This window comes from Stenotrophomonas maltophilia R551-3, from assembly GCF_000020665.1.
GTDB lineage: Bacteria > Pseudomonadota > Gammaproteobacteria > Xanthomonadales > Xanthomonadaceae > Stenotrophomonas > Stenotrophomonas maltophilia_L.
Map to the genome: position 1 here is coordinate 928,221 of NC_011071.1, position 57,671 is coordinate 985,891.

The 57,671-nt window shown below is 65.9% G+C and carries 44 protein-coding genes and 12 tRNA genes (2 of these 56 cut by a window edge); 37 read left to right on the forward strand and 19 right to left on the reverse strand.

From position 1 onward, the window contains the following. Positions 1-190: the 5' end (the start) of a glycine C-acetyltransferase gene (kbl, locus tag SMAL_RS04100; protein WP_012510171.1), read on the reverse strand. Its footprint begins 1,019 nt before the window's first position; 190 of the gene's 1,209 nt are visible here — the first part of the coding sequence; the start codon lies at positions 188-190; the stop codon falls past the left edge of the window. Positions 191-395: 205 nt separating this feature from the next. On the opposite strand from kbl, the gene SMAL_RS04105 reads away from it, so the two are divergent. Beyond that, positions 396-1,091 (forward strand): TorF family putative porin, encoded by a 696-nt coding sequence (locus SMAL_RS04105; protein ID WP_012510172.1) that lies wholly within the window; start codon positions 396-398, stop codon positions 1,089-1,091. Positions 1,092-1,251: 160 nt separating this feature from the next. Here the strand turns inward: SMAL_RS04105 and tdh are convergent, their stop codons facing one another. After that, complete coding sequence (tdh, locus tag SMAL_RS04110; protein WP_032952044.1) at positions 1,252-2,274, reverse strand: L-threonine 3-dehydrogenase; 1,023 nt, start codon at positions 2,272-2,274, stop codon at positions 1,252-1,254. Positions 2,275-2,581: 307 nt separating this feature from the next. Between tdh and SMAL_RS04115 the strand changes: the two genes are divergently transcribed. From SMAL_RS04115 to SMAL_RS04145, 7 genes are all read left to right on the forward strand, one after another. Then, positions 2,582-4,744: a S46 family peptidase gene (locus tag SMAL_RS04115; protein WP_012510174.1), complete on the forward strand. Its 2,163-nt coding sequence runs from the start codon at positions 2,582-2,584 to the stop codon at positions 4,742-4,744. Positions 4,745-4,943: 199 nt separating this feature from the next. Beyond that, complete coding sequence (locus SMAL_RS04120; RefSeq protein ID WP_004145887.1) at positions 4,944-5,588, forward strand: histidine phosphatase family protein; 645 nt, start codon at positions 4,944-4,946, stop codon at positions 5,586-5,588. A 41-nt stretch (positions 5,589-5,629) separates the two neighbouring features. Continuing rightward, positions 5,630-6,901, forward strand: coding sequence for a bifunctional tetrahydrofolate synthase/dihydrofolate synthase (gene folC, locus SMAL_RS04125; RefSeq protein WP_012510175.1), 1,272 nt, complete (start codon positions 5,630-5,632; stop codon positions 6,899-6,901). An 81-nt stretch (positions 6,902-6,982) separates the two neighbouring features. Beyond that, on the forward strand, positions 6,983-8,023 hold the full coding sequence (locus SMAL_RS04130) for an SPOR domain-containing protein (protein ID WP_012510176.1): 1,041 nt from the start codon (positions 6,983-6,985) through the stop codon (positions 8,021-8,023). A 46-nt stretch (positions 8,024-8,069) separates the two neighbouring features. Then, complete coding sequence (locus SMAL_RS04135; RefSeq protein WP_004145964.1) at positions 8,070-8,849, forward strand: CvpA family protein; 780 nt, start codon at positions 8,070-8,072, stop codon at positions 8,847-8,849. Between the two features lie 30 nt (positions 8,850-8,879). Next, positions 8,880-10,346 carry an amidophosphoribosyltransferase gene (purF, locus tag SMAL_RS04140; protein WP_012510177.1) on the forward strand — a complete coding sequence of 489 codons (1,467 nt, stop codon included), beginning with the start codon at positions 8,880-8,882 and terminating at the stop codon, positions 10,344-10,346. Positions 10,347-10,355: 9 nt separating this feature from the next. Beyond that, positions 10,356-11,180, forward strand: a complete 825-nt coding sequence (locus SMAL_RS04145) for a ferritin-like domain-containing protein (protein WP_012510178.1) — start codon at positions 10,356-10,358, stop codon at positions 11,178-11,180. Between the two features lie 67 nt (positions 11,181-11,247). Here the strand turns inward: SMAL_RS04145 and SMAL_RS04150 are convergent, their stop codons facing one another. After that, positions 11,248-12,705, reverse strand: a complete 1,458-nt coding sequence (locus SMAL_RS04150) for a T6SS phospholipase effector Tle1-like catalytic domain-containing protein (RefSeq protein ID WP_012510179.1) — start codon at positions 12,703-12,705, stop codon at positions 11,248-11,250. Between the two features lie 225 nt (positions 12,706-12,930). Between SMAL_RS04150 and SMAL_RS04155 the strand changes: the two genes are divergently transcribed. Continuing rightward, positions 12,931-14,184, forward strand: a complete 1,254-nt coding sequence (locus tag SMAL_RS04155) for a zinc-dependent metalloprotease (protein WP_012510180.1) — start codon at positions 12,931-12,933, stop codon at positions 14,182-14,184. An 87-nt stretch (positions 14,185-14,271) separates the two neighbouring features. On the opposite strand, the gene lpxH is transcribed toward SMAL_RS04155, so the two are convergent. The 10 genes from lpxH to SMAL_RS04205 all read right to left on the reverse strand — a co-directional run bounded on the left by lpxH (position 14,272) and on the right by SMAL_RS04205 (position 31,333). Next, positions 14,272-15,018 (reverse strand): UDP-2,3-diacylglucosamine diphosphatase, encoded by a 747-nt coding sequence (gene lpxH, locus SMAL_RS04160; RefSeq protein ID WP_012510181.1) that lies wholly within the window; start codon positions 15,016-15,018, stop codon positions 14,272-14,274. 160 nt (positions 15,019-15,178) lie between these two features. Beyond that, positions 15,179-15,718 (reverse strand): phosphatase PAP2 family protein, encoded by a 540-nt coding sequence (locus SMAL_RS04165; RefSeq protein WP_004145998.1) that lies wholly within the window; start codon positions 15,716-15,718, stop codon positions 15,179-15,181. Further along, positions 15,699-16,844, reverse strand: coding sequence for a glycosyltransferase family 4 protein (locus SMAL_RS04170; protein WP_012510182.1), 1,146 nt, complete (start codon positions 16,842-16,844; stop codon positions 15,699-15,701). Before SMAL_RS04170 ends, SMAL_RS04165 begins: the two co-directional genes overlap by 20 nt. 144 nt (positions 16,845-16,988) lie before the next feature. Further along, positions 16,989-19,913: a TonB-dependent receptor domain-containing protein gene (locus SMAL_RS04175; RefSeq protein ID WP_012510183.1), complete on the reverse strand. Its 2,925-nt coding sequence runs from the start codon at positions 19,911-19,913 to the stop codon at positions 16,989-16,991. 332 nt (positions 19,914-20,245) lie between these two features. Then, positions 20,246-23,173 (reverse strand): TonB-dependent receptor domain-containing protein, encoded by a 2,928-nt coding sequence (locus SMAL_RS04180; RefSeq protein ID WP_012510184.1) that lies wholly within the window; start codon positions 23,171-23,173, stop codon positions 20,246-20,248. Positions 23,174-23,467: 294 nt separating this feature from the next. Beyond that, positions 23,468-24,994 (reverse strand): exopolyphosphatase, encoded by a 1,527-nt coding sequence (ppx, locus tag SMAL_RS04185; protein ID WP_004146015.1) that lies wholly within the window; start codon positions 24,992-24,994, stop codon positions 23,468-23,470. Positions 24,995-25,350: 356 nt separating this feature from the next. Beyond that, a complete protein-coding gene (ppk1, locus tag SMAL_RS04190) occupies positions 25,351-27,438 on the reverse strand; it encodes a polyphosphate kinase 1 (protein ID WP_012510185.1) in 2,088 nt (695 codons plus the stop codon). Between the two features lie 4 nt (positions 27,439-27,442). After that, positions 27,443-28,774 (reverse strand): phosphate regulon sensor histidine kinase PhoR, encoded by a 1,332-nt coding sequence (phoR, locus tag SMAL_RS04195; protein ID WP_004146019.1) that lies wholly within the window; start codon positions 28,772-28,774, stop codon positions 27,443-27,445. Between the two features lie 106 nt (positions 28,775-28,880). After that, on the reverse strand, positions 28,881-29,570 hold the full coding sequence (gene phoB, locus SMAL_RS04200; protein WP_004146035.1) for a phosphate regulon transcriptional regulator PhoB: 690 nt from the start codon (positions 29,568-29,570) through the stop codon (positions 28,881-28,883). 116 nt (positions 29,571-29,686) lie between these two features. Then, positions 29,687-31,333: a M48 family metalloprotease gene (locus SMAL_RS04205; RefSeq protein WP_041864474.1), complete on the reverse strand. Its 1,647-nt coding sequence runs from the start codon at positions 31,331-31,333 to the stop codon at positions 29,687-29,689. A gap of 142 nt (positions 31,334-31,475) precedes the next feature. Here SMAL_RS04205 and grxC point away from each other — a divergent pair, with 142 nt between their 5' ends. The 6 genes from grxC to SMAL_RS04235 all read left to right on the forward strand — a co-directional run bounded on the left by grxC (position 31,476) and on the right by SMAL_RS04235 (position 36,290). Next, on the forward strand, positions 31,476-31,766 hold the full coding sequence (gene grxC / locus SMAL_RS04210) for a glutaredoxin 3 (RefSeq protein WP_004146039.1): 291 nt from the start codon (positions 31,476-31,478) through the stop codon (positions 31,764-31,766). Then, positions 31,763-32,155 carry a carboxymuconolactone decarboxylase family protein gene (locus tag SMAL_RS04215; protein WP_004146041.1) on the forward strand — a complete coding sequence of 131 codons (393 nt, stop codon included), beginning with the start codon at positions 31,763-31,765 and terminating at the stop codon, positions 32,153-32,155. Before grxC ends, SMAL_RS04215 begins: the two co-directional genes overlap by 4 nt. Before the next feature lie 357 nt (positions 32,156-32,512). After that, entirely contained in the window at positions 32,513-33,517 is a 1,005-nt protein-coding gene (locus SMAL_RS04220) for an isocitrate dehydrogenase (protein WP_012510187.1), read from the forward strand. Between the two features lie 259 nt (positions 33,518-33,776). Beyond that, the gene (locus SMAL_RS04225; RefSeq protein WP_012510188.1) at positions 33,777-34,511 is read left to right on the forward strand and encodes a cysteine hydrolase family protein; all 735 of its coding nucleotides are present in this window, start codon (positions 33,777-33,779) and stop codon (positions 34,509-34,511) included. An 83-nt stretch (positions 34,512-34,594) separates the two neighbouring features. Continuing rightward, positions 34,595-35,503 carry a LysR family transcriptional regulator gene (locus SMAL_RS04230; protein WP_004146204.1) on the forward strand — a complete coding sequence of 303 codons (909 nt, stop codon included), beginning with the start codon at positions 34,595-34,597 and terminating at the stop codon, positions 35,501-35,503. A gap of 25 nt (positions 35,504-35,528) precedes the next feature. Continuing rightward, positions 35,529-36,290: a sulfite exporter TauE/SafE family protein gene (locus tag SMAL_RS04235; RefSeq protein WP_012510189.1), complete on the forward strand. Its 762-nt coding sequence runs from the start codon at positions 35,529-35,531 to the stop codon at positions 36,288-36,290. Between the two features lie 3 nt (positions 36,291-36,293). Here the strand turns inward: SMAL_RS04235 and SMAL_RS04240 are convergent, their stop codons facing one another. Next, a complete protein-coding gene (locus SMAL_RS04240) occupies positions 36,294-36,914 on the reverse strand; it encodes a flavin reductase family protein (protein ID WP_012510190.1) in 621 nt (206 codons plus the stop codon). Positions 36,915-37,068: 154 nt separating this feature from the next. Further along, positions 37,069-37,827: a Bax inhibitor-1/YccA family protein gene (locus tag SMAL_RS04245; RefSeq protein WP_012510191.1), complete on the reverse strand. Its 759-nt coding sequence runs from the start codon at positions 37,825-37,827 to the stop codon at positions 37,069-37,071. A 180-nt stretch (positions 37,828-38,007) separates the two neighbouring features. Here SMAL_RS04245 and SMAL_RS04250 point away from each other — a divergent pair. The 18 genes from SMAL_RS04250 (at position 38,008) to SMAL_RS04335 (ending at position 49,230) form a co-directional block, all read left to right on the forward strand. Then, positions 38,008-38,084 (forward strand) — tRNA-Pro (locus SMAL_RS04250). 38 nt (positions 38,085-38,122) lie between these two features. Continuing rightward, positions 38,123-38,199, forward strand: a tRNA-Arg gene (locus tag SMAL_RS04255). Between the two features lie 174 nt (positions 38,200-38,373). Then, a tRNA-His gene (locus SMAL_RS04260) sits at positions 38,374-38,450 on the forward strand. A 79-nt stretch (positions 38,451-38,529) separates the two neighbouring features. Further along, positions 38,530-38,605: transfer RNA gene (locus SMAL_RS04265), tRNA-Lys, on the forward strand. A gap of 197 nt (positions 38,606-38,802) precedes the next feature. After that, a tRNA-Lys gene (locus SMAL_RS04270) sits at positions 38,803-38,878 on the forward strand. A 225-nt stretch (positions 38,879-39,103) separates the two neighbouring features. After that, positions 39,104-39,472 (forward strand): hypothetical protein, encoded by a 369-nt coding sequence (locus tag SMAL_RS04275; protein ID WP_012510192.1) that lies wholly within the window; start codon positions 39,104-39,106, stop codon positions 39,470-39,472. A gap of 139 nt (positions 39,473-39,611) precedes the next feature. Beyond that, positions 39,612-39,696 (forward strand) — tRNA-Leu (locus SMAL_RS04280). A gap of 189 nt (positions 39,697-39,885) precedes the next feature. Next, positions 39,886-41,181, forward strand: a complete 1,296-nt coding sequence (tig, locus tag SMAL_RS04285) for a trigger factor (RefSeq protein ID WP_012510193.1) — start codon at positions 39,886-39,888, stop codon at positions 41,179-41,181. Positions 41,182-41,257: 76 nt separating this feature from the next. Next, positions 41,258-41,884 carry an ATP-dependent Clp endopeptidase proteolytic subunit ClpP gene (gene clpP, locus SMAL_RS04290; RefSeq protein ID WP_004146318.1) on the forward strand — a complete coding sequence of 209 codons (627 nt, stop codon included), beginning with the start codon at positions 41,258-41,260 and terminating at the stop codon, positions 41,882-41,884. A gap of 126 nt (positions 41,885-42,010) precedes the next feature. Continuing rightward, positions 42,011-43,300 (forward strand): ATP-dependent Clp protease ATP-binding subunit ClpX, encoded by a 1,290-nt coding sequence (gene clpX, locus SMAL_RS04295; RefSeq protein WP_004146319.1) that lies wholly within the window; start codon positions 42,011-42,013, stop codon positions 43,298-43,300. 142 nt (positions 43,301-43,442) lie between these two features. After that, on the forward strand, positions 43,443-45,893 hold the full coding sequence (gene lon / locus SMAL_RS04300) for an endopeptidase La (protein ID WP_012510194.1): 2,451 nt from the start codon (positions 43,443-43,445) through the stop codon (positions 45,891-45,893). 217 nt (positions 45,894-46,110) lie between these two features. After that, positions 46,111-46,383, forward strand: a complete 273-nt coding sequence (locus SMAL_RS04305; RefSeq protein WP_004146343.1) for an HU family DNA-binding protein — start codon at positions 46,111-46,113, stop codon at positions 46,381-46,383. Between the two features lie 11 nt (positions 46,384-46,394). Next, a tRNA-Val gene (locus tag SMAL_RS04310) sits at positions 46,395-46,469 on the forward strand. Positions 46,470-46,495: 26 nt separating this feature from the next. Then, positions 46,496-46,572 (forward strand) — tRNA-Asp (locus SMAL_RS04315). A gap of 85 nt (positions 46,573-46,657) precedes the next feature. After that, positions 46,658-46,734, forward strand: a tRNA-Asp gene (locus SMAL_RS04320). Between the two features lie 87 nt (positions 46,735-46,821). Continuing rightward, positions 46,822-46,898, forward strand: a tRNA-Asp gene (locus SMAL_RS04325). Positions 46,899-47,004: 106 nt separating this feature from the next. Further along, a tRNA-Asp gene (locus SMAL_RS04330) sits at positions 47,005-47,081 on the forward strand. Between the two features lie 193 nt (positions 47,082-47,274). Further along, positions 47,275-49,230, forward strand: coding sequence for a peptidyl-prolyl cis-trans isomerase (locus SMAL_RS04335; RefSeq protein WP_012510195.1), 1,956 nt, complete (start codon positions 47,275-47,277; stop codon positions 49,228-49,230). A 209-nt stretch (positions 49,231-49,439) separates the two neighbouring features. Here the strand turns inward: SMAL_RS04335 and SMAL_RS04340 are convergent, their stop codons facing one another. Then, entirely contained in the window at positions 49,440-50,639 is a 1,200-nt protein-coding gene (locus SMAL_RS04340) for a lytic transglycosylase domain-containing protein (protein WP_012510196.1), read from the reverse strand. Beyond that, a complete protein-coding gene (gloB, locus tag SMAL_RS04345) occupies positions 50,636-51,400 on the reverse strand; it encodes a hydroxyacylglutathione hydrolase (RefSeq protein WP_012510197.1) in 765 nt (254 codons plus the stop codon). The genes SMAL_RS04340 and gloB overlap by 4 nt, the downstream gene beginning before the upstream one ends. Positions 51,401-51,411: 11 nt before the next feature. Between gloB and SMAL_RS04350 the strand changes: the two genes are divergently transcribed. Genes SMAL_RS04350 through dnaQ form a run of 3 tightly spaced genes read left to right on the forward strand, consistent with a single transcriptional unit; the run spans position 51,412 to position 53,258 of the window. Continuing rightward, positions 51,412-52,056, forward strand: coding sequence for a methyltransferase domain-containing protein (locus tag SMAL_RS04350; RefSeq protein WP_012510198.1), 645 nt, complete (start codon positions 51,412-51,414; stop codon positions 52,054-52,056). A 13-nt stretch (positions 52,057-52,069) separates the two neighbouring features. Then, positions 52,070-52,522 carry a ribonuclease HI gene (gene rnhA / locus SMAL_RS04355; RefSeq protein WP_012510199.1) on the forward strand — a complete coding sequence of 151 codons (453 nt, stop codon included), beginning with the start codon at positions 52,070-52,072 and terminating at the stop codon, positions 52,520-52,522. A gap of 4 nt (positions 52,523-52,526) precedes the next feature. Continuing rightward, the gene (gene dnaQ, locus SMAL_RS04360; protein ID WP_004146409.1) at positions 52,527-53,258 is read left to right on the forward strand and encodes a DNA polymerase III subunit epsilon; all 732 of its coding nucleotides are present in this window, start codon (positions 52,527-52,529) and stop codon (positions 53,256-53,258) included. A 69-nt stretch (positions 53,259-53,327) separates the two neighbouring features. Here dnaQ and SMAL_RS04365 read toward each other — a convergent pair whose 3' ends face one another. Continuing rightward, positions 53,328-54,032 (reverse strand): PP2C family protein-serine/threonine phosphatase, encoded by a 705-nt coding sequence (locus tag SMAL_RS04365; protein ID WP_004146411.1) that lies wholly within the window; start codon positions 54,030-54,032, stop codon positions 53,328-53,330. Between the two features lie 167 nt (positions 54,033-54,199). On the opposite strand from SMAL_RS04365, the gene SMAL_RS04370 reads away from it, so the two are divergent. Next, positions 54,200-54,290, forward strand: a tRNA-Ser gene (locus SMAL_RS04370). A 1,323-nt stretch (positions 54,291-55,613) separates the two neighbouring features. On the opposite strand, the gene SMAL_RS04380 is transcribed toward SMAL_RS04370, so the two are convergent. Next, positions 55,614-57,671, reverse strand: the 3' portion of a protein-coding gene (locus SMAL_RS04380) for an autotransporter outer membrane beta-barrel domain-containing protein (protein WP_012510200.1). 957 nt of this gene lie beyond the right edge of the window; only the last 2,058 of its 3,015 coding nucleotides appear in the window; the start codon falls outside the window, past its right edge; the stop codon is at positions 55,614-55,616.

Below are 57,671 nucleotides of genomic sequence, written 5' to 3' on the forward strand. Positions count from 1 at the left end.
GGTCCGGATGGTCGGCCAGGCCCAGGTAGTTGTTGGCGCAGAAGTTCAGCACCGTGCGGCCGTCATCGAGGGTGATCTCGGCCGACTGCGGGCTGGTGATGATCCGCTCGGACTTGAACAGGCCCTGGGCGCGGATGGCGTCCAGTTCCTCGGCATAGTGGCGGGTCAGGGCGGAGGAGGCGTCGGTCATGGCGTGGGCACGGTTCTGAACGGGGAAACCACTGATTCTACCGGGCATCGCCGCTCACCAACCGGCTTGGTTGGGGCATCGCCACGGCCGGCACATGTTGCATCGCAATAGCAAACTGGTTAAGAATTCGTGAACCGGAGCTGTCCCGCTCCGGCCGCTACGCCCGCTCCCGCCTTCCACGCCACCGACCCCACCGGAGACGCTCATGAAGCACGCCCGTGCCTGCCTCGCCATTGCCGCTGCCCTGACCCTGGCCACCCCGTTCGCCGCCAGCGCCCAGGAAAACGAATCGCCGTACAGCTGGAACGTCACCGCTGTTTCCGATTACCTGTTCCGCGGTGTGTCGCAGACCGATGAGGATCCGACCCTGCAGGCTGGCTTCACCTACACCAGCCCGGTTGGCCTGTATGCCGGCGTCTGGGGCTCGGGCGTGGACTTCGGTGCCGGCGATCCCAAGACCGAAGTCGACTACCTGATCGGCTACGGCGTGGACGTCACCGAGCGCGTCAACTTCGACGTGCTGCTGAATCGCTACACCTACCTGAAGTCCAGCCGCCAGAACTACAACGAGCTGATCACCACCACCACGCTGGATGACACCTACAAGCTGACGGTGGCCTACACCAACGATGTATGGAACAGCAGCACCGATGGCTGGTACTTCGGCCTGGGCGGCAGCTGGGGCCTGCCGAAGGAGTTCACGTTGAATGCCAACGTCGGCCGCAGCACGTTTGAAGACGGCATCGCCAAGGATTACACCGACTGGAATGTCGGCGTTGAGCGCCAGTTCGGGATGGCCAAGGTCGGCCTGGGCTACTACGGCACCGACGGCAACGGCCGCGACAACTCCGGCAAGCTGGCCCACAGCCGGGTGATGCTGAGCGTCGCGATCGGTAACTGATGCGCCTTCGCTGATGTCCACGAAAAAGGCGCCCAATGGGCGCCTTTTTCAATTCCAGCAGCATGCCTCACCCCGGCTGGGGGAGAGCCCCCTTGTTGTTCAAGGGGGCGCGCCGACGGCGCGGGGATAAGGAAACCTGCGGGGGAATTGACCCGAAGGGTCAATTCCAGCTGAGCACCACCTTGCCGGCCTTGCCTTCTTCCATCAGGTCGAAGCCCTTCTGGAAGTCGTCGATCGGCAGCTGGTGGGTCATCACCTTGCCGAGCGGGAAGCCGGACAGCACCAGCTGGGTCATCTTGTACCAGGTCTCGTACATCTTGCGGCCGTAGATGCCCTGCACGGTCAGGCCCTTGAAGATGATCTTGTCCCAGTCGCAGCCGGCGCCCTTGGGCATGATGCCGAGCATGGCGATCTTGCCGCCGTGGTACATGCAGTCGAGCATGTCGTTGAACGCGCGCGGGTTGCCGCTCATTTCCAGGCCCACGTCGAAGCCCTCCATGTGCAGTTCCTTCATCACGTCCTTCAGCGAGGTGTTGGCGACGTTGACCACGCGGGTGGCACCCATGTCGGCGGCCAGCTTCAGGCGGAAGTCGTTGACGTCGGTGACCACCACGTTGCGCGCACCGATGTGCTTGCAGATGCCGGCGGCGATGATGCCGATCGGGCCGGCGCCGGTGATCAGCACGTCCTCACCGATCACGTTGAACTCCAGCGCGCAGTGCGCGGCGTTGCCGTACGGATCGAAGAACGCGGCCAGCTCGGACGGAATCTGGTCCGGGATCGGCCACAGGTTGCTGGCCGGCATCACCATGTATTCGGCGAACGCACCGTTGACGTTGACGCCGATGCCGACGGTGTTCGGGCACAGGTGCGGGCGACCGCCACGGCAGTTGCGGCAATGGCCGCAGACGATGTGGCCTTCGGCCGAGACGCGCTGGCCGATCTCGTAGCCGGTCACGCCCGGGCCGATCTCTGCGATGCGGCCGACGAACTCATGGCCGATGGTCAGGCCCGGCTTGATCGTGCGCTGGCTCCATTCGTCCCACAGGTAGATGTGCAGGTCGGTGCCGCAGATCGCGGTCTTTTCCAGCTTGATCAACACCTGGTTGGGGCCCGGGGTCGGCACCGGAACCTCTTCCATCCAGATGCCCTTGGCTGCTTCGCGCTTGACCAGGGCCTTCATCGTTTGCTGCGCCATCGGGGTGGAACTCATCAGGGGGAAAACGCGGATTATAGAGGCCCGCGCGGAATTCCCATGTTGCGCTGCGGGTGCAGTGGCGGAACGAAAGGCGTGCGCCGACGGGCGTTTCGAACAACGCCGCTGCGCTCGCCGGGCATGGCCCGGCGCTACCGGGGAGGGTGCGCGCAAGCGGTAGCGCCGGGCCATGCCCGGCGGAGGGCATCGGTGCGCCTGGCCCATGACTTCCGGGGTTCGGGTCGGGGCAGGGTGGCGGGCTACAATCGAAGGTTCCACTACCAGGGGCCGCTCCATGCGCTCGAACCTGCTTGCATTCTCCATCGTCGCCAGCCTCGGGCTGGCCCAGGTCGCCCATGCCGCTGAAGGCATGTGGGTGCCGCAGCAGCTGCCGGAAATCGCCGGCCCGCTGCAGAAGGCCGGCCTGAAGCTGTCCCCGGAACAGCTGGCCAACCTGACCGGCGACCCGATGGGCGCGGTCGTCGCCCTCGGCGGCTGCACCGCCAGCTTCGTCTCGCCGCAGGGCCTGGTGGTCACCAACCACCACTGCGCCTACGGCGCCATCCAGCTGAATTCGACCGCGCAGAAGAACCTGATCAAGGACGGCTTCAATGCGCCGACCCTGAAGGACGAACTGAGTGCCGGCCCGAACGCCCGCGTGTTCGTGCTCGACCAGATCACCGACGTCACCGCCCAGGCCAAGGCCGCCATTGCTGGCGCCGGCAACGATCCGCTGGCCCGCAGCCGCGCGCTGGACGCGTTCGACAAGGCCCAGGTCGCCGCCTGTGAAGCCGATGCCGGCTTCCGCTGCCGCCTGTACAGCTTCTCCGGCGGCAACACCTATCGCCTGTTCCGCAACATGGAAATCAAGGACGTGCGCCTGGTCTACGCCCCCCCGGGCAGCGTCGGCAAGTTCGGTGGCGACGTCGACAACTGGATGTGGCCGCGCCACACCGGCGACTTCTCGTTCTACCGCGCCTACGTGGGCAAGGATGGCAAGCCGGCCGCCTTCGCCGCCGACAACGTGCCGTACCAGCCCAAGCACTTCCTGAAGTTCGCCGACCAGCCGCTGGGCGCTGACGACTTCGTGATGGTGGCCGGCTACCCGGGCCGCACCAACCGCTATGCACTGGCCGGTGAGTTCAACGAAACCGCCAGCTTCACCTACCCGACCATCGCCAAGCACTACAACGCAGTGCTGAAGATGATCGCTGACGCTGGCAAGGCCGACGCCGACGTCAAGGTGAAGTACGCAGCGACCGCCGCCAGCATGAACAACGTGGCCAAGAACTATCTGGGCCAGCTGGAAGGCTTCAAGCGCATCGACGCCGCAGGCCAGAAGCAGGCTGAAGAAGCCGCCGTGCTGGCCTGGCTGAAGAAGCAGGGCGCTGCCGGCAAGCCGGCCCTGGCCGCCCACGCGCAGCTGCTCAAGCATCTGGATACCAGCAAGTCGACCCGCGAACGCGACCTGTTCGTCGGCCAGTTCAACAACACCTCGGCCGTTGGCGCGGCGATCACCCTGTACCGCCTGTCGATCGAGCGCAGCAAGCCGGATGCCGAGCGCGAAGCCGGTTACCAGGAACGCGACCTGACCACCATCGAAGGTGGCCTGAAGCAGATGGACCGTCGCTACGTGGCAAAGATGGACCAGCAGCTGCAGACCTACTGGCTGGACCAGTACGTGGCCCTGCCGGCCGCGCAGCGTGACAACGAAGTGCTGAACAAGTGGCTGGCCGGCAGCGATGCCGCTGCGGTGAAGTCGCTGGTGAACAAGCTGGGCGGCACCGAGCTGGGCAGCCTGGACACCCGCCTGAAGTGGTTCAAGGCCGACCGCGCTGCGTTCGAAGCCAGCAACGATCCGGCCATCCAGTACGCCGTTGCGGTCATGCCGGCACTGCTGAAGCAGGAAGAGCAGAAGAAGATCCGCGAAGGCGAATCGCTGACCGCTCGCCCGCTGTACCTGCAGGCCGTGGCCGACTACAAGAAGAGCCAGGGCGAGTTCGTCTATCCGGATGCCAACCTGTCGCTGCGCATCACCTTCGGCAACGTCATGGGCTATGGCAAGGACGGCGTGAAGTACACCCCGTTCACCACCCTGGAAGGCGTGGCGGCGAAGGAAACCGGTGAAGATCCGTTCGATTCGCCGAAGGCGCTGCTCGATGCGGTCAAGGCCAAGCGTTACGGCGGCCTGGAAGACAAGCGCCTTGGTTCGGTGCCGGTGAACTTCCTGTCCAACCTGGACATCACCGGTGGCAACTCCGGTTCGCCGGTGCTGGACGCCAACGGTAAGCTGGTGGGCCTGGCCTTCGACGGCAACTGGGAATCGGTCAGCTCCAACTGGGTGTTCGACCCGGTGATGACCCGCATGATCGCCGTCGACAGCCGCTACATGCAGTGGATCATGCAGGAAGTGGCGCCGGCGCCGCAGCTGCTGAAGGAACTGAACCTGGCGAAATAAACCGGTTGCGGTAGTGCCGGCCGCTGGCCGGCAACCTCGACCAGACAACCGGAGTTTCCGAAACCCCGCGACCCACGTCGCGGGGTTTTTTCATGCCCGGCCCGGCCCGGTGCGCCGAACAGGTATCATCCCTGTTCCGCGTACTTCACGGGATGTGAACGAAACGCGGAAACCTCCTCCCCCAGGACCCCTTGCACGCATGCGCATCCTGCTTGCCCGCCACGGCGAAACGCCGTGGAACGCCGAAGGCCGCTACCAGGGCCAGATCGATATTCCGCTTTCGCCGATCGGTGAAGCCCAGGCCCAGGCACTGGGTGCCCGCCTGGCCTCGGTGGACATCACTCGTGCCGTCGCCTCGCCGCTGTCGCGCGCCCAGCGCACCGCACAGCTGGCGCTTGGCGCCGTGCGTGCCGACATGCTGCTGACCGAGCCGGAGCTGCAGGAAATCGCCCACGGTGAGTGGGAAGGCCTGCTCGCCAGCGAGATCAACGAAAAGGATCCGTCGCGCCTGCAGGCCTGGCGCGAGGAGCCCGATACCGTGCTGATGCCCGGTGGCGAATCGCTGCGCCTGGTGCTGGAACGCAGCTGGCGTGGCCTGGCCCGTGCCACCGAAGGCCTCGGCGAGCACGACACGCTGCTGGTGGTTGCGCACGATGCGGTCAACCGCGTGATCCTGTGCAAGGTGCTGGGCCTGCCGATCTCCCGCCTGTGGACCTTCCGCCAGGCGCCGACCACGCTCAACCTGCTCGAAGGCGCCGACCTGGACAGCCTGGAAGTGGTGCGCCTGAACGACTGCGCCCACCACACGCCGTTCTTCGGCGAAGCCAAGCACCGCGCTCTCTGATCCATCCCATCGAACCACCTGTTTCTGCTGGAACCGCTGCCGTGACGAACACCCCGACCACCCTGGCCGATTGGCTGGATTACATTGAACGCCAGCACCCGGCGACTATCGACATGGGACTGGAGCGCGTGCGCACCGTCGCCACCGCGATGGGCCTGGGTGCACCGGCCGGGCGCACCATCGTGGTCGGTGGCACCAACGGCAAAGGCTCCACCGTGGCCTTCATCGAGGCCATCGCGCGTGCTGCCGGCTGGAAGGTCGGCGCGTACACGTCGCCGCACCTGCTGCGCTACAACGAGCGCGTGCGCATCGATGGCCAGGATGTCGACGATGCGGCGCTGGTTGCTGCGTTCAATGCCGTCGAAGCGGCACGCGGCGACACCACGCTGACTTATTTCGAGTACGGCACGCTCGCTGCTTTGCAGCTGTTCGCCGACGCCGGGCTGGACCTGGCGGTGCTGGAAGTGGGCCTGGGCGGCCGCCTGGATGCGGTCAACATCGTCGACGCCGATGTATCGGTGATCACCACCGTGGACATCGACCATGCCGAGTGGCTGGGCGATGACCGCGAAGCCATCGGTACCGAGAAGGCCGGCATCATCCGCGGCTGGAAGCCGGTGATCCTGGGCGAGACCGATCCGCCATCAAGCGTGCTGGCGCGTGCCTACCTGGTGGGTGCCAACGCGATCCGCGGCGGCAGCGACTACTTCTACGAACCGATCGATGCCCAGCGCTGGCGCTGGCGCGATGTCGGTACCCGCCTGGAGCTGCCGACCCCGGCGCTGGCCGGGCCGATCCAGCTGGCCAATGCTGGTGCCGCGATCGCTGCACTGCGTGCGCTGGACAAGCCGGTGCCGCGCGCGGCGTGGGCCGAAGGCGTGGCCGCCGCCCGCATCGCCGGCCGCCTGCAGGCGTTCGAGCGCGATGGCGTGCAGATCCGCGTCGACGTCGGCCACAACCCGCAGGCGGCCGGCCAGCTGGCGCGTGCGCTGAAGGCCGAGGCGGTACCTGGCCGTACCCTGGCGGTGTACGCCGCGCTGCAGGACAAGGACGCGGCGGGCGTGGTGCAGGCGCTGCAGGACGTAGTGGGCGAGTGGACCCTGGCAAGCCTGGATGGCCCGCGCGGGCAGAGCGCGGCGCAGCTGCAGGCACGTCTGGCCGATACCGCTGCCGCCACCGCACAGCTGTCCGACAGCGTCGAACAGGCCCTGGTGCAGGTGCTGGCCCAGGCCCGGCGTGGCGACCGGGTGCTGGTGTTCGGCTCGTTCCATACCGCCGCCGCGGCCCTGCAGTGGCTGCGGGACCCGGCCTGATCCACGTTCAGCCAACGCCGACGCCGTCCGGTCCGGCACCCGTATAATCGACCGCAACCCCCGGACAGTTGCCTGCCTCACGTGGATACGCCTCTGAAACAGCGTCTGATTGGTGCCATCGTGCTGGTAGCGCTGGCCGTGATTTTCCTGCCGATGCTGGTCAAGGGGCCGGCCCCGGACAGTGGCGTGGCCAATGTGCCGATCGCCGCGCCGGATGCGCCAGCCGATGGCCAGTTCGAAACCCGCGAACTGCCGCTGGTTGCGCCGGCGGGCGGTGCCACCGGCCTGCAGACCGGCCAGGCCAAGCCGGTGCCGGATGCTGCCGCGCCGGCCACGCCGCCGACCGTGGACACCTCGCCTGCGGTGGCCGCCGGCAACTACGCGGTCACCTTCGGCGCGTACGGCAGCAAGGCCGACGCCGAGGCGGTGATCGCCTACCTGAAGCGTTCGCAGCTGCCGGGCTTCGCTGAGAGCGCCACCATCAACGGCCGCCAGGCATGGCGCGTGCGGGTCGGGCCGTATGCTGACCGCGCCCAGGCCGAGGCGGCCCGGCTGCAGGCGGTGAAGATCCGTGCCGATGTGAAGGCTGAGGTCATTGCCCTGGATGCGGCGACGGGCAGCAACGCCGCAGTTGCCGCCACCCCGGCGCCTGCGCCGGCGAGTGCGAGCACCCCGGCGGCGGCCACCGCGCCGTCGGCCACTGGCAATCCGGTGCGCAGCGAAAGCCTGCCGCCGAGCACGCCGACCGCCACCACCACCCCGGTGGCCAAGCCGGAACCGCCGAAGCCGGCACCGAAGCCGGAAGCCAAGCCTGAGCCCAAGCCGGAAACCGCGGCCAGCAAGCCGGCGACGGCGCCGACCACACCGGCAGCACCTGCCGCCAGCGGCGTCGGCTTTGCCGTACAGCTGGGCGCGTTCGGTCAGGCCAACGATGCCAATGCCCTGCGCGACAAGGTCCGCGCCGCAGGCTTCAGCGCCTTCGTCGAGCAGGTGCGTACCGACAAGGGCACCCTGCATCGTGTCCGCGTCGGACCGGTGGCCAACCGCGCCGACGCCGAACAGCTGAAGGCGCAGGTCGCCGCCAAGGTCGGCGTGGCCGGCATGGTGCGACCGCACCCATGACCCACGCGCAGCCCCGTTGCCAGCGCCGCCGAAGGAGCGGGGCGCCATGATCGACGTGGTGCTGCTGATCGTGATCGCCGCCTCGGCCCTGCTTGGGATGCTGCGCGGCTTCGTCGGCATCGTCATCGGCACCCTGTCGTGGCTGCTGGCCGCGTGGGCCGCCTTCGCCTTCGGCAATGACGCGGCCCACTGGTGGGCCGCACCGGCTGCACCGGGTGGCGAGCACTTCGTCGGTGGCTACCTGGGGGTCGGCATCGGCGTGATGATCGTGGTCGCGGTGATCGGCATGGTCATCAAGGCCCTGGTCCATCGCAGCATGCTGACCAGCCTGGACCGCCTGCTGGGCGGGGTGCTGGGCGTTGTCCGTGGCGGCCTGATCGCCGCGATCCTGCTGCTGCTGGGCAGTTTCACCCCGCTGACCGCCGAGCCGTCCTGGCAGCGTTCGGCGGTGCGCCCACTGCTGAACCCCACCGTGGCCTGGATGAACAGCAAGCTGCCGCACTGGCAGGTTCCCGGGGCCGATCTGCTGCCCAAGGCCTTGCCGACCGACGCGCTGTCCCCATCTGCATTGATGGAGTTGGGCAAGAACGCAGGCGCCGGGTTGGGAAAGCCGGGCGCGGCAGGCGATAATGGCATCCTCAACCAGGTAGTGGCAGGCAGCGGATGGCTGCGGCCTGCGAAAGCGGAACAGGGCGATTCCTACGATCCGGCCGAAGTGCGTCCGGACGCCCCAGCACTGCCGGACAGTATCGAGCCGGGCGATCCGGCCAATGTCGACCGCGCGCGCGGCGACCACCGCGGCCAGGTACGGCCACCTTCCTTGTAACTGGGCACAGCCCAGCGGAGACCTCGCACCATGTGTGGCATCGTCGGAATCGTCGGCAACCAGAACGTCGCCGGGCAGTTGTATGACGGCTTGACCGTTCTCCAGCATCGCGGCCAGGATGCGGCGGGCATCGCCACCGTCAATGGCAGCCGCCTGCGGGTGCAGAAGGCCACGGGCCTGGTCCGCGATGTGTTCGATGCACGCACCATGTCCACCCTGGAAGGCAGCGTCGGCATCGCCCATGTGCGTTACCCGACCGCGGGCTCGGAAGGCATGGACGAGGCACAGCCGTTCTATGTCAATTCGCCGTACGGCATCGCGCTGGCCCACAACGGCAACCTGATCAACACCGAGGCGCTGCGCCAGCAGGTGTTCGAGCAGGACCGCCGCAACGTCAACACCGATTCGGACAGCGAAGTGCTGCTGAACGTGTTCGCCTACGAACTGGAGCAGCAGCGCCAGCTCAGCCCGGAAGCCGCGATCCGCGCGGTGGCCGGCGTGCACCGTCGCTGCAAGGGCGGCTATGCGGTGGTCAGCGTGGTGCTGGGCCTGGGCCTGGTCGCCTTCCGCGACCCGCATGGCATCCGTCCGCTGGTGCTGGGCAAGCGCAGCCACGCCGAAGGCGATGAGTACATCGTGGCTTCCGAATCGGCCGCGCTGGACGTGCTGGGCTTCCAGCGCGTGCGCGACGTGCAGCCGGGCGAAGCGCTGGTGATCACCGCGCGTGGCGAGCTGTTCTCGGAGATCTGCGCCGAGCCGGCCGAGCACACCCCGTGCATCTTCGAATACGTGTACTTCGCGCGCCCGGATTCGATGATCGACAACGTCTCGGTGCACAAGGCGCGCATGCGCATGGGCATCAAGCTGGGCGAGAAGATCCTGCGCCTGCGCCCGGACCACGACATCGACACCATCATCCCGATTCCGGATACCTCGCGCGATGCCGCGCTGGAGATCTCCAACGTGCTCGGGGTGAAGTACCGCGAAGGCTTCATCAAGAACCGCTACATCGGCCGCACCTTCATCATGCCGGGCCAGGGCGAACGGGTGAAGTCGGTGCGCCGGAAGCTCAACCCGATCCACCTGGAGTTCCGCAACCGCGTGGTGCTGCTGGTGGACGACTCGATCGTGCGTGGCACCACCAGCCAGCAGATCGTGCAGATGGCCCGCGATGCGGGCGCGCGCAAGGTCTACCTGGCCAGCGCCGCGCCGCCGGTGCGTTACCCGAACATCTACGGCATCGACATGCCAGCGGCCGAAGAGCTGGTCGCGCACAACCGCACCGTGGAAGAGATCGAAGCCCACCTCGGCTGTGACTGGCTGATCTACCAGGACCTGGAAGACATGGAAGCGGCGGTGAGCGAGGGCAATCCGGCGCTGCGCAACTTCGATTCGTCCTGCTTCAATGGCCATTACCCGACCGGCATCGAGCCGGGCTACTTCGAGCGCATCCAGCAACTGCGTTCGGATGACGCCAAGCACAAGCGCCGCGCCTGAGGTCCAGGCGTGGTTGACGTGCCCGACGTCGGAGGCGATCTGCTGCGCGCCGCGCAGCAGTGCCTGGCGGAAGCCGACCCGCTGCGCAAGGTCGCGCTGACCCAGGCTTATGCGGCCGCGTTCCGTGCCGGCCGCCTGAAGGTGGCGGCCGATGCGCCGTCGCCGGAGCCGATCCGCATGCCGGGCCGGCCGGCGAAGCTGGTGCTGGTGCATCCGCGCGAAGTGCCGCGGCGCGGACTGGGCGGGGTGGAAGGGCGTGCCGCCTTCATCCACGCCATCGCCCATATCGAACTCAACGCGATCGACCTGGCCTGGGATGCGGTGTATCGCTTCCGTGGCCTGCCGTCGGCGTTCCATGCCGATTGGGTGAGTTGTGCCGACGACGAATCGCGGCACTTCATGCTGCTGCGCGAACGCCTGCAGGCACACGGCCATGATTACGCCGATTTCCCCGCGCACAACGGCCTGTGGGAAATGTGCGAAAAGACTGCGCATGACGGTCTGGCACGCATGGCATTGGTGCCGCGGGTACTGGAAGCACGTGGCCTGGACGTGACTCCGGGCATGATCGAGAAACTGCGCAATGTCGGTGACGCTGAAACCGCCGACGTGCTGGAGGTGATCCTGCGTGAGGAAGTGGCGCACGTCGCTGCGGGTTCGCGCTGGTTCCGCTGGCATTGCGACCGTGCCGGTATCGAGCCGCGCGCACGCTTCAAGGAGCTGCTGGTCGAATACGCTGGCGGCTATCTGTATGGCCCCTTCAATCTGGAAGCGCGCCTGCTGGCCGGCTTCGATGCTGACGAACTGGCCAACCTGGTCGAGCAGGCCGGCTGAAAAGGGACGGAGGGGATTAAGTCGTTTGTGCCTCAAACGACTTAATCCCCTCCGTCCCTTTTTTGCTTCACCCGTTTGGCAGCACCACGCGTCTGCCATCCACGGTCGGCCGGTTGATGTAGAACAGGCCGGGCCCTGGCCGGTAGGGCAGTTCGCTCACCCCGGCATCGGCGGCATAGGTCAGTGCGGTATCGCCCAGTGCATCGAAGTTCCAGTGCGCCGACTGCATCAGGTAGCGCCGTCGCAGCAGTGCCTCCTGGGTCGGGGTCAGCGCCTGTCCGGCCACCAGTCGCCGTGCGATCGGCAGCAGCGCGGAGGGGAGCGCCCAGCCTGGAACATCGGCTGCATCGGCACGCCACTGCACGCCGGCATCGCGTGCGTGCTGCTGCATCACCTGCAGGGCAATCAGCTGGTACCGCCAGTCGATGCGCCGGCGCAGCACCACCGCAGCAGTCACGTACAGCACCGGTGACAGCAGGACGCTGCGGCTGCCTGCACGACGCTGCTGTTGCCACTGGTGCCAGACATCGACCCACACTTCCTTCTGGTCCGCGCCCAGCTGTTGCCGCCAGCGCTCGGCATCGGCCTGCGCTTCGGCATAGGCCGTGGTCGCCTGCAGCACCGTCAGGGGCGGAATCTGGTAATCGGCAACGGCCGTGCGACGCAGCTGCTGCCGACGTGGACGACTGAGCAGCTTGGGGCCTTCTTCGATCTGGTTGTAGCCACCGCCGATGTTGGCGTGCACGCCCGGCAGTGCGATTTCAGTGAAGGGAGGCGCCACGCTGGTGAGTGGATAGTGCTGGCGGTGTTCGTCGCGTGCAGTCAGCTGCAGCACCTGGCCGGCGATACCGGTACGCAGTGCCAGCCGTGGCTGCTCATCGGCGCGGCCGCCATTGACCGCAACCACGGTGTCGAACAGGCCGATGAAGCGCAGTGCCGGTGTTGCCGCAGTGAAATCACCAGCACAGGCCAGGCCGGATGACTGCAGCAGTTGTCGCCAGCGTGCGTTGTCCCAGGCCTGCAACTGGTTGGCGATATCGCGTGCAGCGGCGGCACCGCGCGAATAGCCGAACAGGTCCAGCTGCACGCGCCGCAGCGGTTGCCGCCAGCGTGTGGACAGCTCGGTCAGCGCGACCGGCAGCAGCACCTGCAGCGCGCGTTGCACTTTCGCCCGCACGCCGCTGGCGCCGATACCGAAGGCCAGGCCGATCAGGTCGTCGTCTGCATCGTCGCGGGTGCCGACGCCTTCCACATAGATCGACAGCGATGCAGTCGCCAGCGTATCGCGGCGGCTATCCGGGTACAGCTGCTGCAGACGGGCGATGTTGGTCAGGCCGTTGTCGTAGCTGCTGGTCAGCCGGCTCTGGTAGGTCGAATCGTCGTCGGCGCGCAGCTGGGCCGGGCGTGGCTGTGGCAGCTGCGGGCGACCGCGTTCCAGATTGTGTGCGTTGTTGCGGGTGCCATCGAAGAACAGGCCGATCCGCAGCAAGCCGACATCTTCGTCCGTGTCCTGCGGTGGTGCCATGTGCATTCCCCGTCGTGGCTGCGTCACGGTAGCGCGAAAGCGGTGTGTTGGCGAAGTGTAGTGACGCTTTTGACCTGACTGAACGCAGATGCGGTCGATCACAGTTCCTGATTTTCATTCCCATCTTCTATTGAATTCACACGACCCGCGCAGGCCAGATGGCCAGACCCGGCAAACCCGGGCGTGCTGCATCAACGCTGTTCACATCATTCAAGGAGCGACGCAATGTTGTCCAGATCGATTGGCAAAGCGGCAGGTGGCCTGGTGTTGGGGTTGTCGGTGGCGGCGGCTGCGCATGCCGCACCGTTGTTCGAGCCGGTGACGGTACTCAGCCGTGCAGCGGCAGGCAGTGAACCCGCCCTGGGGAAACTGCTGGCGACGCCGTCCACGGCGACGGTGCAGGAAGTACGTGTGGATGCGGCGGCCACCGCGCAGCCACAGCTGGAGTTCGAGCTGCTAGGCCAGCGCGTACAGGCGGTGCGCAGCAAGGTCGAGTCGCTGCCCGATGGCGGCAGCATCTGGTATGGCCAGTTCCGTTCGCCGTCCGATCGGCTGACCGCTGCCACTTCGAACGGCCAGGATGATCCTGGTAATTCAGTGATCCTGGTACGTTCGGGCAACACCGTCACCGGTTCGATCCGCAAGGATGGCAAGCTGTATCGCCTGCGTCCGCTGGGCAATCGCCATGTGCTGGTGGAAGTGGACGAGTCGCGGATGCCGGCCGACCATCCGGCCGACTACAACCAGCTGCCGAAGATTCCGATGGGCAACAACGATCGCATCGGCATCGCACAGGCCTCGTCCGGTACGCCGGCGACCATCCGCGTGCTGGTAGTGGCGACCAACGCTGCCGTGGCGGCCTATGGCGGCAACATGCAGTCGCTGGTGCAACTGGCGGTAGCCGAATCCAACCAGGGCTACGTCAACAGCAACGTTGGCATCACCCTGCAGCTGGCCGGCTACGAGACCACCAGCTACACCGAGTCGGGCAACTTCACCACCGACCTGACCCGCTTCCGCAACACCAGCGACGGCTACATGGACAGCATCCATACCAGCCGTAACAACACCGCTGCCGACGTCGGCGTACTGCTGATTAACAACACCAGCTATTGCGGGTTGGCCTCGGGCATCGGTTCCACCGCATCGACCGCGTTTGCCGCGGTGTACTGGGATTGCGCCACCGGCTACTACTCGTTCGCCCATGAAATCGGCCACCTGCAGAGTGCACGGCACGACATCGCCAGTGATCCCAGCACCTCGCCCTACGCCTATGGCCACGGCTATCGTTATGAGCCGGCGAGCGGATCGCGCTGGCGCACGATCATGGCCTATGACTGCTCGGCCGGCTGCCCGCGGCTGAACTACTGGTCCAATCCGAACATCAGTTACAACGGTGTGCCGATGGGCATCGCCAGCAGTGCCGACAACCAGCGCGTGCTGGTCAACACCAAGGCCACCATCGCGGCCTTCCGCTGAGTCCAGGCGCCGACCAGGGTCGGCGTCTACCAGGGCGCGTGCACCTGCTCTGGTAGATGCCAACCTTGGTTGGCACCCTGCGATCCATCATTCGCGGCTGAGCGTATCCAGGGTCCAGCCATTGGCGTCCACGCGCAGCACCGAACCCTGTTCGTACCAGTCGCCCAGCACGATACGGGTGCAGGCACGGCCACCGGCCTGCAGTGCATGGATGGCCGGGCGATGGGTGTGGCCGTGGATCATGGTGTCCACGCCGTGGCGCACGAAGGTGGCATCGACTTCGGCCGGGGCCACGTCGGTCACGTTCTCGAACGTCGCACGATCACCCTGCTTCATTTCCGACTGGCGGGCCTGGCTGGTTTCGCGGGCCTTCTGTGCGAACGCGATGCGCGCGGCCAGCGGCTGCGACAGGAACTGCGCCTGGAACGCGGGATCGCGTGTCTGTGCGCGGAACTGCTGGTAGGGAATGTCATCGGTGCACAGCAGGTCGCCGTGCTGCAGCAGCACCGGGCGGCCGTACAGCTCGATCACGCACGGGTCGGGCAGGATGCGCAGGCCGGCGCGGCGTGCGTAGTCCTCGCCGAGCAGGAAATCGCGGTTGCCTCGGATGAAGTATGCAGGCACGCCGCTGTCGGTCAGCACCTTCAACGCATCGGCCACCGCATCGGCGGCGGGCGAGGGGGTGTCGTCGCCGATCCAGGCTTCGAACAGGTCGCCGAGGATGTACAGCGCATCGGCGGTGGGCGCCTGCTCGCGCAGGAAGCGCAGGAACAGGTCGGTGATCTCCGGACGGCTGGGGTCCAGGTGCAGGTCGGAAATGAACAGCGTGGTCATGCCTGCATTCTAGGGCATCCGCCCGCCGGGGATGCCGCTGCGCTCGCCGGGCGCGGCCCGGCGCTACCAAGGGACCGCTGCGCTCGCTGGGCCTGGCCCGGCGTTGCCCGGGAATCGTATGCTGACCGGTAGCGCCGGGCCATGCCCGGCGGAAAGCACCTCACACCGGCAGTGGCAACCAGGCCAGGCTGGCCGCGGCCAGCAACGCGGCGATGCCGGTGGCAGCGAGGACGTCGCTGGGGTAGTGCAGGCCCAGCACCACCCGCGACAGCGCCACACCGACGGTGAACGGCACCAACAGCGGCGCCAGCCACGGGTAGTAGGCCAGTGCGACGATGGTGAAGGACACCGCGTGCAGGGTGTGCCCGGAGGGGAAGCTGAATTCGTCCAGCGGTGCCACCCAGGCGCGGATGCGCAGGTCGGCGGCATACGGGCGCGGGCGCCGGGTCCAGCGCTTCAGGCTCTTGTACAGCAGCAGCGCGGCCAGGCCGGTGGCGGCCATGTGCACCGAGGCGCGCAGGCCGTCGAAGCCGTCCAACACCACCAGCGCGCCCATCAGGACATACCAGAACACGCCATCGCCGAGCCGGCTGATGACCGAGAACAGGCGGCGCACGCGGCGGCGCCGGCAGTAGTGGTTGGCCCGCCGGCACAGCCGTGCTTCGCGGCCGGCCAGCAGCTCAAGCGGCGTGGTGCGCATGGCCGCTCCTCCGTGACTGGGCCAGCTCGGCCAGCAGGGCATCGAACTCGGCCACCACCTGCTGCGGATGCAGGCGTTTCATCGCCTGCGCGGCGTTGCTGCCCAGTGCGTGGCGCCGCGCATCATCAGCGGCCAGTTGCACCGCCGCTTCAATGAACTGCTCGTCGTTGTCCACCGCTGCGCCGTTCTCGCCGTTGCGCAGGTACTCGCGCGCGGCGCCGTAGTCGAAGGCCACGGTTGCCAGGCCGCTGGCCATGCTTTCCAGGGTCACGTTGCCAAAAGTCTCGCTGCGGCTGGGGAACAGGAACAGATCGCCGCTGGCGAAGTGTTGTGCCAGGGCATCGCCGCGCTGGATGCCGCAGAAGATGAAGTCGGGGTTTTCATGCGCCAGTTTTTCGCGGGCCGGGCCGTCACCGACCCACACGAAACGCGCCTTCGGCCGGATCTGCTGCAGCCGGCGGAACGCCTTCACGGCCAGCCCGAGGTTCTTTTCCGCGGCGATCCGCCCGACGTAGATCGCTACCAGGCCATTGCCGTCCACGCCCCATTCCTCGCGCAGCGCAGGGTCACGACGGCTCGGATCGAACTGCTGGCTGTCGACTGCGCGCGCCAGCAGGCGCACGCGTTCGAATCCCTGCTCGCCCAGGAACTGCTGCAGCTCGCGGGTCGGCACCAGGGTCGCATCGGCCTGGTTGTGGAAGCGGCGCATCCAGCGCATTGCCGCTGCCTGCAGCCAGGCCACGCCGTAGTCGGGCAGGTACTCGTCGAAGCGGGTGTGGAAGCCGCTGGCGACCGGGATGCCGAGGCGGCGCGCGGTGCGCAGTGCCGACCAGCCCAGCGGGCCCTCGGTGGCGACGTAGACCGCATCCGGGCGCTGCTGCTGCCAGTGGCGGCCAAGCCGGATCGGTGCTGGCAGGCCGAAGCGCAGGCCGGGGTAGCGCGGTAGTGCAGCGCCCGGGACCAGCAGGGTGCCGGGTGCCGAATCCAGCGCTTCGCTGGCCTGGCGTGGCCGGATCAGGTCGATGTCATGCCCCGATGCGCGCAGTCCCTGTTCCAGGCCCTGCACGGTGAGGGCAACGCCGTTCACTTCCGGCGGATAGGTCTCGGTGACGATGGCATAGCGCATGGCGGGCCTCCGGGTTTCCGGCATGCTCGGGCCTGGCGATGTAGCCGATATGACCGCTTTGCGACCGCCAGATGACGTAGCCCTGGGAGCATGAAACCACGGCCCCGAAGGGCCGTGGCGTAAACGCTCATGCTGTGCAGTGGATCAGAAGCGCTGCTGGTATTTCATGTAGATGAAACGGCCGATGTCAAAGCCGCCGTAGTAGGAGAAATTGGCACTCGGCTGGCTGTACATGACCGGACCCTGGCGGCCGAACACGTTGTTGGCGCCGACCGAAACCGTGGCATCCCACGGCAGGTTGTAGCGTGCCTGCACGTCGTGGAAAGTGACCGATCCGCGACGGTTGTAGTCACGCGTACCACTGAACCACGGTGCGCGCTGGTCCGTGTGCGAGCATTCGTTCGGATAGTCCGCCAGGCCCAGGCAGCGTTCCTTCACTGCGGAGAAATAGCGCAGGCTCCATGTGAGGCCGAAGTCGCCACGCTCCCAGCCCAATGATGCGTTGGAGCGAACACGGAAGCCGATTCCATCGTTGGTGGCGATGCCATTGCTGGGAATCGGCGGTACATCCGCCTCGTTGGTAGTCCGTTCTTCCGCAGCAACCACATAGGTGGTCTTCCAGTCCGCGCTCAGCGTGCCCCAGGACGTTTCGATCTTGTGGCCGACTTCCAGGTCATAGCCTTCGGCCTGGCGGAAGCCGCTGTTGCGGCTGCCATAGTTGAGCTTGTTGACGATGCCCAGTTCCGGATCGCGGGTGAAACTGCCGCAGCGCTCGGCAATGCCCAACTCGTAGCAGTCACGAAGGATGTCGTTGGGGTGGTCGGCGACGATGGTGTTGTCGATGCGGATCTTCCACCAATCCAGCGCGATGTTCAGCCCTTGGGCGAACGAGGGGCTCCAGACCAGGCCCAATGTGCGGCTGGTTGAGGTTTCCGGCTGCAGGTCGGGATTGGAGCCGTTGGTGAAGGGCAGGGGGGTCTGCCCGCTGCTGCCGGTGATCGGTTCATTGCCCTGGCCGAGCTGGCGGTAGCTGTCCGCATTGGCAATGTCGGCGGCGCAGCGTGCACGCACTTCCGGACTGCTGGCCGCAGCGCCGTAGACGGTGTCGCAAGGGTCACGGAAGCCGGTGGTGAAGGTCTCCGAACCACCGCCGTACAGGTTGGAAATGGTCGGTGCGCGGAAGCCCTGGGCCCAGGTGCCGCGGACCAGCAACTGGTCGATCGGCTTCCAGGTGAAGCCGAACTTGCTGTTGAGGGTACCGCCGAAGGTGGTGTAGTCCGAGTAGCGGGTCGCAGCGCTCAGGCTCAGCTCACGTGCACCGGCCAGGTCACGCAGCACCGGCACGCTCAGCTCCAGGTACGCCTCGTCGACACGATAGCCGCCGCCGGTAGGACCTGCGGCCAGGTTGGTGGTGGCGCCGGTCTGTGCCAGTGCATCGGGGATGAAACGTCCATCTTCGCGACGGCTCTCGGCACCGACGGCGAAGCCCAGCTCACCGGCCGGCAACGTGGCGAGGCTGCCGCTGAGGCTGGCGAACAGGTTGCGGGTGGTGGTACGGCCACGGGTGAGTTCTTCCGGGAACAGCCAGTCCTGCAGTTCCGGATTGCCGGTCAGGCCATAGGGATCATCCTGGCCATACGGAACCAGCGGGTTCCAGGGCTTGCAGCCGGCGATTGGCGCCTCCGGCGTACCGCATTCGACCTTGCCGGTTGCCGGGTTGTAGAACGAGGGGCCGGTGGCATCGGCAACGCGCTGCTTGTGCAGGTTGCCGGTAGCGCGCTGGATCAGTTCGCTGCGGTTGTACTGGTAGCCTGCTTCCCAATCGAAGTCACGACCGCCGAACGCGAAGCTGCCTTCGAATGCAGCAACACCCTGCCAGGTGGTCAGTTCGCTGACGCTGACGCGTGGGATCTCCCAGGTGCGGCGGTTCCAGTGCACGTCGCTGGGGCTTTCATGGCCATGGTGGCTGCCGAACGGGTTGAACCAGCTGTCGGCGGACATCGGCGTGATGCCGGCGACAGCGGACTGGAACGGATAGCCCGCGATCTGGCGGGTGGTGGTGCGCCGGTTGTAGGCCAGCTGGGTGTTGAAGCGGACCTGCTCATTGAGATCCATGCGTGCGTCGACGAAGATCGAGTCGCGCTTGATCGGCGTCTGCAGATGCATCTGCTCGTTGCTGTTGCTGACATCACCGGTGAATGGCGTATTGTCGCTGAGGTGGAAACTGTCCGGGCCTCCCGGCTGGCTGCCACGGTCGAGCGAATAGCTGCAGCCGCGGCTGTTGCTGCAGCCTGGGCCCTTGAAACCGGTGATGCGGCCCCACTGGCCGACCGTCGTCCAGCCATCGGCCGGATGACCGTCGGTGTAGGTGTAGGCGCTGAAGCCACGGTCCTTCGCCCACACGCCCTTTTCTTCGACATGCTCGGCGGCGATGCTGATCGAAGCGCGTTCGTTCGACCAGCCGGCCACCACGTCGTACTGGGTGCGGGCGCCGTCGCCCTCGCTGTACTGGCCGTGGTAGACGCTGGCGGTCACGCCCTCGACGTTGCGGCGGGTGATGATGTTGACCACGCCGGCCATCGCATCGGAACCGTAGATGGCCGAGGCGCCATCCTTGAGGACTTCTATGCGCTCCACGGCAGCGGCAGGAATGCTGGAGATGTCCTGGTAGCCAGAGGTGGTCATGCCCAGGCGCTTGCCATTGACCAGCACCAGGGTGCGCTGCGGGCCGAGGCCGCGCATGTCCACGTAGCTGCCACCAGAGGCCTCGCCCGCGCTGAGCGGGCTGGCACGGCTGAGGGCAGGGCTGCCGGTCGCGGTCAGGTTCTGCAGGATGTCGGCAACCGAGTTGAAGCCCTGTCGCTCGATGTCGGCACGGCTGATGGTCAGCACCGGTTGCGCGGTTTCCAGGTCGACCTGGCGGATGCGTGAGCCGGTGATCTCGATGCGGTCCAGCGTGGTGGCTTCCGGGGCCTGCTGGGCGAGTGCAGGAGCGGCCAATGCGGTGGTTGCGGTCATCGCCAGCACGCGGCGGATCGCCAACCCCAGTTCGGGAATACGGATGATCATGGGTCTCTCTCTCTTCGAAGTCTTCGGTGCGCTGCCAAGCCGGACGGCGCCAATACCACCGCAGGCGGTGGACGTTCGAACCTAGTGAAGGTCTGTCGGGAGAGGTATGGGAAACCGATGAAAATGCGCCGGGTGGTTATGTCGCTTCTGCACAAATCGACATGGAATCAGTCGATTGCCGAGGAGTCTGCGATGACCGAGGCAGAGGAACATGCATCTGTCCTCGGGTTTGGAAACGTCAATGGCGATGCAGATAACGTCAGACTGCGCGGGCCGAAAAAAACCACGGCCCCGAAGGGCCGTGGTCGTGGAGCGTCAACAGCGCGGATGGATCAGAAGCGCTGGGTGTACTTCATGTAGATGAAACGACCGATGTCGTAGCCGCCGTAGTACGAGAACACCGAGCGCGGCTTGGTGTACATGACCGGGCCCTGCTTGTCGAACACGTTGTTGGCGCCGACGGAGACGGTGGCGTCCCACGGCAGGTTGTAGCGGAACTGCACGTCATGGAAGGTCACCGCGCCACGCTCGTTGTAGTTGCGTGCGCCCTTGTACCACGGCGCGATCACGCCCGGATCCGAGCACTCGTCGGCGTACTTGGTCGGGTTGACGCACTGTTCCTTGACGCTGGAGTAGTAGCGCGCGGTCCAGCTCACGCCGAAGTTCTCCAGATCCCAGCCCACGGTCAGGTTGGAACGTACGCGGAAGCCGATGCCCGTGTTGGTCACGATGCCGTTGCTGACGGTAGGCACGATCGTGCTGTCGTTCGACGAGCGCGAGATGTCCTTGGCCACGTAAGTGGTCGACCACGAGGTGCTCAGCTTGCCGTAGTCGGTTTCCAGGCGGTACGACAGGTCCATGTCGTAGCCTTCGACCTCGGCGAAGCCGGCATTGCGGCCGCCGAACTTCAGGCCGGTGACGATGCCGTTGGACGGATTGCGGGTGAAGCGCGCGCAACGATCGGCCAGGCCCTGCTCGTAGCAGTCGATCAGGATCTGGTTCGGGCTGTCATCGACGATGGTGTCGTCGATGCGGATCTTCCACCAGTCCAGCGAGACATTGAGGTTGCTGACGAAGGTCGGGCTCCAGACCACGCCCAGGGTGCGGCTGGTCGAGGTTTCCGGCTTCAGGTTCGGGTTCGAACCACCGATGAACGGGGTCGGCGTAGCGGCGACCGAGCCTTCCGTCGGCTTGTTGCTGCTGTCCAGCTGGCGGAAGTTGGCGACATCGGCGATGTCCCTCGCGCAGCGGGCACGCACTTCGGCGCTGCTCTTGGCCGAACCGTACTTGCTGTCACACGGATCCGAGAAGTTGGCGAAGGTTTCCGAACCACCGCCGTACAGGTCGGAGATGGTCGGGGCACGGAAGCCCTGCGCCCAGGTACCGCGCACCAGCAGCTGGTCGATCGGCTTCCATTTGAAGCCGAACTTGCTGTTGAGGGTGTTGCCGAAGGTGTTGTAGTCCGAGAAGCGGGTCGCGGCGTTGAGGCTCAGCTCACGTGCGCCCGGCAGGTCGGCCAGCACCGGAACATTCAACTCCAGGTAGGCTTCCTTCACCTTGTACGAGCCACCGGTCGGGCCAGCGGCCAGGTTGGTGGTGGCACCGGTCTGGGCCAGCGCGTCCGGCACGAACTTGCCGGTTTCTTCGCGGTTTTCCACGCCGAAGGCAAAGCCCAGGTCACCGGCAGGCAGGGTGAACAGGCTGCCGCTGATGGTGGCGAAGGCGTTCTTGGAGGTGGTGCGGCCAGTCGCGTTCTCGGCCGGGAACAGCCAGTCCTGCAGGGCCTGGTTGTTGGTCATGCCATACGGGCTGTCCACGCCGTACGGAACCAGCGGATTCCACGGCAGGCAGCCGGCGATCGGCGCACCCGGCTTGCCGCATTCGACCTTGCCGGTGCTGGCGTTGTAGTACGACGGACCGGTGGCGGCCTGTACGCGGCCCTTGTGCAGGTTGCCGGTGGTGTGCTGGCGCAGCTCGTTCTTGTTGTACTGGTAGCCCACTTCCCAGTCGAAGTAGCGCTCACCGATCTCGAACGAGCCGTCGAACGCGGCCACCGCGCGGTAGGTCTTCAGTTCGCTGGTGCTGGTGCGCGGCAGCTCCCACAGGCGACGGTTCCACTTCACTTCGGTCGGCGTGGCATAGCCATGCTGGTTGCCGAACGGGTTGAAGTAGCTGTCGATCGACATCGGGTTGATCTTGGCGACGTCGACATCGAACGGATAGCCGGCGGTGACGCGGGTCGAGCTGCGCTTGTTGTAGCCCAGTTCGGCCTTGAAGCGCACGTTGTCGGTGATGTTGGCCTGGCCCGAGAAGTACAGCGAATCACGCTTGATCGGATAGCTCAGGTGCATCTGATCATTGGTGTTGCTGACGTCACCGGTGAACGCGGTCGGATCGGTGAAGTGGTAGTTGGCCGGGTTGGTCGGGTCGCTGCCGCGGTTGAGTGCGTAGTTGCAGCCTTCCTTCGCATTGGTGCAGCCCGGGCCACCCTTCACGCCAAAGAACTGGCCCCACTGGCTGTTGGTGGTCCAGCCGTCGGTCGGGTGGCGGTCGGTGTTGCTGTAGCGGCTGAAGCCACGGTCACGCGCCCACACGCCCTTTTCTTCGGAGTGTTCGGCGGCGAAGGTGGCCGAGAAGCGGTCGTTGGACCAGCCGGCAACCACGTCGAAGCGATCACGTGCGCCGTCGCCTTCGCCGTACTGGCCATGGTAGACGTTGGCGGTGATGCCAGTGACGTTGGTGCGGGTGATGATGTTGATCACGCCGGCCATCGCGTCGGAGCCGTAGATGGCCGAGGCGCCGTCCTTCAGGACTTCAATGCGCTCCACTGCCGACACCGGCAGGGTCGACACGTCCTGGAAGCCGGAGGTGCTGATGCCCAAGCGCTTGCCGTTGACCAGCACCAGCGTGCGCTGGGTGCCGAGGTTGCGCATGTTGACGTAGGTACCACCGGCGTCTTCACCAGCCGACAGCACGTTGGCGCGGCTGATGGTCGGGCTGCCCATTGCGGTGACGTTCTGCAGGATGTCCGATACCGAGCTGAAGCCCTGGCGTTCGATGTCCAGGCGGGACAGGGCCAGCACCGGCTGGGCGGTTTCGACGTCGACCTGGCGGATGCGCGAACCGGTGATCTCGATGCGATCCAGGGTGGTCGGTGCAGCGTTGCTGCTCTGGGCGAAGGCGGGCAGGGCAGCCAGCGTTGCGGTGGTCGCCAGGGCGTAACGGATGGCCTGGCCCAGCGCGGTGGTACGTGAAGTCATTAACGATCTCTCTCTCAGGTCGTACACGAGACGCCACTCCGGGCGTCGATGAAGCCGGTCGTTAATCAGACCGACGACCGATAGTAGTCTCGTTGGTTAATGTCCTGTAAAGAGAACGTGTCGAAATTTGTCGTTTCTCATCACGTCATTTCACGAAAAATGAACAAAAGCAGATGCTTAAGTTGTTGACGTGGGCGTGCAGGTCGCTTTCAACTGCTGCGATGCAGCAGGAATTGCGCGAAAAACGCGCAGAACGCGGCGCGTAATGACGCGCCTGTCCTGGGGTGTGGGGGGTCAGGCCACGAACGGACGGAACTGGATGCCCAGGCCGGCGATGCCGTCGGTTTCGCCGATCAGGTCGGCCCGCAGCAGCGGGCGGGCATCGATGAACGCCTGCGGCACGATCAGCGACAGCCGGTTGTCGTCCGCGGTCAGCTCCAGCCCCGGCATCGGGTCGTCCTCGTGGGCGCGGTTGAGCAGCACCGCCAGGCGCAGCAGCGCGGCCAGCCTGCGCGCGGTCTGCAGCAGGCGTTCGGGCAGGGCATCGAAGGCGGTCTTGGTCACGCTGCGGCGGTGGCTGCGCACCAGCGCGGCCAGCATCTGCTGTTCCTGCCGCGAGAAGCCGGCGATATCCGAGTTCTCCAGCACGTAGCTGCCATGCACGTGGTAGCCGCTGTGGGCGATCATCAGCCCCAGCTCGTGCAGGCGCGCGGCCCAGCCGAGCATGCGTGCGTCGTCGGCGTCGAGCTTCCAGCGTTCCTGCACCTGCTCCAGCAGCGACAGCGCGGTGTCCTGCACGCGGTCGGCCTGCACGGTGTCGATGCCATAACGCTGGGTCAGCGCAGTGACCGATTCGTCACGCAGGTCGTTTTCGCCGGCGCGGCCGACGATGTCGTAGAGGATGCCTTCGCGCATCGCCGCCTTGCTGACCAGCAGCTTCTGCAGGCCCAGTGCCTGGAAGGCGGCCTCCAGCACCAGGATGCCGCCGGCGATGATCGGGCGGCGGTCGCTGGACAGGCCCGGCAGTTCGATGTCGTCGATCTTCTTGGCTTTCAGCAGTTCGTCGCGCAGCTGCGGCAGGGCTTCGGCGGTGATCGCGCCCTTGCTCAGCTTCATGGTCGCGCAGATTTCGCTGATCGCCTTGTGCGTTCCCGATGAACCCAGTGCTTCCTGCCAGCCCAGCGCCCGGTACTTGCTGGCGAAGGGCTGGAACTCGCGGCCGATCTCGGCCAGTGCATCTTTCCAGCGTTTCTTGCTCAGCTTGCCACCCGGGAAGAAACGACGGGTGCTGGCGATGCAGCCGGCCTGCAGGCTTTCGCGCTCCAGGGTCTGCATGCCCATGCCGATGATGAATTCGGTGGAGCCGCCGCCGATGTCGATCACCAGCCGGCGCTGGCCGGGCTTGGGTGGCTGCGCGTGGGCCACGCCCAGATAGATCAGGCGCGCCTCTTCGCGGCCGCTGACCACTTCGATCGCATGCCCGAGCGCGGTCTCGGCCGGAACCAGGAACGATTGCGGCGAGCGCAGCTGACGCACGGTATTGGTGGCCAGCGCGCGTACCTGGTGCGGCGGCACATTGCGGATGCGTTGGCCGAAACGGGCCAGGCACTCCAGCGCGCGCTGTCGCGCGGCGGCGGAAAGTCCACCCTTGCCATCCAGGCCATCGGCCATGCGCACCGTTTCGCGCAGGCGGTCGATCACCCGCAGCTGGCCGAGCGTGTAGCGCGCGATGACCATGTGGAAACTATTGGAGCCAAGGTCGATGGCGGCCAGCAGGTCGCCATCCTGCAATGCGGGCGGAGTCGTGGTGGTATGCGGCATGGACGAATGTTAGCCGAAGGGGCGGTGTGCTCGTCACCGCGCGACCTTCACATTTTGGAAGAGGGGAGTGCGGCAGGGCTGCGCCCTGCACCTGCAGAGGCAACGTCAACGTCAAGAGCTGGCTATCCGTGGGATGGCGGGGTAGGTCCGGTTGAGGGGGACGCTGTAAACCCGTCCATGGGGGCTTGGTCGCCGCATCCATGCGGCTCACGCCCCCTCAACCGGACCCACCCCGCCTTCGACAGAATTCCGCGATCTGATGGTGGGTGCCGACCGTTGGTCGGCACTGATCCAATCCCGACCAAAATCGGTGCCTACCGCTCTTGGTAGGTGTCGCCCTTGGTCGACACACCGTGTCAGAGACCCTGCATCAGTGCCATCTGCGCAGAATGCGGTGCCTCGTCGTGGGCCGGGGCACGCTTGTGGTAGATGCCGTCGGCGTCCAGGTCCCAGGCGTTGAGATTGTCATCGAGGTAGTTCTGCAGGACCTCGCGGTAAACCCGCTTGGCCAGTCCCGGGTCGAGGATCGGGAAGCAGGTTTCGACCCGGCGCAGCAGGTTGCGTTCCAGCCAGTCGGCGCTGGCGCAGTACAGCTCCGGTGCGCCGTCGTTGCCGAACCAGTACACACGGCTGTGCTCAAGGAAGCGGCCGACGATCGAGCGCACGCGGATGTTGTCCGACACGCCCGGCACGCCGGGACGCAGGGTGCAGGCACCGCGGATGATCAGGTCGATCTGCACGCCGGCCTGCGAGGCGGCGTACAGCGCGCGCACCACCTGCGGTTCGTTCAGGGCGTTCATCTTGGCGATGATCCGCGCCGGGCGGCCAGCGGCGGCGATGCGCGTTTCGCGCTCGATGCGGCCGAGGATTCCGGTGTGCAGGGTGAAGGGTGATTGCAGCAGGCGCTTGAGCTTCATCTTCGAGGCCAGCCCGGACAGCTGCTGGAACAGCAGGTGCACGTCGTTGCCGATGTCCGGATCGGCGGTGATCAGGCTGATGTCGGTGTACGCGCGGGCGGTACCGCTGTGATAGTTGCCGGTACCCAGGTGCACGTAGCGGCGCAGCTTGCGGCCCTCGCGGCGCACGATCAGCAGCATCTTGGCGTGGGTCTTGTAGCCGACCACGCCATACACCACCTGCACGCCGGCTTCCTGCAGGCGATCGGCCAGGCCGAGGTTGGCCTCTTCGTCGAAACGGGCGCGCAGCTCGACCACCACGGTCACGTCCTTGCCGTTGCGTGCGGCCTGGATCAGTGCGTCGACGATCAGCGAGTCCTTGCCGGTGCGGTACAGGGTCTGCTTGATCGCCAACACGTTGGGGTCGACTGCCGCCTGCCGGATCAGGTCCAGCACGGCGGTGAAGGCATCGAACGGGTGATGCAGCAGCAGGTCCTGACGGGCCGTGGTCTCGAAGATGCCGTCGCTGTCGCGCAAGGTGCGCGGGGTCATCGGCGGGTACTTCAGGTCGGGCTGCGCGATCAGGTCGTACAGCTGGATGATGCGGTTGAGGTTGACCGGGCCGTCGATGCGGTACACCGCGTTCTCGGTCAGGCCGAAATTCTGCAGCAGGGTACGCACGATCTCGCGCGGCATGTCGTGGGCGATCTCCAGCCGCACCGCCGGCCGGTAGCCACGGTCGACCAGCTCGTCGCGCAGGGCCAGTGCCAGGTTCTCTACTTCCTCCTCGTCCACCACCAGTTCGGAGTTGCGGGTGACGCGGAACTGGTAGGCGCCCTGGACTTCCAGGCCCGGGAACAGCTCGTCGACGAAGGTGGACAGCACCGAGGACAGGAACACGAAGTTCTGCGGCCCGCCGAGCTTCTCCGGCAGCTGGATGATGCGCGGCAGCGAGCGCGGCGCACGCACGATGGCCAGGTGGCCGGTGCGGCCGAACGCATCGGTACCCTTCAGCACCACCACGATGTTCAGCGACTTGTTGAGGATCTTCGGGAACGGGTGCACCGGATCCAGGCCCAGTGGTGACAGCACCGGCATGATCTCGTTGCGGAAGTAGGCACGCAGCCAGCGTTTCTGGCGGTGCGTCCAGGAGTGGCGGCCGAGCACGCCGATGCCGGCGTCCATCAATGCCGGGCGCAGTGTCTCGTTCCAGCAGCGGTATTGCTGGTCGACCAGTTCCGCGGCGCGGTCGTGGATGGCGTTGAGGATGGCCTGCGGGCTCATTCCATCCGGCGCCGGTGGCAGGCCGAATTCCTGCGCGTGGCGCACGGCAGCGGCACGGATCTCGAAGAACTCGTCGAGGTTGGTGCAGGAGATGCACATGAAGCGCAGGCGCTCCAGCAGCGGCACCTGCGGGTCCATCGCTTGGGCCAGCACGCGGAAGTTGAAATCCAGCTGCGACAGCTCGCGGTTGATGTACAGCGCCGGGTCGCGCAACGGATCGTTGTCCGGGCTCACGGGGAGGGGGAGGGATCCGAGGCTGCTCATGGCGTCATTCTTCGATGGAGGTCAGGGGGGCGGACTCGCGCGGGCGCACGTGGTCGGCATCGAAATGGCAGGAGAACACCGAGCCCTTGCCGACTTCGCTTTCAATCTCCAGCCGTGCGTGATGCAGGCCGAGGATGTGCTTGACGATGGACAGGCCCAGGCCGGTACCACCGCTCTCGCGCGAACGGCTGCTGGAGACACGGTAGAAACGTTCGGTCAGGCGCGGCAGATGGTTGGCCGGGATGCCATAGCCGGAGTCGCGTACCGCCAGCACCGCGCCATCGCCTTCGCGACGGAACTCGACCGCGATGCGGCCCTCGGCCGGGGTGTAGCGCACCGCATTGGTGACCAGGTTGGAGAACGCACTGTGCAGTTCCTTGGTCGAGCCCTGCAGGTCGACGCCGGCGAGGTCGTCGATGCTGATCTGGTGGCGGCCCTGGCTGTGCGCTTCGGCCTCGCGGCGCAGCGTCGCCAGCATCGGCTGCATCGCCACGGTCTCTTCCTCGCTGTGCTCCTGCGATTCCAGCCGTGACAGGGTCAGCAGGTCTTCCACCAGCTGGGCCATGCGCTGGCTCTGCTTGCGCATCTCTTCCAGCATCGGTCCGGTTCCCGGGAAGTCTTCCGGGTCCATCATGTCCAGGTAGCCGTGGACCACGGTGAGTGGCGTGCGCAGCTCATGTGAAACGTTGGCCACGAAATCGCGGCGCACCTGTTCCAGGCGCAGCAGCTTGCTGACGTCGCGGGCGATCAGCAGCCAGTAGTCCGACGAATAGGGAATCAGGCGCAGGTTGAGGCGGATTGCAGGGTCGACCGGCGAGGGCACGTCCAGGATCGGTTCGGCGTTGCGGCCGCCGGCCAGCCAGTGCGCCAGCGGCATCGGCTGCAGGCGCTCGACCAGTGCCTCGCCGAGATCGCCGGGGTGATGCAGGCCGAGCAGGGCGGTGGCTGCCTCGTTGAACCACTGCACGCGCTGGCTGTTGCGATCCAGCACCACCACCGCATCGGGAAGTGCGGCGGCCGCGGCGCGATAACTGCGCAGCATGTCCAGCAGGCGGCGCTTGCGCACGCGCATCTCCACCTGGTTGCGGTACAGCAGGCGGTCCAACTCGTTCCAGACGCCGGTGCCTTCTTCGGCGGTATCCCAGCGCTGGCGCGCGGTCAGCCGGCGCAGCACGCTGCGCAGCCGCCAGTAATGCCAGGTGAGGGTCGCCAGTGCGCCCAGTGCGATGCACAACCACAGATGACCCGTGAACCACCCCACCAGTCCGGAGAACAGCAGTACCGCGGCGACAGTGGCCAGGGTCTTCAACCAGGCAGAGCGGATGTGGCGGGGCATTGCGATCTCGTCGTTGAGGTGCGGCGGTTCACTGGGGTGAACCGAGGGTTATAGCAGAGTTGCCGGCGCCGGCACCCGCGGGTGCGCGGTGCCGGCACGACGAGACTCAGGTGGAGGTGGAGAAGCGGTAGCCGGCGCCGCGCACGGTCTGCACCATGTTCTCGGCGTTGAACGGTTCCAGCGTCTTGCGCAGGCGGCGGATGTGCACGTCGATGGTGCGTTCTTCCACGTACACGCTGCCGCCCCACACATGGTCCAGCAGCTGGGCGCGGGTGTAGACGCGCTCCGGGTGGGTCATGAAGAAGTGCAGCAGGCGGTATTCGGTCGGGCCGATCGGCACCGGCTGGTCGTTGGCGAACACGCGGTGGGCGGCGCCGTCGATGCGGATCGGGCCAACCGCAACGCTGCCGTCCTCGTCGTCCTCGCGGGCACGGCGCATGACCGCGCGGATGCGGGCCAGCAGTTCGCGCGCCGAGAACGGCTTGACCACGTAGTCGTCAACGCCGGCTTCGAGGCCACCGACGCGGTCGTTCTCTTCGCCGCGTGCGGTCAGCATGATGATCGGCACTTCGCGGGTCAGGGTTTCCTTGCGCCAACGGCGGGCAAGGTCCAGGCCGCTGGTGCCGGGCAGCATCCAGTCCAGCAGGATCAGGTCCGGAACGCGGTCGGCGATCGCGGTCTGGGCCTCGCGGGCGTCGCCGGCGTGGACCGGTTCGTAATCGCCCTTGCGAAGGGCGAAGGCGACCATTTCACGGATCGCGGGCTCGTCGTCGACGATCAGGATGCGTTTCTGCACGAGGACACCGTAGGGCTCGGTTACTGGAGTGGTGCCAGTAGACTACGGTTTGATGACATGTTTGTGACAAACCGGCCGGAACCCGCGCGGATTGCCATCGGCCGGTCATGCAGCGCTCAGCGGCGGTCCAGGTCCGGGTCCTGCACGCCCTGCCGGCGTAGTTCCAGCACGGTGGGGGTGATCGCCTCGATGCGAGCGTCCACCCGGGCCCGGCCCACATAGTCCAGCGCCGGATTGCGCTTGAGCGCCTGCAGCTGCATCAGCGACTGTTCCGGGCGGCCGCTGAGGAACGCCGCCTCGGCATAGGCCTCGCTGGCCCGCACGCTGTCACCAGCCAGTTCGCTGGCGCGGGCATAACGCTGCTGGAAGACCGGATCGTTACCACTTTGCGACAGCAGGGGGCGCAGCATGGCCTGCGCGCGCTGGCCGGCCTCGCGGTTGCCCTGTTCGTTCAGGATTTCGGCATACGTCAGCGCCACCGGGCGGCTGCTGGGGTGCTCACGCAGCAGCTGCTCGAAGCGGCTGTTGGCCTGGGCGGCCTGCCCGGCACGCAGTTCGGCCTCCCCCAGGGCCAGTGCCAGCCACAGGTTGTCCCGGCGGGTCTGCAGCAGGCCCGCCAGCGTCTGCCGGGCCTGCGTGGCGCCGTTGCGACCGCTCCGCATCATGGCCAGGGCCTGGCCATAGCGCTGGGCGTCGTTGAGACCGTCCTTCTGGCGCTTGGCCATGTCCGCATACTCGCGCTCCAGCTCGGCGGTGGAATCCGCGCTGAGCACGCGCAGGCGCTCGCGTGCCCAATCGAAGTCGCCGCTGGCGCCACGGCTGAGCTGGCCCATCGGAATACGCAGCACGCTGCTGGGCAGCAACGGGTTGTTTCCACGCAGCAGCGGTTCGGCCAGGCTGGGGTCTGCCGGGTCCACCCGTTCCTTGCGCTCACCGCTGGGGGTGCTGGTGGTCAGTAGCACCGTGTCCTTCTTCATCTGGTCGGCGCGGGCCTTGGCTTCGCTGATGCGGGTGATGTTGACCGGGTGCGTGCGCAGGAACTCGGGGACGCTGTAGCCGCCCTCGTTGCCGCGCATCGCCGCCGACATCCGCTCGAAGAAGCCGGCCATCGCATCCACGTCGTAGCCGCTGCGCGCCAGCGTGCGGATGCCGAGGCGGTCGGCCTCGGACTCGTTGGAGCGGGTGTAGTTGATCTGGCGTTGCTGCATCAGGCCCATGCCCGAGCTGATCGCGGCCATGGTTGCGTTGCCCGAGGAGGTGCTGTTGCTGGCCTGGGCGGCCACCACGGCTGCCAGCATGCCGAGCAGGATCGGAATCTGGTCGCGCTGGGCGCGCTCGACCCCGCGCAGCACGTGCTGCTGGGTGACGTGGGCGATTTCGTGCGACAGCACGGCGGCCACTTCGTCCTCGCGTTCGGCGGTCAGCACCAGGCCGGCATTGACCCCGATGTAGCCGCCCAAGGTGGCGAAGGCATTGATCTGCCGGTCCTTCATCACGAAGAAGGTGTAGGGCTGGCGTGGCTGGTCACTGTTGGAGCCGAGCCGGGTACCCATGGTCTGCAGCCAGTCGTTGACCAGCGGGTCATCCAGCAGGTAGCCGTAGTTGCGCAGCTCGCGCAGCATCATCGCGCCGTACTCGGCCTGGCGGGCCGGGGTCAGCAGCTCGCCGGCCGAGGAGCCGATGTCGGGCAGCTTCTCCTGGGCCTGGGCCAACGGCATGGCCAGGGCCAGGGTGACGGCGGTAGTCAGCAGCAGGGCTCGCAAGCAGAGGGTCCTCGGGCAGGGCGTGCCAAGCGTGGCAGGGCGGGGGGCAACCATTCGTTAATCCACAGTGTTGCGGCCGTGGCGTGGAAATTCCAGCGCACCGGTACCATATGTAGACCGTCGATCCATCGTGGAGTTTCCCGTGACAGCCCAGACCGCCGGCGGTGCCCCCGCCATCACCATCTATTCCACCGCCGTCTGCCCGTACTGCGTGGCCGCCAAGAACTTCCTGAAGAGCAAGGGCCAGCAATGGACCGAGGTCCGCATCGACCTGGACCCGGTCGAGCGCGAGAAGATGATGGCCAGGACCCGCCGTACCAGCGTGCCGCAGATCTTCGTCGGCGACGTCCACGTGGGCGGCTACGACGACATGATGGCCCTGCACCGTGAAGGCAAGCTCGAGCCACTGCTGGCCGGGCAGGGCCAGGCATGAGCGCGGCCGACGACGGCAGCAAGGACCGCATCGCCGAGTTCACCGATTTCCGCAAGCGCATGAACGAGCGCATCCTGGGCGAGCCGAACCAGGTGGTGCGGCGCTTCTTCGCGCTGGACACGCAGACCTACCAGGCCGGCGCGCTGGACGTGAAGACCAAGGAGCTGCTGGGACTGGTGGCCTCGATGGTTCTGCGCTGCGACGACTGCATCAGCTACCACGTGGCCCAGTGCAAGGACGCCGGGGTGACCCGCGAAGAGTTCTTCGAGACCTTCTCGGTCGGGCTGGTGGTCGGCGGTTCCATCGTCATCCCGCACCTGCGCCGCGCGGTCGACTTCCTCGACCAGCTCGAAGGCGGCGCCGCCGCCCCCGAAGCGCACGCGCACTGAACCTGGCGGGCTCCGGGAACCGGGCCCTGTGGCCCTCCCGGTAGTGCCGGCCGCTGGCCGGCATCCCGTTAACCCGACATGGTCGAGGTTGCCGGCCAGCGGCCGGCACCACCGGACGTGCGAGGCGCCCTCCCCGCGATCCAACAGCCCAGGAGCCCCTTCTTGTTGAAGGGGCGCGCCGACAGGCGGGGGTAGAGGAGGAATGCGCGGGCAATTATGCCTTTGCCGGGGTCAGGACCATGGTCTACTTGGGTAGCCGGGCCCGGCTAAGGCATAATTGCGGGTGAAACTTCCTTTGCGCCGGCGTTTCCGGGCACGTCCGGACGGCGTTTTTCCCCCTGTTCGGAACATCGATCAATGACGCAGAAAATTACGGTCATCCGCGGCGACGGCATTGGCCCGGAAATCATGGACGCTACCCTGTTCGTGCTCGACCAGCTCAAGACTGGCCTGGAGTACGAAGACGCCGACGCCGGCCTGGTGGCCCTGGAAAAGCACGGCGACCTGATGCCGGCGGTGACCCTGGAATCGATCGCGCGCAACAAGGTCGCGCTGAAGAGCCCGCTGACCACCCCGGTCGGTGGTGGCTTCACCTCGATCAACGTCAGCCTGCGTCGCCACTTCGACCTGTACGCCAATGTGCGTCCGGCCCACACCTTCCCGAACACCAAGTCGCGTTTCGACAACGTCGACCTGATCACCGTTCGCGAGAACACCGAAGGCGCCTACCTGGCCGAAGGCCAGGAAGTGTCGGCCGACGGCGAGACCGCCTTCTCCGGCACCCGCATCACCCGCAAGGGCTCCGAGCGCATCGTGCGCTACGCCTTCGAGCTGGCCCGCAGTGTCGGCCGCAAGAAGGTCACCGCGGTGCACAAGGCCAACATCATCAAGTCGACCTCGGGCCTGTTCCTGAATGTCGCCCGTGAAGTGGCCGCACAGTACCCGGACATCGAGTTCCAGGAAATGATCGTCGACAACTGCTGCATGCAGCTGGTGATGCGTCCGGAACAGTTCGACGTGATCGTCACCACCAACTTGTTCGGCGACATCATCTCCGACCTGTGCGCCGGTCTGGTGGGCGGCCTGGGCCTGGCCCCGGGTGCCAACATCGGCAAGGACGCGGCGATCTTCGAGGCCGTGCACGGCACCGCGCCGGACATCGCCGGCCAGGGCAAGGCCAATCCGTGCGCGCTGCTGCTGGCAGCGGCACAGATGCTGGACCATGTCGGCCAGCCGGAAAACGCCGAGCGCCTGCGCAAGGCCATCGTGGCCACCATGGAAGCCAAGGATTCGCTGACCGGCGACCTGGGCGGCAGCGGCACCACCATGAGCTTCGCCAAGGCCATCGCTACCCGCCTGTAAGCGGCCGCCAGACCTCGGTTGGATCCACAGCGGGGCGCCTTCGGGCGCCCCGCTGCGTTTGGACGCCTGTGTAGCGTCGAGCCATGCTCGACTGCTCTTTCAGGGGCCCCAGACGAAAGGCAAAAGCAGTCGAGCATGGCTCGACTCTACAATGCCAGTCTGTGCAAGATTCGCACAGATGATGTGCTTTTACATGGCTGGTTCGTGCGCCATTCGCTCTGCATCATGTGCCCGCTTTCCACCGCACAGGAGCTTGAACATGAACCTCACCGCCTTTGGTCTGGCCAGCCTGATCGGCATGGCCGCCGCTACCCCCGTCACCGCTGCCGAACCTGCCCATCCCACCATCCGCCACATGGCTGGCGCGCCTGTTGCGGCTTCGCTGGATGCGGCGAAGACCGCCGTGCTGGTGATCGACTTCCAGAACGAGTACTTCGACGGCAACGCTGCTCCGGGCTTTGCCGGTGGCCGCATGGTCATCCCCGATGGCGTGGCCGCGCTGCGGCAGGCGAAGCGGGTGGTCGAGTTCGCCGATGCCCACGGCATCCGCGTCATCCATGTGCAGCATGTGTTGCCGGCCGGCGCGCCGCTGTTCGCGCAGGGCAGCGTCAATGCCGCCTTCCATCGCGACCTGCAGCCGCGCAAGGGTGAGACCGTGGTGCAGAAGGACAACGTCAGCGTGTTCGCTGGCAACTCGGCCGCCGTGCTCGACAAGGTACTGAAGGATGCGGGCATCGACACCTTGATCGTCACTGGCCTGCAGACCCATGCCTGCGTGGCCGGTGCCGCCCGCGATGCCGCAGCCGCACCGCGTGGTTACCGGGTGATCGTGGCATCCGATGCAACTGCCAGTCGCGATCTGGACCTGGCCGGTGGCCAGCGCATCGATCATCGCGCGCTGCATGAGGCCTCGCTGGCGCAGATCGAAGACACCTTCGGTGATGTCCTGAGCACCGATGCGATCCTGGCCTTGCCGGTGGTAGCCGGCAAGTAAGCCGCACGCCGCTGTTGCGAAGCCGCTTGATAAGCTGGCGGGGCCCGCATGCCGCGGGCCCCGCCACCTGGAGCTGCCCGCCGATGGATCACTTCGCCGCCCTGCGTGCGCTGCGCGCCATCGTCGACGCGGGCAGTTTCACTGCTGCCGCTGAACGCCTGGGAACCACCCATTCGGCGATGTCGCGGCAACTGCGGCAGTTGGAAGAGCACCTGCAGGTTCGACTGCTCGATCGCAACAGTCGCCGGCTGTCACTGACCGAGGCCGGTCGCGATTACTACCGCGAGGCGGCAGCGCTGCTGGATCGCCTGCAGGAAGCCGACGATCGTGCGCGTGCCGGGCAGGCACAGCCCAGCGGCACGGTACGCATCAGCGTGCCGCAGGTCGTGGCCAGCCAGGAGTTGCCGCATTGGCTGCCGTCGTTCCTGCAGCGCTACCCGCAGGTGACGCTGGATCTTTCTGCCGACGACCAGCTGGTCGATGTGGTGGGCGGTGGTTTCGACCTGGCGCTGCGCATCGCGGCTTCGTTGCCGGACAGCCAGCTGGTCGCGCGCGAACTGGCCAGCTGCCCGCGCATCCTGGTCGCTGCACCGGCCTATCTGGCGCGGCACGGTCTACCCCGCCAGGCTTCGGATCTCGCGCAGCACACGCTGCTCGGCTTCAGCCCCACGCCGTCAATGCTGCCCTGGCAGCTGCAGGGGCCGCGCGGTGCCACCGCGAGCATCGAAGCGGGCCAACGGCTGCGCGTGGACGCTACGCCCGCGTTGTACGCCGCCGCGTTGGCCGGCATGGGCATCAGCCTGTTCACTGCGCTCACCGTGCAGGAAGACCTGCGCGCCGGTCGATTGATCCGCGTGCTGCCCGCCTGGCATGCCGGGCAGCGACACTACTTCGCGCTGTACCCGCATGCCAGGGCACTCGCCCCCAAGGTGCGTGCGCTGGTCGAGCACCTCGCCGCGCACTACGCTGCACAGGTTGGCGCGGCAGGCTAGCCGCGCAGCTGCAACCGAGGTGGTGATGGAGTCGGTGTATCTGCTGGTCGCGCTGGGCGCGATTGTCGCCGGATTCGTGCAGGGGCTGTCCGGCTTCGCCTTCGGCATGGTGGCGATGTCGTTCTGGGCATGGGGACTGGAGCCGCGATTGGCGGCCACGCTGTCGGTGTTCGGTGCACTGGTTGGCCAGCTGGTAGCGGTGTTCACCGTGCGCCGCGGCTTCAACCTGCGCCTGCTGCTGCCGTTCGTACTCGGTGGATTGGCTGGTATTCCGCTGGGCGTGATGGTGCTGCCGCAGCTCGATATGAACTGGTTCAAGGCGCTGCTGGGTGGCTTCCTGGCGCTGTGGTGCCCGGTGATGCTGATGGCGCGCTCGCTGCCGCCGATCACCGTCGGAGGCCGTTTCGGGGACGCGATCGCCGGCATGGCCGGTGGCGTGCTCAGTGGCATCGGTGGCTTTGCCGGCCCGGTACCGACGCTGTGGAGCACGCTGCGCGGCTTCGGCAAGGACGAGCAGCGCGCGGTCATCCAGAACTTCAATCTGGCGATGCTGGCGGTGACCATGGCCACCTACGTTGGCAGTGGTCTGGTAGACCGCCGGATGCTGCCGTACTTCGCCATCGTGGCACCGGCCATGCTGGTGCCCACGCTGCTGGGTGCGCGGGTCTACATCGGCATCAGCGAGGCGCGCTTCCGGCAGGTCGTGCTGGGCCTGCTCACCGCGTCAGGCATCGCGCTGCTGGCCTCGTCGCTTCCGGTGCTGCTGGCGCGCCCCGTTACCGGCTGAGGTTCAGGCCGGGCGGAACATGCGGAAGCGCTGTTCGGCGCCGATCCGGAAGTAATCGGCGGGGCCGCCACCGCGCAGGATGGGGGCCGCTGCCGCAGTGTCGTAGATGCCATCGACCAGCAGCCGTGCTTCGATATGCACTGCAACCACTTCACCCAGCACCAGCCAGCCGTTGGTGTCCTGACCGGCGGCATCGCGCAGGCGCACGATCTGGGTGCAGCGGCATTCCATGCTCACCGGGCTCTGTGCCACACGGGGCGGCGCTACCTGCGTGGACGCCAGCGGGGTCAGCCCGGCCAGGGCGAACTCATCGACCTCCGCCGCGACCGCGCGGCAGCTTTCGTTCATTGCCTCGGCCAGGTCGAAGGTGGCCAGGTTCCAGACGAATTCCCCCGTGGCTTCGATGTTGCGCAACGAGTCTTTGCGGCCCTGGCTGGAGAAGCCGATGATCGGAGGGGTGTAGTTGAAGGCGTTGAAGAAACTGTAGGGCGCCAGGTTCAGTGTGCCCTTGGCATTGCAGCTGGAAATCCAGCCGATCGGGCGCGGGCCGATGATGGCGTTGAATGGGTCGTGTGGCAGGCGATGGCCGTCGGCCGGGCGGTAGCTGTGGAAGGTGTCGGGCATGGGGGTGTTGTTCCGTAGAGTCGAGCTTGCTCGACTGGATCGGCATCCGTCGAGCAAGCTCGACTCTACCGCCTGAAACAGTCGAGCAGGCGCGACCCACAAAAAAGCCGCGACCCTCGCGGATCGCGGCTTGTCGTTTACGGCATGGGGTGACTCAGCGCTGCTGGATCTTCGACAGCAGGCGCAGGAACTCCACATACAGCCACACCAGGGTCACCATCAGGCCGAATGCGCCATACCACTCCATGTACTTCGGTGCACGCTGGGCGACACCGGTCTCGATGAAGTCGAAGTCCAGCACCAGGTTCAGCGCGGCCACGACTACCACGAACAGGCTGAAGGCGATGCCCAGCCAGCTGGAGTCGTGGATCACAGGCACGTTGATGTTGAAGAAGCCCAGCACGAACGAGGCCAGGTAGAGCAGGGCGATGCCGCCGGTCGCTGCGACCACGCCCATCTTGAAGTTCTCGGTGGCCTTGATCAGGCCGCTGCGATAAGCGAACAGCAGCGCGAACAGGGTGCCGAAAGTCAGCAGCACCGCCTGGAACACGATGCCCGGGAACTTGGCGTTGAACACCGCCGATATGGCGCCCAGGAACAGGCCTTCCACCAGCGCGTACATCGGTGCGGTGACCGGCGACCACTCCTTCTTGAACACGGTGATCAGCGCCAGCACCAGGCCGCCGATGGCGCCGCCCATGGCATACAGCTTGGCGCCGGCCATGACCTGGCCGTAATCATCGATGGTCTGGTTCCAGGCGAAGGCGGCGGTCAGCACGGTCAGCAGCAGCAGGAAGCCGGTCTTGTTGACGGTGCCGTTGAGGGTCATGGCCTGGTCGGGGCTGGTCACCACCGAGCCGCTGGCGAGGTCGAGGAAGGTGGACTCGGAAAGAGCCGGGTTGCCGCTGCGCATGCGCGTTCTCCGTGCGAATGAAGGTCAGGACGGCCATCCGGCCGATGGTCGCGAGCATAGCCGATGACTGCTTCCGGCGCTGTGGCAGGCGTCAGGCCTGCACATCCTGCGTTGACAGTTCGCGATGCGCTTGGCCACAATGACCAGCTCCCCGGGCCTGGCCCGAGGGGATTGCAAGACCGGGGTATAGCGCAGTCTGGTAGCGCGCCTGCTTTGGGAGCAGGATGTCGGGGGTTCGAATCCCTCTACCCCGACCAATCCCACGCCACGTCGGATTGGACACCGTTCGGTCTGGGCGCCCGTAGCTCAACTGGATAGAGCACCGGCCTTCTAAGCCGGCGGTTACAGGTTCGATTCCTGTCGGGCGCGCCATCGGCGAGGCACCGGGGTCGCATCTGCGGATGTGAAGAAGTGCTTGCAAAAGCCTGAAGTCTCCACCAGAATATCGGACTCGCTTCGGCGGACCGGAACTTCGGTGACAGTCCCCAGGCAGACGTTTGAAGCACCAGCGCCAGTTGCACCGGCGCGGGAGCAAAAGTTTCAGTGGTGGCTGTAGCTCAGTTGGTTAGAGTACCGGATTGTGATTCCGGTGGTCGGGGGTTCGAATCCCCTCAGCCACCCCACTGATTCAACCGCATCGGCGCAGCCGACACGGTATTGCAATAAACAGAAGGCACGTTACAATGTGCGTCTGAGTTTCACGGGCCGTTAGCTCAGTTGGTAGAGCAGTTGACTCTTAATCAATAGGTCCAAGGTTCGAATCCTTGACGGCCCACCAAGACAGAAGCCATCTGGCATGCCAGGTGGCTTTTTTCTTATAAGTGTGACCCCTTCGATTCGACGGCGGACATGCTGCGAAAGCCCGGCTGGTGCGGGTCTTCTGCGGGAGCGGGATCGCAGTGCTGCTTTCAACGGCGTTGAAAAAAGTGCTTGCGCCCACCGAGCGGATCGGGTCATAATTCGCGCCCCGATTTCGGGCTGTTAGCTCAGTTGGTAGAGCAGTTGACTCTTAATCAATAGGTCCAAGGTTCGAATCCTTGACAGCCCACCAGACGAAAGCCACTTGGTCCGCCAAGTGGCTTTTTTCTTGCCTGTGCGCCGGGCCGGGCTGCGCTTCATCCACGCATGGCGTGGATCTACTGAAGCGGTGCTGAAATCAGGGGCATACGCGTCATCGGTGTTTTCAATGCTGTGCGCTGCTTCTCACCGCGGCGTGTCCTGTATCGCTCCCAATGGATCTTCCGCGCCGATGGCGCATGCACGAAGGAAGATGTTGATGGCCGCTATCAATCGACTGCGCCTGATGGTGTTGTGCCCGCTTGCGCTGGGGGCGTTGACCGCCTGTACGCCGGACGGTGATCCGGCGCAGACCGTCGAGCGTGATGCTGATGCTCAGAGTGTTCCAGCACAGCAGGCCGGCGACGCCATGCAGATGCAGCCGGCGCGACCGGCGGAGGCGGAAGTCCTGCCCGAAGCGGTGGACGTGCAGCGCAACGCGGACGGCTCGGTGGATGTCCGCAAGGCTGAGCCGGCAGCGGTGGCCCTGCGTCGCACCGCCGACGGCGGCGTGGAGATCCGCAAGGTGGATGCGGCGGCGGGCGCCAGTGCCGAGGCCGCACCGGCCCGCGCCGAACCGCAACACTGAGGCGTCGACGTCGCGGGCGGCAAAGCGCCGTCCGCGGCGGCCGCCAGATCCGCTTCAGCTTTGGAGCGGTGGATTCAGCTTTGTGCAGGCCTTTCGCTCATCGCTCCCGCCTGCGACAATGAGCCCCTGTGCCGGCCACGCGAAAGTGGCGGAATTGGTAGACGCCCTGGATTTAGGTTCCAGTGTCGCAAGGCGTGGGGGTTCGAGTCCCCCCTTTCGCACCAGTGCCGGCCTGTCCCCGCCCTGATTGGGCCATCTGCGCCCCCTTGACCGGCACGCGCTGGCAGTGCAGGCCAAATTGGGCGAAACTAAAGGGCTGCGGCAAGCAGGCGCGTCCCAGACGTCGTGTCCTTACAACCGTTTCATCCCAATCATCGAGCCGGGGGCCTGGGCCACCGGTGGCAGGAGTCAACATGCAAGCTTCGATCGAATCCACCGGCAACCTGGAACGCCGCCTGAGCTTCTCGCTGCCGGAAGACCGTCTGCAGAGCCACATCGTCGGCCGCCTGGGCGAAATCGCCCGTACCACCCGCATCAAGGGTTTCCGTCCGGGCAAGGTGCCGGCCAAGGTGATCGAGCAGCGCTTCGGCGCGCAGGTCCGTGGTGAGGCGCTGGATGGCCTGCTGCGCGAAACCTTCGATGCGGCCGTGCGCGAGCACGACCTGCGCATCGTCGGCAGCCCGCGCATCGACAAGGGCGAGGAGGGTGAGTTCTCCTTCGTGGCCACCGTCGAAGTGGTGCCGGACTTCGGCGATATCGACGTCAGCAAGCTGACCGTCGTGCGCCACAGCGCCGAGATCAGCGATGCCGACATCGACCAGATGATCGAGAACCTGCAGAACCAGCGTCGTACCTGGGCCCCGGTCAGCCGTGGCGCGCAGGATGGCGACCTGGTCGCGGTGGAAACCTGGTCGCAGGCCGGCGAAGAGCGCCTGCCGGCCGAAGGCACCGAGAAGGGTTCGATCGTGCTCGGCCAGGGCATGATGTTCGAGACCATCGAGAAGGGTCTGGTCGGCCTGGCCAAGGGTGAAGAGAAGACCCTGGATGTCGAGTTCCCGGCTGACTGGCGCGTGCCGGTGCTGGCCGGCAAGACCGTGCAGGTCACCGTGAAGGTTGCCGAAGTGTCCGAGCCGGTCGTGCCGGCGGTCGACGAAGCCTTCATCAAGAGCTTCGGCGTGAAGGGCGGCGACGTCGAGCAGTTCCGTAGCGACATCCGCGCCAACCTCGAGCGCGAGCTGAAGGGTGCGCTGATGAACCGCCTGCGCCGCGAAGTGGGCGAGCAGCTGATCGCGGCCTACGCCTCGGTGGAAATGCCGCCGCGCCTGGTCGAGAACGAAGCCCGCGCCATGCTGGCCCAGCAGGTCGAGCAGATCCGCCGCAACGGCCAGAATGTTGGTGAGATTCCGGCCGATGCCCATGAAGGCTTCAAGGACGCTGCTGCCAAGCGCGTGCTGGTCGGCCTGCTGGTCGGCGAAGTGGCCCGCGTCAACGACCTGCGCCTGGAAGCCAAGCGCCTGAACGAAACGATGCGCCTGATCGCCTCGACCTACGAAGAGCCGGAGCAGGTCATTGAGATGTACCGCAATGACCCCCAGCTGATGTCTGGCCTGCAGAACCGCGTGATGGAAGAGCAGGTGATCGACTGGATCGCCGAGCGTGCCCAGCACACCGAAGAGAAGCTGTCGTTCCAGGACGCGATCCGCCAGTAAGCCGGGGCGGATCACCGGATGCCCCGCGCCTGTCCCGGCGCGGGGTTGTTTTCCCCCAAGATAGGTACCTCACGTAATGGACAACCGAACCAAAGCCCTGAACCTGGTTCCGATGGTGGTCGAGCAGACCAGCCGCGGCGAGCGTGCCTACGACATCTATTCGCGCCTGTTGAAGGAGCGCCTGATCTTCCTGGTGGGCCCGATCGACGATCACATGGCCAACGTGGTGGTGGCGCAGTTGCTGTTCCTGGAATCGGAAAACCCGGAAAAGGACATCAACATCTACATCAACTCGCCGGGTGGCGTGGTCACCGCCGGCATGGCGATCTACGACACCATGCAGTACATCAAGCCGAATGTGAGCACCACCTGCATCGGTCAGGCCGCCTCGATGGGCGCCCTGCTGCTGGCAGCGGGCGAAGCTGGCAAGCGCTATGCGCTGCCGAATTCGCGCGTGATGATCCACCAGCCGCTGGGTGGCTATCAGGGCCAGGCCACCGACATCGACATCCACGCGCGTGAGATCCTGACCCTGCGTTCGCGCCTGAACGAAGTGTTGGCCAAGCACACCGGCCAGTCGCTGGAGACGATCGCCCGCGACACCGAGCGCGACAACTTCAAGAGCGCGTTCGAGGCACAGGCCTATGGTCTGGTCGACCAGGTCCTGGAGCGTCGTCCGGATGAGTCGATCCAGGCCGGCTGAGCCATCATCACGGGGCCCTGGAGGCCCCGTTCCTGCAGGGTCGGGCGGGACTGGTGTCCCTCCGGCCCTGTGCTATTCTCGAATCGAACCCCCGTTCAGCGGGTGGGGTAACTGGGTAAGCGAAGCATGAGCGAAGACCGCCAAGGTCGTTCCACGGACACCGGCAAGATCCTCTACTGCTCTTTCTGCGGCAAGAGCCAGCATGAAGTGCGCAAGCTGATTGCGGGTCCGAGCGTGTTCATCTGCGATGAATGCGTGGAGCTGTGCAACGACATCATCCGTGAGGAACTTGAGGAAAAGGCGCAGTCGGCGCGCAGCTCGCTGCCCAAGCCGCGCGAGATCCTCGAGGTCCTCGACCAGTACGTGATTGGCCAGAACCGTGCCAAGCGCACCTTGGCCGTGGCCGTGTACAACCACTACAAGCGCATCGAGAGCCGGCAGAAGAACGACGAGGTCGAACTGGCCAAGTCGAACATCCTGCTGGTCGGCCCGACCGGTTCGGGCAAGACGCTGCTGGCCGAGACCCTGGCCCGCCTGCTCAACGTGCCGTTCACCATGGCCGACGCCACCACGCTGACCGAAGCCGGTTACGTGGGCGAGGACGTGGAGAACATCATCCAGAAGCTGCTGCAGAAGTGCGACTACGACGTCGAGAAGGCGCAGCAGGGCATCGTCTACATCGATGAAATCGACAAGATCTCGCGCAAGAGCGAGAACCCGTCGATCACCCGCGATGTGTCCGGCGAAGGCGTGCAGCAGGCCCTGCTGAAGCTGATCGAAGGCACCGTGGCCAGCGTTCCGCCGCAGGGCGGCCGCAAGCACCCGCAGCAGGAATTCCTGCAGGTGGACACCAAGAACATCCTGTTCATCTGCGGCGGCGCGTTCGCCGGGCTGGACAAGGTGATCCAGGCCCGTTCCACCGACGTCGGCAGCATCGGCTTCGGCGCCAAGGTGAAGAGCGCCGAGCGCAAGCAGGAAGTGGGCAAGGTGCTGGCTGAAGTCGAGCCGGAAGACCTGATCAAGTTCGGCCTGATCCCCGAGTTCGTCGGCCGCCTGCCGGTGGTGGCAACCCTGGAGGAGCTGGACGAGCCGGCCCTGATCAAGATCCTGACCGAGCCGAAGAACGCCATCACCAAGCAGTTCAAGAAGCTGTTCGAGATGGAGAACGTCGAGCTGGAGTTCCGTCCGGACGCGCTGTCGGCCATTGCCAGGAAGGCGCTCAAGCGCAAGACCGGCGCCCGTGGCCTGCGCACCATCGTCGAATCGGTCCTGCTGGACACCATGTACGACCTGCCGTCGCAGGAAAACGTCAGCAAGGTGGTGGTGGACGAGTCGGTGATCGAGCACAAGTCCGAGCCGTACCTGATCTACCAGACCCCGGCGGCCCCTGAACAGAAAGCCGCAGGCGCCGAGTGATCCTTTCAAGTTTTTGATTTGAAAGGATTTTAAACGAACGCCTTGCATCTGAAAGCCGATGGCCCCATAACGGGGCCATCGGCTTTTTTTGTCTCCGGAAGATGCCCTCCCGGAGGCGGTTTTCCCCTTCCCTGGAGCCCCCATGGCCCGTTCCCCAAGTGAAACCCTCGACCTGCCGGTCCTGCCGCTGCGCGACGTAGTGGTGTTCCCGCACATGGTCATCCCGCTGTTCGTCGGTCGTGACAAGTCCATGCACGCACTCGAACAGGCAATGGAAGCGGACAAGCGCATCCTGCTGCTGGCGCAGAAGTCGGCCGAGACCGATGACCCGCATGCGGCCGACCTCTACCAGGTCGGTACGCTGGCGCAGGTGCTGCAGCTGCTGAAGCTGCCCGACGGCACCATCAAGGTGCTGGTCGAAGGCCTGTCGCGAGTGCAGGTGACCCACGTCGACGAGCGCAACGGCTCGCTGCACGGCCAGGCCGTGGAAATCGACGCGACCGACGAACGCGAAGCACGCGAGGTCGAGGCCATCGCCCGCTCGCTGATGTCGCTGTTCGAGCAGTACGTGAAGACCAACCGCAAGCTGCCGCCGGAACTGCTGCAGACCCTGTCCGGCATCGATGAGCCGGCGCGCCTGGCCGACACCATCGCCGCGCACATCAGCGTGCGCCTGTCCGACAAGCAGCGCCTGCTGGAAACGCTGGCGGTGGGTGACCGCCTGGAGATGCTGGTCGGCCTGGTCGACGGCGAGATCGACGTGCAGCAGATGGAAAAGCGCATCCGCGGCCGCGTGAAGTCGCAGATGGAAAAGAGCCAGCGCGAGTACTACCTCAACGAACAGATGAAGGCCATCCAGAAGGAACTGGGTGACCTTGACGACGCGCCGGGCGAGCTGGAAGAGCTGGCCCGCAAGATCGCCGAAGCGGGCATGCCCAAGCCGGTGGAAACCAAGGCGCGCAACGAACTGAACAAGCTCAAGCAGATGTCGCCGATGTCTGCCGAGGCGGCGGTGGTGCGCAACTACCTGGAGTGGCTGCTGGGCGTGCCGTGGAAGAAGCGCAGCAAGGTGCGCAAGGACCTGAAGGCTGCGCAGGACACCCTCGACGCCGATCACTACGGCCTGGAGAAGGTCAAGGAACGCATCCTTGAGTACCTGGCGGTGCAGTCACGCGTGAAGCAGATGAAGGGGCCGATCCTGTGCCTGGTCGGTCCGCCGGGCGTGGGCAAGACCTCGCTGGGCCAGTCCATCGCCAAGGCCACCAACCGCAAGTTCGTGCGCATGTCGCTGGGCGGCGTACGCGACGAAGCCGAGATCCGTGGCCATCGCCGCACCTACGTCGGTTCGATGCCGGGCCGCATCGTGCAGAACCTCAACAAGGTCGGCAGCAAGAACCCGCTGTTCGTGCTGGATGAGATCGACAAGATGTCGATGGACTTCCGTGGCGATCCGTCGTCGGCGCTGCTGGAGGTGCTGGACCCGGAGCAGAACAACGCCTTCAACGACCACTACCTGGAAGTGGACCTGGACCTGTCCGAAGTGATGTTCGTGGCTACCTCGAATTCACTCAACATTCCGGGCCCGCTGCTGGACCGCATGGAAGTGATCCGCATCCCCGGCTACACCGAGGATGAGAAGCTCAACATCGCCACCCGTTACCTGTCGCCCAAGCAGATCAAGGCCAACGGCCTGAAGCCGGAAGAGCTGGAAATCGGCGCCGATGCCATCCAGGACATCGTGCGTTACTACACGCGCGAATCGGGCGTGCGCAACCTGGAGCGCGAGATCGCCAAGATCTGCCGCAAGGTGGTGAAGGAGATCGCGCTGGCCGGCCCGCAGCCGGTGAAGGCGAAGAAGGGTGCGAAGAAGTCCAAGGCGCTGGTCAGCGTGACCGGCAAGAACCTGGACAAGTACCTGGGCGTGCGTCGCTTCGACTTCGGTCGCGCCGAGGAAGAGAACGAGATCGGCCTGGTCACCGGCCTGGCCTGGACCGAAGTGGGCGGTGATCTGCTGCAGATCGAATCGACGCTGGTGCCGGGCAAGGGCCAGCTGATCCTGACCGGCCAGCTCGGCAACGTGATGAAGGAATCGGCATCGGCGGCGCTGTCGGTGGTGCGTTCACGCGCCGTCGGCTTCGGCATCGACAGCGACTTCCTGCAGAAGCACGACGTGCACGTGCACGTGCCCGATGGCGCCACGCCGAAGGACGGCCCCAGCGCCGGTGCCGCGATGGTCACCTCGCTGGTGTCGATGCTGACCAAGGTGCCGGTGCGTGCCGATGTGGCGATGACCGGCGAGATCACCCTGCGTGGTCGCGTCACTGCCATCGGTGGCCTGAAGGAGAAGCTGCTGGCCGCAATGCGTGGCGGTATCCGCACCGTCATCATCCCCGAAGAGAACCGCAAGGACCTGGCCGACATCCCGGCCAACGTCACCCGCGATCTGCAGATCGTGCCGGTGAAGTACATCGAAGAAGTCCTGGACCTGGCGCTGGAGCGTCCGCTGGCACCGAAGAAGGCGCGCAAGAGTGCGCAACGCGTCACGGTGCGCAGCAAGGCCAAACCGAGTGGAAGCGCGCGCGTCAAGCATTGACGCGCGCTGTCCAATGGCTTGAAACCCGCGTCGTTGCTGGCTTTCCAGCTTGCGTGGGGGTAGGGCCACTGGTATAAAAGCAGCACTCGCGAATGAGTGATCGCTGTCGGCGATGACTGAATCAGCGAACCGTTTCCACATGGCGGCCGCATGCAGAAGGCGTGCGGTTGCTTCCCTGTCGAATCTGCGGAACCCACCGCCAAAGGAGTTGTAGAGAATGAACAAGACCGAATTGATCGATGCCGTTGCTGAAGCTGCCGACCTGACCAAGGCCGAGTCCAGCCGCGCTGTCGATGCCGTCGTTGCTGCCGTCACCAAGGCGCTGAAGGACGGCGATGCGGTCACCCTGGTTGGCTTCGGTACCTTCCAGGTTCGCGACCGTGCTGCCCGCACCGGCCGCAACCCGAAGACCGGCGACACCATCAAGATCGCTGCTTCGAAGAATCCGTCGTTCAAGGCTGGTAAGGCCCTGAAGGATGCTGTAAACTAAGCGGCTCGCTGGGGTGCTTAGCTCAGCGGTAGAGCGTCTCCTTTACACGGAGAGGGTCGGGGGTTCGAAACCCTCAGCACCCACCACAGCACCGCGGTAAAAGTTTGAGTGTGGAGCGGTAGTTCAGCTGGTTAGAATGCTGGCCTGTCACGCCGGAGGTCGCGGGTTCGAGTCCCGTCCGCTCCGCCATTCAACGAGGCCTCCGGCCAAAAGCTGGAGGCTTTGTTTTCTCCCCGGTCCAGATCGGGCAGAAAACAAAAAAGGGTAACAATGCGGAGCGGTAGTTCAGCTGGTTAGAATGCTGGCCTGTCACGCCGGAGGTCGCGGGTTCGAGTCCCGTCCGCTCCGCCATTACATCGAGGCCCCCGGTCGAAAGCTGGGGGCCTTGTCTTCTCCCCGGCAGGTCCGGGAGGAAGACGAAAAGGTTTTTGCAAGAACGGAGCGGTAGTTCAGCTGGTTAGAATGCTGGCCTGTCACGCCGGAGGTCGCGGGTTCGAGTCCCGTCCGCTCCGCCATTGCAGAATTCTTAAGTCCCTGTGAAAAAACTTTGAAAAAAGTGTTCACAGGGCTGGGTTTCCAGGGTCTCTTCGGATATACTGGGCGCCTGCAAAGTTTCAGCGCGGAGCGGTAGTTCAGCTGGTTAGAATGCTGGCCTGTCACGCCGGAGGTCGCGGGTTCGAGTCCCGTCCGCTCCGCCAACTTTAAAAGCCCTCGGCGCAAGCCGGGGGCTTTTTCTTTGTGTCGTTCGCGCGGTCGGACGCGAAGCATGCATCTGCCAGCGGCGCGTTGCTGCGAGGATGTGGCGCAGGCCGCGCCGGGGCTGCTTTTGGTCCCTGCGGCGAAGCGGGTTACACTGCCGGGCTCGCCAATCAGGCCTTGTGATTCCTCACCATGCTGCAGAAACTCCGCGACAAGACCTCAGGCTGGATCGTCACTGTGATCCTGGGGCTGCTGATGATTCCGTTCCTGTTCGTGATCGACAACAGCTACCTGGGTGGCGTTGGCGCACAGAACGTGGCCAAGGTTTCCGCGCCTCCGACCTGGTGGCGTTCGGCCCCGTCGTGGTGGCCGGTGCGGATGCTGTGGCAGCACCATGAGATCAGTGCGCAGGATTTCCGCACCCGCTTCGAACAGGAGCGCATGCGCGAGCGCCAGCAGCAGGGTGAGAACTTCGACCCGCGTGCGTTCGAAAGCAATGAAAGCAAGATGGCCGTGCTCGATCAGCTGATCGATGAGCAGGTCGTGCGCCTGGTCGGCGAGCAGGCCGGTGTCGTGATCGGCGATGGCGCGGTGCGTGAGTACATCACCACCATCCCGGCCTTCCTCGATTCGAACGGCAAGTTCAACGAGAACAACTACCGCCTGGCCCTGGCCGGCGGCAATCCGCCGCGTACCCCTACCCAGTTCCAGGAACTGGTGCGTGAGAGCCTGCAGCAGTCGGTGATTCCTTCCGGCCTGCAGAACTCCGGCTTCGTCACCCAGGCCGAAACCGAGCGCCTGCTGAAGCTGCTGGGTGAAACCCGCGACGTGGAGCTGGCCGCGCTGCCGGAAGTGCCGGCCGATACGGCGCCGGTCACCGACGCGCAGATCAAGCAGTGGTACGACAGCCATGGCAAGGATTTCCGCCAGGCCGAGAGCGTGTCGCTGGAGTACGTCGAGATCAACGGTGGCAACCTGCCGGCGCCGACCGCGGCCGACGAAGCCACCCTGCGCAAGCGCTATGAAGACGAAAAGGCGAAGTTCACCTCGCCGGAACAGCGCCAGGCCTCGCACATCCTGCTGACCGGTGACGGTGCCGAAGCCAAGGCGAACAAGATCGCTGCCGAGGCCAAGGCTGCCGGCGCCGACTTCGCCGCGTTGGCCAAGGCCAACTCGGAAGATCCGGGTTCGAAGGAGCAGGGCGGTGACCTGGGCTGGGTCGAGCGTGGCGCAATGGTCAAGCCGTTCGAAGACGCCCTGTTCGCCGCCAAGGCGGGTGACGTGATCGGCCCGGTGAAGACCGACTTCGGTTACCACATCATCAAGGTCGCCGCCGTGCGCGGTGGCGAAGGCAAGTCGTTCGAGGAAGTGCGTGACACGCTCGCCGCAGAGCAGCTGAAGGCCGACGGCGAGCGCGGCTTCAACGAGCTGGCTGGTCGCCTGGTCGACGCCATCAACAAGAGCCCGAGCGATCTGGCCGCTGCGGCCAAGGAAGTGAACCTGCCGCTGCAGACTCTGGGCCCGATCACCCGTGCCACCGCCAGCGGTATTGCCACCGATCCGGCCGTGCTGCGTGCCGCGTTCTCCGACGTGCTGGTGCAGGACGGCACCGCCAGCGACCCGATCGCTCTGGGGGGCGCCACCAACCACAGTGTGGTTATCCGCGTGGCTGCACACACCCCGGAACAAGCGATGCCACTGGACAAGGCCCGCGAGCAGGTAATCGCCGCGATCCGCGCCGACCGCCAGCGCCAGGCCAGCGACAAGGCGGCCGACGCCGTGCTGGCCAAGCTGAAGGCGGGCGCCACCCTGCAGTCGCTGGCCGCCAGCGAGAAGCTGCAGCTGAGCCCGATGCCGGGCCTGCCGCGCAGCCAGCCGGTGCCGACCCCGGAAATCAATCGCGCGATCTTCAGCGCGCCGGTTCCGGCCGAAGGCAAGCCGAGCTACGGCAAGGTTGACGTCAACGGCCACGCGCTGCTGTTCGCAGTGAACAAGGTCAATCCGGGCGACATCAAGGAAGTGACCGCCGAGCAGCAGAAGCAGCTGAAGGACCAGCTGAGCCAGATCGACGGCATGGCCGCAGCCAAGGCCTACATCGAGGCGATGCGCAAGAAGTTCGTGATCCAGACCACCGAAGCGAACCTGTAAGCCTCATCGGTTTGCAGGAACGAGAAAGGCCCGGCATTGCCGGGCCTTTTTTTGTTGGTGTGGGTGCGTAGAGTCGAGCTTGCTCGACTGCACATGTGGAGGCAGAGTCGAGCAAGCTCGACTCTACGAGAAGCATGTCGAAGCAGCCGCAACGCGCAAGAAAAAGCCGAGCGTGGGCTCGGCTCTACAGGGAGTGCTTGGCTGGCGCGTCAGTCTTCGACGCGCAGTACCGCGCCCGGCTTCAGCACGCTGCTGCCGCTCAGGCCGTTCAGCGACAGCAGGGCCTTGACCGGCATGCCGTAGCGGCGGGCGATGGTCCAGGCCGACTCGCCATTCCGCACGGTGTGGCGACGGCTGCGCGGACGGTCGGCGATGGCCGCGACGGTCTTGGCCACCTGCGGTGTCGGCGCGGCTGCGGCGACCGGCGCGGCGCTGGCGACCAGCGCGGTGGCAGTCTCTGCCACTGTCGCATTGGCGGCCGAGACCGGCGCCAGCACGCGGGTGGTGCCGGAGGCGCGGCCACCGCCTGCCAGGGCGGGATTGAGGCGGGCGATCCTGGCCGGGTCCAGGGCACGCTGTGAGGCCCACTGCTGCACGCTGGTGCCGGCCGGCAGGGTGTGGTCCTTCAGTACCGGCACGGTGCGGTCCAGCGAGGCCATCACGCGGGGCTGGTCTTCCACGTCTTCCAGCACGCAGGCCAGGGCATGCAGCTTCTCGACGTAGGCATAGGTGACCGGCGACAGGCCGGGCAGCGCCGATGGCTTGGCGTTCTGCGCATTCATGCCAGCCTTGCGCAGCGACTGCAGCACGCGGTACTCGCCGGCGTTATAGGCCATGGTGGCCAGGCGCCAGTCGCCACCGAACATGCCGTGCAGGGTCTTGAGGTAACGCACCGCGGCCTGGGTCGAATCGACCGCCGAGAGGCGGCCGTCATAGCCGTTGGCCATCGGCACGCGATGGTTGCGTGCGGTGGTGGCGATGAACTGCCACAGGCCGGTCGGGCCGCTGCCGTTGCGGGCATTGGGCCGGTAGCCGCTTTCCACGAAGGGAATCAGGGCGAATTCGGTGGGCAGGTTGGCCTTGCGCAGTTCTTCAACCACGTAACCGAACAGCACCAGTGCGTCGTCATCCTGGTTGGCCAGGCGGGAAGGCGCGTGGGCGAACTGCTTCTGCCAGCGCGGGCTGGTGGCCTCGGCATCGCAGCTGGGCTCGGCCAGGCCATCGCGGAAGCTGGTGAAGATCTCCTGGCCATTGCGCACCGAGGGCGCAGGCAGCGCGGACGGATCCAGCGGCAGCGCCGCAGCGGCGGTCAGGTTCTGGCTGATGCCGGCGCCCAGCGACTGCGCGCCCGCGGTTCCGGCCAACCCCAGGACAAGCCCCAGGGCCAGCGGCAGACTTCGGCGCATCATGCGCGGAAGCCGTCTTTCCAATGCCGGAGACCGGCCATCACGTCGACGTCGTCAACGACGTCACGGCCCAGGTGTGCCGACACCGACGCACGGATCGGCGCCGTGTGCACACGCAGGAAGGGATTGCAGTCGAATTCGTTGGCCAGGGTTACCGGCAGGGTGGAACGGTCATCGCGGCGCATGGCCAAAGCCTCCTCTTGGCGCTGCCACAGGGCAGCGTTGGCGGGGTCGACATGCCGCGCGAAGACGGCATTTGACACGGTGTACTCATGAGCGCAACACAGCAGCAGTTGCGCGGGCAGGGCACCCAGCTTCAGCATCGATGCCAGCAGCTGGGACGGCGTACCTTCGAACAGGCGTCCACAGCCCAGGCTGAACAACGAATCTCCGCTGAAAAGGTGTTCAGCAGTGTGAAACGCGATGTGGCTGCGGGTATGCCCGGGCACGGATAGTACGTGGAACATCCGGCCCAGTGCCTGAACGCGTTCACCTTCGCCCACCCGTTCGGTCGCCGTCGGGATGCGCTCCTCGACCGGCGCGATCACCCGCACGCCGGGAAAACGCGCCTGCAGTGCGGGCACGCCGCCAATGTGGTCATCGTGGTGGTGGGTGAGCAGAATGCTGTCCACGCGCAGGCCCTGGTCGGCCAGCGCGAGCACCGGCGCGGCGTCGCCGGGATCGACGACCACGGCCGCACCATCGTCGTCGATTAGCATCCAGATGTAGTTGTCCGCAAATGCGGTCAGGGCAGTCAGTCGCATAGAATTGGACCATGCCCGCGCTGCAGAGCACCCGTCAAGCGAGCCAGGCCCCGTGGTTCGACAGCGAACCGGCGGTGGCATTGCGCGTGCTGGAGCGGCAGTTGCTGCTGCCGCAGCTGTCGGTGCTGCCGACGCAGCCGTGGCTGTGGATCGCACCAAGTGCGGCCTGGCTGGACGATGCGCAGCTGGGCGGACGCGGGCTGCGCCTGTTCCGGCAGGGGCAGGGCTATGCCGGCGATACCCGTTGCGCCCTGCCATTGCCGCTGGCCAATGAGAGCGTCAACGCCATCGTCCTGCAGCATGTGGTCGCCGCCGATGCCGACCAGCTGCTGGATGAGTGCGAACGCGTGTTGATGCCGGGCGGCCACCTGTGGCTGAGCAGCCTCAATCCGTTCAGCCCGTACCGCACGCGCTGGCGCCAGCATGGGCTGGTGGTGCGCACGCCGCAGCGGATCCGTCTGCTGCTCGGCCGCCATGGCCTGGAGTGCGAGGATATGCGCTACCTCGGCCCGCTCTGGCAGGGCGGCGGCAGCCGTCGTCCCGGCGGCTGGGCGCCGCTGCGCGCGGCCTGCCTGTTCCATGCCGAAAAACGCACGCTGGCCCTGCCTGGGCCGAAACCGCTGCCGGTGCGCTGGCACGGCACTGTTGCTACCTGATTCTGGAGTTGTATTGAAAACCATTGAAATCCATACCGACGGATCCTGTCTCGGCAATCCCGGTCCGGGCGGCTGGGCCGCGTTGCTGCGCTACAAGGGCCATGAGCGAGAGCTCAGCGGTGGCGAAGCACACACCACCAACAACCGGATGGAGCTGATGGCGGCCATTTCCGGCCTGGAAACGCTGACCGAGCCGTGCGACATCGTGCTCTACACCGATTCGCAGTACGTGCGGCAGGGCCTGACCCAGTGGATGCCCGGCTGGATCCGCAAGAACTGGAAGACCGCCGGCGGCGATCCGGTGAAGAACCGCGAGCTGTGGGAGCGCCTGCACGCGGCCACGCTGCGCCACCAGATCGACTGGCGCTGGGTGAAGGGCCACTCCGGCGACCCGGACAACGAGCGGGTCGATACCCTGGCCCGCAACGCGGCGATCCAGATCCGCGACTCCAGCCCGGTAAACTGAGCCCATGCGTCAGATCATCCTTGATACCGAAACCACCGGCCTGGAGTGGAAGAAGGGCAACCGCATCGTCGAAATCGGCTGCGTGGAGCTGTTCAAGCGCCGACCGACCGGCAACAACTACCACCAGTACATCAAGCCGGACTGCGAGTTTGAACAGGGCGCGCAGGAAGTCACCGGCCTGACCCTGGAGTTCCTCGATGACAAGCCGGACTTCGCGCAGATCGCCGACGAGTTCCTGGCGTTCATCGATGGCGCCGAACTGATCATTCACAACGCGGCGTTCGACTTGGGCTTCCTCGACAATGAGCTTTCGTTGCTGGGGCCGCAGTACGGGAAGATCACCGACCGCTGCACGGTGATCGATACCCTGGTGATGGCGCGCGAGCGCTTCCCGGGCCAGCGCAACTCGCTGGATGCGCTGTGCAGGCGGCTGGGCGTGGACAATTCGCACCGCGCACTGCACGGCGGCCTGCTCGATGCCCAGATCCTGGGCGACGTCTACATCGCCCTGACCTCGGGCCAGGAAGAGATCGGTTTCGGGTTGGGCGATGACGAGGCAGGCGCTGCCGGTGCGGCATTGCAGGCTTTCGATACCAGCAAGCTGCTGCCGCGCCCGCGCGTGGTGGCTACGCCGTCGGAACTGGAAGCGCACACCGCACGCCTGGAACGGCTGCGCAAGAAGGCCGGCCACGCGCTGTGGGATGGCCCGAAGGTGGAAGAGCCTGCCAGCGCGTAATGCCTGGGGTGGGGTAGTGCCGGCCGCTGGCCGGCAGCGTCGCATCCACGCATGGCGTGGATCTACCGGTTAGTGGCAGCGCACCAGGATCACGCTGATGTTGTCGCGGCCACCACCATCGAGCGCGGCCGCGACCAGCGTATCCACGCATTCCTGCGCGCTGGCGTCGTCGAAGGCGAGGGTGCGCGCGATGCCGCGGTCGTCCACTTCCTCGGTCAGGCCGTCACTGCACAGCAGCAGCTGCATGCCCGGGCGCAGTTCGCCGCTGGTGGTGGCCACGTTCAGATGCGCCGGATCGGTCACGCCCAGTGCCTGGGTGACCACGTTGCGATGCGGATGCGCGCGTGCCTGTTCGGCCGTCAGGTTGCCCTGGGCGACCAGTTCCTGCACCACGCTGTGGTCCTGGCTGAGCTGGGCCAGCTGGCCGTCGCGCCACAGGTAGGCACGGCTGTCGCCGACCCACGCTACTTCATAGCGGTTGCCGTGCACGCGTGCGGCGACCACGGTGGTGCCCATCGGCAGGGTGTCGTTGCGGCGGCGCGAGGCGCGGATGATTTCTTCATCGGCTGTACGGATGGCCTGCGCCAGCGGTGCCCCACGGCGGATCTCGCGCACGATGGTTTCGCGCGCCAGCGCGCTGGCGACCTCGCCGCAGGCGTGCCCGCCCATGCCATCGGCCACCAGCCAAAGGCCGAGCTCGCTGTCACCGTAGTAGGTGTCCTCGTTGAGCTCGCGGCGCATGCCGGGATGGGTGAGATGTCCGAATTCGATCATGGTGGGCAACGGGCGCGGTATTGCGGGGGGAGACAGGCATCATCGGGTGGCGGCCGGGATCCGGCAAGGCATGCGCCCGCGAAATTTTCATCGGGTTGGCCGCAATGACTTGTCGTCGGCCTCACTTCCTCGTATGATGCGCGTCCCCGGTCCGCCGGGGACCACCCGGAGAGGTGGCAGAGTGGTTGAATGTACCTGACTCGAAATCAGGCAGGCGTTTATAGCGCCTCGGGGGTTCGAATCCCCCCCTCTCCGCCAGATATAGAAAAAGGGCTGCCGAAAGGCAGCCCTTTTTCTATATCTGGCGCGGGACGCGACGCGCTCTGCGCGCCGCCCCACACGTTGCTGCGCAACCTGTGGGCCCCTCCCTTTGCCGGCCTCTCCCCGCCCCTGTCGGGGCAGCCCCTCAACAGAGGGGCTTGTTGCTCCAGATGGTTCCGTGCGTGGTCGATGGGGCATTGATGACTTCCTTGTCTCTGCAGGAACAGAAGAGGGCTGCCGAAAGGCAGCCCTTTTTCTATATCTGGCGCGGGACGCGCCGCGCTTTGCGCGCCGCCCCACACGTTGCTGCGCAACCTGTGGGCCCCTCCCTTTGCCGGCCTCTCCCCGCCCCTGTCGGGGCAGCCCCTCAACAGAGGGGCTTGTTGCTCCAGATGGTTCCGTGCGTGGTCGATGGGGCATTGATGACTTCCTTGTCTCTGCAGGAACAGAAGAGGGCTGCCGAAAGGCAGCCCTTTTTCTATATCTGGCGCGGGACGCGACGCGCTCTGCGCGCCGCCCCACACGTTGCTGCGCAACCTGTGGGCCCCTCCCTTTGCCGGCCTCTCCCCGCCCCTGTCGGGGCAGCCCCTCAACAGAGGGGCTTGTTGCTCCAGATGGTTCCGTGCGTGGTCGATGGGGCATTGATGACTTCCTTGTCTCTGCAGGAACAGAAGAGGGCTGCCGAAAGGCAGCCCTTTTTCTATATCTGGCGCGGGACGCGCCGCGCTTTGCGCGCCGCCCCACACGTTGCTGCGCAACCTGTGGGCCCCTCCCTTTGCCGGCCTCTCCCCGCCCCTGTCGGGGCAGCCCCTCAACAGAGGGGCTTGTTGCTCCAGATGGTTCCGTGCGTGGCGGATGGGGCATTGATGACTTCCTTGTCTCTGCAGGAACAGAAGAGGGCTGCCGAAAGGCAGCCCTTTTTCTATATCTGGCGCGGGACGCAACGCGCTCTGCGCGTCGCCCCACATGTTGCTGCGCAACCTGCGGGCCCCTCCCTTTGCCTGCCTCTCCCCGCCCTGTCGGGGCAGCCCCTCAACAGAGAGGCTTGTTGCTCCAGATGGTTCCGTGCGTGGTCGATGGGGCATTGATGACTTCCTTGTCTCTGCAGGAACAGAAGAGGGCTGCCTTTCGGCAGCCCTTTTTCTATATCTGGTGCGGGACGCGACGTGCTCTGCGCGCCGCCCCACACGTTGCTGCGCAACCTTTGGGCCTCTCCCTTTGCCGGCCTCTCCCCGCCCCTGTCGGGGCAGCCCCTCAACAGAGGGGCTTGTTGCTCCAGATGGTTCCGTGCGTGGTGGATGGGGCATTGATGACTTCTGCTCAGAACCTGTAGCCCAGCCCCAGCTGTACGCCGTTCTGGGACTGCCCGTCACGACGCTCGCCCACGTAGTCGACCATGATCGACAGCCGCTCGCTGGCACGACTGGTCACGCCCAGGTTCCAGGCCAGCACCTGTTCGCCCACCACCTGGCTGCTGCTGCCGAACAACAGGTCCGGGGCGGCAGCAAAGGAGGTGCTGTAGCGGGCCTGGGTATCGCCCAGTTCCTTCTGCCAGACCACGCGGGCACGCGGGGTGATGCGCTCGCCGCTGTTGCCTTCGAACGTCTTGAACAACTGCAGGCCGGCACCTACGCGGATGCTCTCCAGGCTGCCACTGCGGCCGACCAGTGCGGCCGCGTCCTGGCCCTCGTTGAAGCGCGTGGCTGAGGTGCGGGTGTAGTCGATCACTGGCAGCAGCGGCTGGATCACCAGACCCTTGCCCGTGGTGAAGGAGAACGCGTGCTCCACGCGTGCGGTGATCGCATCGTTGTTGTATTTCGCGCGCAGGGGAGCCTGCAGGCCGTCGATGCCATCGATGCTGCGGCGGGTGTCGTGGCGAAGATCGGTGTAGCGGACGGCAGCGGACAGGTAGCCGCGCGAGTAGAGCGCATCCACGTAGCCGCCAATATCCAGTGCACGGACATCGCCAGTGAAGCCTGCGCCACCGCTGGATTTTGTCGACATGTCGGCCGCGGCAAGGCTTACGCCCAGTGTTACGCGGTCGTCTGCGAGGCGGGTATCGGCACCGAGCGCAATGCCACCGATGGTGTGGCTCAGGCCGGCGACACCGCCGTCACCCTCGATACGGCCATGGCTGGCGAAACCCCGCGCCCAGAGACCACGGTTGCGGCCCGTATCGTCCGTATCGTTGCCTGCATCCGATGGTGCGACCAGATGCATCGCCAGTTGGTTGAACAGCCGATTGCCGGTCATCGCCGATTGCACCGACGCCGCCTGTGCAGCCTGTGCCGCCAGGCCATCGGCATCGCCACCGCTGCGCGATGCGGCCTGATGCTGCTGCACCACGTTGCCGATGCTGCCGACCAGTGCGTTGTCGGCCAGGCGCAGGCTGGCATGCGCATCGCCGCGCAGCGCCCCCGCCTGGCGCGCGATGACGTCGCGGTCGGCGAACTGCAGAGCGCCCAGCAGGCTACTCATCGATGCCGTGCGCTGTGCCGCTGCCTGTTGCAGAGCAACGCCCAACCCATCACCGGATCGAGCATTGGCGAACAGGCCGGTGTCATCGAAGGAAGGATTGGCCGTCAGCCACAGGCCGCTGCCGGTCTGGTTGACAGTGAAGCTGAGCAGCGAGTTGTGGCGGGGACGGAACACGGCGCCCGGCGCCGTGAGATCAACCGCGCTCCCCGCTTCGCCACTGCGTTCAACGTACTGGAAGCGTCCTTCGATGAAGTCCGATACCGGAGCCGGGCGGGTCAGGGTGGCGGGCGTAGCCGTTCGGCACCACAGGCCTGCGTACTCGCCATTGGATGGGCTGCAGGGGGCGACAGGCAATTGCAGGGCGGCGGAATCCACCTGGGTTCCCACCAGATGGTTCTCCTGCCCTGCAGGGAAGAATGCCTGCTTCACGTCCAGCGTCAGCCTGGCAGTGGGCGCAATGCCCAGTACTGCGCGGTTGATGTTTCCGATCAGGTTGTAGTCGCTCGATCGCCTGTCCTCCTCGACCAGGAAGTAACGGGCCTCTTCCAGCGTCAGTGACGGTGCGGTGCGCTGGCTGTCGACCTGGAAGGCCAGGTTCGCCCCGTCATTGAGGTTGATGTAGCGGCCCTTTCCGATCCGGAAGCGTTCGCTGGTGAAAACGTCGTCGCCGCCTGGTGCCAGCGCTTCCAGCGAGTAGGGGCGCATGACGATGCCGGACGGTGCCAGCGTGCCGCCTTCGTTGATGTCGATCGTGGCATTCAACGAGCCGTGGCCGGCAAGTACACCGCCACGTTCGACCAGGGTCAGGTTGCGCAGCGCGCCGCCCTGTAGTTCGATCCGGCCACCATTACGGGCACCGATGGCTTCGGCGTGATGTATCCAGCCATTCTGCTGCAGCCG

Bases quoted from the DNA above. Each gene is read 5' to 3' on its own strand.
- SMAL_RS04105 (WP_012510172.1), top strand. From the start codon at position 396: ATGAAGCACGCCCGTGCCTGCCTCGCCATTGCCGCTGCCCTGACCCTG.
- tdh (WP_032952044.1), bottom strand. From the start codon at position 2,274: ATGAAGGCCCTGGTCAAGCGCGAAGCAGCCAAGGGCATCTGGATGGAA.
- SMAL_RS04115 (WP_012510174.1), top strand. From the start codon at position 2,582: ATGCGCTCGAACCTGCTTGCATTCTCCATCGTCGCCAGCCTCGGGCTG.
- SMAL_RS04120 (WP_004145887.1), top strand. From the start codon at position 4,944: ATGCGCATCCTGCTTGCCCGCCACGGCGAAACGCCGTGGAACGCCGAA.
- SMAL_RS04135 (WP_004145964.1), top strand. From the start codon at position 8,070: ATGATCGACGTGGTGCTGCTGATCGTGATCGCCGCCTCGGCCCTGCTT.
- purF (WP_012510177.1), top strand. From the start codon at position 8,880: ATGTGTGGCATCGTCGGAATCGTCGGCAACCAGAACGTCGCCGGGCAG.
- SMAL_RS04150 (WP_012510179.1), bottom strand. From the start codon at position 12,705: ATGGCACCACCGCAGGACACGGACGAAGATGTCGGCTTGCTGCGGATC.
- SMAL_RS04155 (WP_012510180.1), top strand. From the start codon at position 12,931: ATGTTGTCCAGATCGATTGGCAAAGCGGCAGGTGGCCTGGTGTTGGGG.
- lpxH (WP_012510181.1), bottom strand. From the start codon at position 15,018: ATGACCACGCTGTTCATTTCCGACCTGCACCTGGACCCCAGCCGTCCG.
- SMAL_RS04165 (WP_004145998.1), bottom strand. From the start codon at position 15,718: ATGCGCACCACGCCGCTTGAGCTGCTGGCCGGCCGCGAAGCACGGCTG.
- SMAL_RS04170 (WP_012510182.1), bottom strand. From the start codon at position 16,844: ATGCGCTATGCCATCGTCACCGAGACCTATCCGCCGGAAGTGAACGGC.
- SMAL_RS04175 (WP_012510183.1), bottom strand. From the start codon at position 19,913: ATGATCATCCGTATTCCCGAACTGGGGTTGGCGATCCGCCGCGTGCTG.
- SMAL_RS04180 (WP_012510184.1), bottom strand. From the start codon at position 23,173: ATGACTTCACGTACCACCGCGCTGGGCCAGGCCATCCGTTACGCCCTG.
- ppx (WP_004146015.1), bottom strand. From the start codon at position 24,994: ATGCCGCATACCACCACGACTCCGCCCGCATTGCAGGATGGCGACCTG.
- ppk1 (WP_012510185.1), bottom strand. From the start codon at position 27,438: ATGAGCAGCCTCGGATCCCTCCCCCTCCCCGTGAGCCCGGACAACGAT.
- phoR (WP_004146019.1), bottom strand. From the start codon at position 28,774: ATGCCCCGCCACATCCGCTCTGCCTGGTTGAAGACCCTGGCCACTGTC.
- SMAL_RS04215 (WP_004146041.1), top strand. From the start codon at position 31,763: ATGAGCGCGGCCGACGACGGCAGCAAGGACCGCATCGCCGAGTTCACC.
- SMAL_RS04220 (WP_012510187.1), top strand. From the start codon at position 32,513: ATGACGCAGAAAATTACGGTCATCCGCGGCGACGGCATTGGCCCGGAA.
- SMAL_RS04225 (WP_012510188.1), top strand. From the start codon at position 33,777: ATGAACCTCACCGCCTTTGGTCTGGCCAGCCTGATCGGCATGGCCGCC.
- SMAL_RS04230 (WP_004146204.1), top strand. From the start codon at position 34,595: ATGGATCACTTCGCCGCCCTGCGTGCGCTGCGCGCCATCGTCGACGCG.
- SMAL_RS04235 (WP_012510189.1), top strand. From the start codon at position 35,529: ATGGAGTCGGTGTATCTGCTGGTCGCGCTGGGCGCGATTGTCGCCGGA.
- SMAL_RS04240 (WP_012510190.1), bottom strand. From the start codon at position 36,914: ATGCCCGACACCTTCCACAGCTACCGCCCGGCCGACGGCCATCGCCTG.
- SMAL_RS04245 (WP_012510191.1), bottom strand. From the start codon at position 37,827: ATGCGCAGCGGCAACCCGGCTCTTTCCGAGTCCACCTTCCTCGACCTC.
- SMAL_RS04275 (WP_012510192.1), top strand. From the start codon at position 39,104: ATGGCCGCTATCAATCGACTGCGCCTGATGGTGTTGTGCCCGCTTGCG.
- tig (WP_012510193.1), top strand. From the start codon at position 39,886: ATGCAAGCTTCGATCGAATCCACCGGCAACCTGGAACGCCGCCTGAGC.
- clpP (WP_004146318.1), top strand. From the start codon at position 41,258: ATGGACAACCGAACCAAAGCCCTGAACCTGGTTCCGATGGTGGTCGAG.
- clpX (WP_004146319.1), top strand. From the start codon at position 42,011: ATGAGCGAAGACCGCCAAGGTCGTTCCACGGACACCGGCAAGATCCTC.
- lon (WP_012510194.1), top strand. From the start codon at position 43,443: ATGGCCCGTTCCCCAAGTGAAACCCTCGACCTGCCGGTCCTGCCGCTG.
- SMAL_RS04305 (WP_004146343.1), top strand. From the start codon at position 46,111: ATGAACAAGACCGAATTGATCGATGCCGTTGCTGAAGCTGCCGACCTG.
- SMAL_RS04335 (WP_012510195.1), top strand. From the start codon at position 47,275: ATGCTGCAGAAACTCCGCGACAAGACCTCAGGCTGGATCGTCACTGTG.
- SMAL_RS04340 (WP_012510196.1), bottom strand. From the start codon at position 50,639: ATGATGCGCCGAAGTCTGCCGCTGGCCCTGGGGCTTGTCCTGGGGTTG.
- gloB (WP_012510197.1), bottom strand. From the start codon at position 51,400: ATGCGACTGACTGCCCTGACCGCATTTGCGGACAACTACATCTGGATG.
- SMAL_RS04350 (WP_012510198.1), top strand. From the start codon at position 51,412: ATGCCCGCGCTGCAGAGCACCCGTCAAGCGAGCCAGGCCCCGTGGTTC.
- dnaQ (WP_004146409.1), top strand. From the start codon at position 52,527: ATGCGTCAGATCATCCTTGATACCGAAACCACCGGCCTGGAGTGGAAG.
- SMAL_RS04365 (WP_004146411.1), bottom strand. From the start codon at position 54,032: ATGATCGAATTCGGACATCTCACCCATCCCGGCATGCGCCGCGAGCTC.